General features: G+C 63.7%; 45 protein-coding genes, 1 tRNA gene and 1 pseudogene (1 of these 47 running past the window's edge). 20 read left to right on the forward strand and 27 right to left on the reverse strand.

The genetic code is table 11. From position 1 onward, the window contains the following. From AC0L2H_RS18495 to AC0L2H_RS18530, 8 genes are all read right to left on the reverse strand, one after another. Positions 1 to 575: the 5' portion of an aldehyde dehydrogenase family protein gene (locus AC0L2H_RS18495; RefSeq protein ID WP_473591546.1), read on the reverse strand. Its footprint begins 934 nt before the window's first position; the window shows 575 of its 1,509 coding nt (coding positions 1-575); the start codon lies at positions 573 to 575; its stop codon lies off the left edge, out of view. Between the two features lie 20 nt (positions 576 to 595). Then, complete coding sequence (locus AC0L2H_RS18500) at positions 596 to 940, reverse strand: cupin domain-containing protein (RefSeq protein ID WP_473591547.1); 345 nt, start codon at positions 938 to 940, stop codon at positions 596 to 598. Positions 941 to 963: 23 nt separating this feature from the next. Further along, entirely contained in the window at positions 964 to 1,314 is a 351-nt protein-coding gene (locus tag AC0L2H_RS18505; protein WP_473591548.1) for a cupin domain-containing protein, read from the reverse strand. Between the two features lie 238 nt (positions 1,315 to 1,552). Beyond that, positions 1,553 to 2,827 carry a glycosyltransferase gene (locus AC0L2H_RS18510; protein ID WP_473591549.1) on the reverse strand — a complete coding sequence of 425 codons (1,275 nt, stop codon included), beginning with the start codon at positions 2,825 to 2,827 and terminating at the stop codon, positions 1,553 to 1,555. Between the two features lie 12 nt (positions 2,828 to 2,839). Next, positions 2,840 to 3,913 (reverse strand): ABC transporter ATP-binding protein, encoded by a 1,074-nt coding sequence (locus tag AC0L2H_RS18515; protein ID WP_473591550.1) that lies wholly within the window; start codon positions 3,911 to 3,913, stop codon positions 2,840 to 2,842. Further along, complete coding sequence (locus AC0L2H_RS18520; protein WP_473591552.1) at positions 3,910 to 4,704, reverse strand: ABC transporter permease; 795 nt, start codon at positions 4,702 to 4,704, stop codon at positions 3,910 to 3,912. Before AC0L2H_RS18520 ends, AC0L2H_RS18515 begins: the two co-directional genes overlap by 4 nt. Further along, entirely contained in the window at positions 4,697 to 5,539 is an 843-nt protein-coding gene (locus tag AC0L2H_RS18525; RefSeq protein ID WP_473591619.1) for an ABC transporter permease, read from the reverse strand. The genes AC0L2H_RS18520 and AC0L2H_RS18525 overlap by 8 nt, the downstream gene beginning before the upstream one ends. A gap of 99 nt (positions 5,540 to 5,638) precedes the next feature. Further along, on the reverse strand, positions 5,639 to 6,703 hold the full coding sequence (locus AC0L2H_RS18530) for a polyamine ABC transporter substrate-binding protein (RefSeq protein WP_473591553.1): 1,065 nt from the start codon (positions 6,701 to 6,703) through the stop codon (positions 5,639 to 5,641). 236 nt (positions 6,704 to 6,939) lie between these two features. Here AC0L2H_RS18530 and AC0L2H_RS18535 point away from each other — a divergent pair, with 236 nt between their 5' ends. The 4 genes from AC0L2H_RS18535 to AC0L2H_RS18550 are packed head-to-tail and all read left to right on the forward strand — an operon-like array spanning position 6,940 to position 11,858. Then, a complete protein-coding gene (locus AC0L2H_RS18535) occupies positions 6,940 to 7,878 on the forward strand; it encodes a GntR family transcriptional regulator (RefSeq protein ID WP_473591554.1) in 939 nt (312 codons plus the stop codon). Positions 7,879 to 7,889: 11 nt separating this feature from the next. Then, the gene (locus AC0L2H_RS18540; RefSeq protein WP_473591555.1) at positions 7,890 to 9,170 is read left to right on the forward strand and encodes a glycosyltransferase; all 1,281 of its coding nucleotides are present in this window, start codon (positions 7,890 to 7,892) and stop codon (positions 9,168 to 9,170) included. 4 nt (positions 9,171 to 9,174) lie between these two features. Further along, the gene (locus tag AC0L2H_RS18545; protein WP_473591556.1) at positions 9,175 to 10,554 is read left to right on the forward strand and encodes a glutamine synthetase family protein; all 1,380 of its coding nucleotides are present in this window, start codon (positions 9,175 to 9,177) and stop codon (positions 10,552 to 10,554) included. Continuing rightward, a complete protein-coding gene (locus AC0L2H_RS18550) occupies positions 10,554 to 11,858 on the forward strand; it encodes an NAD(P)/FAD-dependent oxidoreductase (RefSeq protein WP_473591557.1) in 1,305 nt (434 codons plus the stop codon). Before AC0L2H_RS18545 ends, AC0L2H_RS18550 begins: the two co-directional genes overlap by 1 nt. A gap of 469 nt (positions 11,859 to 12,327) precedes the next feature. Here AC0L2H_RS18550 and AC0L2H_RS18555 read toward each other — a convergent pair whose 3' ends face one another. Beyond that, positions 12,328 to 13,098 carry an IclR family transcriptional regulator domain-containing protein gene (locus AC0L2H_RS18555; RefSeq protein ID WP_473591558.1) on the reverse strand — a complete coding sequence of 257 codons (771 nt, stop codon included), beginning with the start codon at positions 13,096 to 13,098 and terminating at the stop codon, positions 12,328 to 12,330. Between the two features lie 118 nt (positions 13,099 to 13,216). Between AC0L2H_RS18555 and AC0L2H_RS18560 the strand changes: the two genes are divergently transcribed. The 7 genes from AC0L2H_RS18560 to AC0L2H_RS18590 all read left to right on the forward strand — a co-directional run bounded on the left by AC0L2H_RS18560 (position 13,217) and on the right by AC0L2H_RS18590 (position 21,272). Then, entirely contained in the window at positions 13,217 to 14,074 is an 858-nt protein-coding gene (locus tag AC0L2H_RS18560; protein WP_473591559.1) for a CoA transferase subunit A, read from the forward strand. Then, positions 14,071 to 14,871, forward strand: a complete 801-nt coding sequence (locus AC0L2H_RS18565) for a CoA-transferase subunit beta (RefSeq protein WP_473591561.1) — start codon at positions 14,071 to 14,073, stop codon at positions 14,869 to 14,871. The genes AC0L2H_RS18560 and AC0L2H_RS18565 overlap by 4 nt, the downstream gene beginning before the upstream one ends. Next, positions 14,872 to 16,077, forward strand: a complete 1,206-nt coding sequence (gene pcaF, locus AC0L2H_RS18570; RefSeq protein ID WP_473591562.1) for a 3-oxoadipyl-CoA thiolase — start codon at positions 14,872 to 14,874, stop codon at positions 16,075 to 16,077. 429 nt (positions 16,078 to 16,506) lie between these two features. Beyond that, positions 16,507 to 17,538, forward strand: coding sequence for a BMP family protein (locus AC0L2H_RS18575; protein ID WP_473591563.1), 1,032 nt, complete (start codon positions 16,507 to 16,509; stop codon positions 17,536 to 17,538). Between the two features lie 217 nt (positions 17,539 to 17,755). Then, positions 17,756 to 19,276 carry an ABC transporter ATP-binding protein gene (locus AC0L2H_RS18580; protein WP_473591565.1) on the forward strand — a complete coding sequence of 507 codons (1,521 nt, stop codon included), beginning with the start codon at positions 17,756 to 17,758 and terminating at the stop codon, positions 19,274 to 19,276. Then, the gene (locus tag AC0L2H_RS18585) at positions 19,276 to 20,331 is read left to right on the forward strand and encodes an ABC transporter permease (RefSeq protein ID WP_473591566.1); all 1,056 of its coding nucleotides are present in this window, start codon (positions 19,276 to 19,278) and stop codon (positions 20,329 to 20,331) included. Before AC0L2H_RS18580 ends, AC0L2H_RS18585 begins: the two co-directional genes overlap by 1 nt. Further along, a complete protein-coding gene (locus tag AC0L2H_RS18590; RefSeq protein ID WP_473591567.1) occupies positions 20,328 to 21,272 on the forward strand; it encodes an ABC transporter permease in 945 nt (314 codons plus the stop codon). Before AC0L2H_RS18585 ends, AC0L2H_RS18590 begins: the two co-directional genes overlap by 4 nt. Positions 21,273 to 21,345: 73 nt before the next feature. Here AC0L2H_RS18590 and AC0L2H_RS18595 read toward each other — a convergent pair whose 3' ends face one another. The 4 genes from AC0L2H_RS18595 to AC0L2H_RS18610 all read right to left on the reverse strand — a co-directional run bounded on the left by AC0L2H_RS18595 (position 21,346) and on the right by AC0L2H_RS18610 (position 24,342). Then, positions 21,346 to 21,663, reverse strand: a complete 318-nt coding sequence (locus AC0L2H_RS18595) for a hypothetical protein (RefSeq protein WP_473591568.1) — start codon at positions 21,661 to 21,663, stop codon at positions 21,346 to 21,348. Positions 21,664 to 21,667: 4 nt separating this feature from the next. Further along, positions 21,668 to 21,976 (reverse strand): hypothetical protein, encoded by a 309-nt coding sequence (locus AC0L2H_RS18600; RefSeq protein WP_473591569.1) that lies wholly within the window; start codon positions 21,974 to 21,976, stop codon positions 21,668 to 21,670. A 108-nt stretch (positions 21,977 to 22,084) separates the two neighbouring features. Then, positions 22,085 to 24,073, reverse strand: coding sequence for a sodium:solute symporter family protein (locus AC0L2H_RS18605; protein ID WP_473591570.1), 1,989 nt, complete (start codon positions 24,071 to 24,073; stop codon positions 22,085 to 22,087). Between the two features lie 14 nt (positions 24,074 to 24,087). Next, positions 24,088 to 24,342 carry a DUF4212 domain-containing protein gene (locus AC0L2H_RS18610; protein WP_473591571.1) on the reverse strand — a complete coding sequence of 85 codons (255 nt, stop codon included), beginning with the start codon at positions 24,340 to 24,342 and terminating at the stop codon, positions 24,088 to 24,090. Between the two features lie 268 nt (positions 24,343 to 24,610). Between AC0L2H_RS18610 and AC0L2H_RS18615 the strand changes: the two genes are divergently transcribed. Next, on the forward strand, positions 24,611 to 25,243 hold the full coding sequence (locus AC0L2H_RS18615) for a hypothetical protein (RefSeq protein ID WP_473591572.1): 633 nt from the start codon (positions 24,611 to 24,613) through the stop codon (positions 25,241 to 25,243). A gap of 64 nt (positions 25,244 to 25,307) precedes the next feature. On the opposite strand, the gene AC0L2H_RS18620 is transcribed toward AC0L2H_RS18615, so the two are convergent. Then, a complete protein-coding gene (locus tag AC0L2H_RS18620; RefSeq protein ID WP_473591573.1) occupies positions 25,308 to 27,419 on the reverse strand; it encodes a DUF294 nucleotidyltransferase-like domain-containing protein in 2,112 nt (703 codons plus the stop codon). 221 nt (positions 27,420 to 27,640) lie between these two features. On the opposite strand from AC0L2H_RS18620, the gene AC0L2H_RS18625 reads away from it, so the two are divergent. The 3 genes from AC0L2H_RS18625 (at position 27,641) to AC0L2H_RS18635 (ending at position 29,488) form a co-directional block, all read left to right on the forward strand. Continuing rightward, a complete protein-coding gene (locus AC0L2H_RS18625; RefSeq protein ID WP_473591574.1) occupies positions 27,641 to 28,051 on the forward strand; it encodes a hypothetical protein in 411 nt (136 codons plus the stop codon). 160 nt (positions 28,052 to 28,211) lie between these two features. Beyond that, positions 28,212 to 28,367: a hypothetical protein gene (locus AC0L2H_RS18630; protein ID WP_473591575.1), complete on the forward strand. Its 156-nt coding sequence runs from the start codon at positions 28,212 to 28,214 to the stop codon at positions 28,365 to 28,367. A gap of 176 nt (positions 28,368 to 28,543) precedes the next feature. Further along, positions 28,544 to 29,488, forward strand: a complete 945-nt coding sequence (locus tag AC0L2H_RS18635) for an LLM class flavin-dependent oxidoreductase (protein WP_473591576.1) — start codon at positions 28,544 to 28,546, stop codon at positions 29,486 to 29,488. A 14-nt stretch (positions 29,489 to 29,502) separates the two neighbouring features. Here the strand turns inward: AC0L2H_RS18635 and AC0L2H_RS18640 are convergent, their stop codons facing one another. The 9 genes and pseudogenes from AC0L2H_RS18640 to AC0L2H_RS18680 all read right to left on the reverse strand — a co-directional run. After that, a complete protein-coding gene (locus tag AC0L2H_RS18640) occupies positions 29,503 to 29,835 on the reverse strand; it encodes a GYD domain-containing protein (protein WP_473591577.1) in 333 nt (110 codons plus the stop codon). A 1-nt stretch (position 29,836) separates the two neighbouring features. Then, positions 29,837 to 30,511, reverse strand: a complete 675-nt coding sequence (locus AC0L2H_RS18645; RefSeq protein ID WP_473591578.1) for a cysteine hydrolase family protein — start codon at positions 30,509 to 30,511, stop codon at positions 29,837 to 29,839. A gap of 35 nt (positions 30,512 to 30,546) precedes the next feature. Continuing rightward, a complete protein-coding gene (locus AC0L2H_RS18650; protein ID WP_473591579.1) occupies positions 30,547 to 31,623 on the reverse strand; it encodes an ABC transporter ATP-binding protein in 1,077 nt (358 codons plus the stop codon). A 17-nt stretch (positions 31,624 to 31,640) separates the two neighbouring features. After that, on the reverse strand, positions 31,641 to 32,648 hold the full coding sequence (locus AC0L2H_RS18655; RefSeq protein WP_107651455.1) for a dimethylarginine dimethylaminohydrolase family protein: 1,008 nt from the start codon (positions 32,646 to 32,648) through the stop codon (positions 31,641 to 31,643). A 39-nt stretch (positions 32,649 to 32,687) separates the two neighbouring features. Beyond that, complete coding sequence (locus tag AC0L2H_RS18660; RefSeq protein WP_473591580.1) at positions 32,688 to 33,491, reverse strand: ABC transporter permease; 804 nt, start codon at positions 33,489 to 33,491, stop codon at positions 32,688 to 32,690. Further along, on the reverse strand, positions 33,488 to 34,330 hold the full coding sequence (locus AC0L2H_RS18665; RefSeq protein ID WP_473591581.1) for an ABC transporter permease: 843 nt from the start codon (positions 34,328 to 34,330) through the stop codon (positions 33,488 to 33,490). Before AC0L2H_RS18665 ends, AC0L2H_RS18660 begins: the two co-directional genes overlap by 4 nt. An 89-nt stretch (positions 34,331 to 34,419) precedes the next feature. Beyond that, the gene (locus AC0L2H_RS18670) at positions 34,420 to 35,526 is read right to left on the reverse strand and encodes an ABC transporter substrate-binding protein (protein ID WP_473591582.1); all 1,107 of its coding nucleotides are present in this window, start codon (positions 35,524 to 35,526) and stop codon (positions 34,420 to 34,422) included. 59 nt (positions 35,527 to 35,585) lie between these two features. Then, positions 35,586 to 36,665: a LacI family DNA-binding transcriptional regulator gene (locus AC0L2H_RS18675; RefSeq protein WP_473591583.1), complete on the reverse strand. Its 1,080-nt coding sequence runs from the start codon at positions 36,663 to 36,665 to the stop codon at positions 35,586 to 35,588. Positions 36,666 to 36,751: 86 nt separating this feature from the next. Continuing rightward, positions 36,752 to 36,964: pseudogene (locus tag AC0L2H_RS18680) on the reverse strand (ATP-binding cassette domain-containing protein); the annotation flags it as partial. Between the two features lie 187 nt (positions 36,965 to 37,151). Between AC0L2H_RS18680 and AC0L2H_RS18685 the strand changes: the two are divergent. Genes AC0L2H_RS18685 through AC0L2H_RS18700 form a run of 4 tightly spaced genes read left to right on the forward strand, consistent with a single transcriptional unit; the run spans position 37,152 to position 40,416 of the window. Further along, a complete protein-coding gene (locus AC0L2H_RS18685) occupies positions 37,152 to 37,943 on the forward strand; it encodes an ATP-binding cassette domain-containing protein (RefSeq protein WP_473591584.1) in 792 nt (263 codons plus the stop codon). Between the two features lie 53 nt (positions 37,944 to 37,996). Further along, positions 37,997 to 38,914: a tonB-system energizer ExbB gene (gene exbB / locus AC0L2H_RS18690; RefSeq protein ID WP_473591620.1), complete on the forward strand. Its 918-nt coding sequence runs from the start codon at positions 37,997 to 37,999 to the stop codon at positions 38,912 to 38,914. Positions 38,915 to 38,926: 12 nt separating this feature from the next. Next, the gene (gene exbD, locus AC0L2H_RS18695) at positions 38,927 to 39,394 is read left to right on the forward strand and encodes a TonB system transport protein ExbD (RefSeq protein ID WP_473591585.1); all 468 of its coding nucleotides are present in this window, start codon (positions 38,927 to 38,929) and stop codon (positions 39,392 to 39,394) included. Further along, a complete protein-coding gene (locus tag AC0L2H_RS18700) occupies positions 39,391 to 40,416 on the forward strand; it encodes an energy transducer TonB (RefSeq protein ID WP_473591586.1) in 1,026 nt (341 codons plus the stop codon). The genes exbD and AC0L2H_RS18700 overlap by 4 nt, the downstream gene beginning before the upstream one ends. Before the next feature lie 96 nt (positions 40,417 to 40,512). Here the strand turns inward: AC0L2H_RS18700 and AC0L2H_RS18705 are convergent, their stop codons facing one another. The 3 genes from AC0L2H_RS18705 to AC0L2H_RS18715 all read right to left on the reverse strand — a co-directional run bounded on the left by AC0L2H_RS18705 (position 40,513) and on the right by AC0L2H_RS18715 (position 44,604). Continuing rightward, complete coding sequence (locus AC0L2H_RS18705; protein WP_473591587.1) at positions 40,513 to 41,922, reverse strand: RtcB family protein; 1,410 nt, start codon at positions 41,920 to 41,922, stop codon at positions 40,513 to 40,515. 524 nt (positions 41,923 to 42,446) lie between these two features. Further along, a tRNA-Phe gene (locus AC0L2H_RS18710) sits at positions 42,447 to 42,533 on the reverse strand. 511 nt (positions 42,534 to 43,044) lie between these two features. After that, positions 43,045 to 44,604, reverse strand: coding sequence for a vWA domain-containing protein (locus AC0L2H_RS18715; RefSeq protein ID WP_473591588.1), 1,560 nt, complete (start codon positions 44,602 to 44,604; stop codon positions 43,045 to 43,047). A 208-nt stretch (positions 44,605 to 44,812) separates the two neighbouring features. On the opposite strand from AC0L2H_RS18715, the gene rtcR reads away from it, so the two are divergent. Continuing rightward, the gene (gene rtcR / locus AC0L2H_RS18720; protein ID WP_473591589.1) at positions 44,813 to 46,408 is read left to right on the forward strand and encodes an RNA repair transcriptional activator RtcR; all 1,596 of its coding nucleotides are present in this window, start codon (positions 44,813 to 44,815) and stop codon (positions 46,406 to 46,408) included. Between the two features lie 26 nt (positions 46,409 to 46,434). On the opposite strand, the gene AC0L2H_RS18725 is transcribed toward rtcR, so the two are convergent. After that, positions 46,435 to 46,971 (reverse strand): ATP-binding protein (locus AC0L2H_RS18725; protein WP_473591590.1); only part of this gene is annotated, 537 nt, incomplete at its 5' end.

Consider the following 46,971-nt stretch of genomic DNA (forward strand, 5'->3'; position numbering starts at 1 on the left):
ACCTTCATGTAGTCGAGCGTCGACAGCGTCGTCGCCTCGGCCGGCTTGATGACGCAGGCATTGCCTGCGGCAAGCGAGGCGGCGACCGTCCAGCACATCAAGAGGATCGGGAAGTTGTAGGGCATGATGTGGACGGAGACGCCATAGGGCTCGTAGCGCGCATATTGGAACGAACCGGCCTGCGTCGTGCCCGCGATCTTGCCGGCCTCGTCGCGCGCCATCTCGGCATAATAGCGGAAGATCGGCGCGCAATTGGCGATCTCGCCGATCGCTTCCGGATAGGGCTTGCCCATCTCGCGCACCATCAGTTCGGCGCAGCGGGTGAAGTCGGCCGCCTCGATGGCGTTGGCGACGGCATGCAGATGTTTGGCGCGGCTCTTGGCGTCGAGCTTTTTCCAGGCGGCTTGCGCCCTGGTCGCCGCGGTGAGGGCGGCGTCGATCTCGCCTTCGCTGGCAGCGGCAATTGCGCCCACGGTCTCCAGGGTCGCCGGGTCGATCACAGGCTTTGCCGCGCCGGCCATCGGCCGGTAATCCGGATTGACGAATAAAGCCGGCCGGTCAGCGGAGAAATCCATGGTCGTCCTTTCAGGCCCGCTCAGCGGATCATGTAGACTTTCTTGATCGTCTCATGGACGGTGCAGATGCCTTTCCAGTCCTGCGGAAAGAATGCCGCCGTATCGGGCTCGATCTCGATCACCTCGCCGGATTCGTGCACGTAGGTGCAGCGACCCTCGAGGAAGTGGCAGAACTCGTCACGGGTAACATGGCAGTGCCATTTGCCCGGGGTGCAGACCCACAGTCCGCATTCGGAACGGCCTTCCGGCCCCTTGTGCAGCAGCTTGCCCGAGGTGCGGGATTCACCCTCGATCATTGTCGGGATGACACCCCAGTCGACGAGGTCGGTGATGGCGAGCGGGGATTGCATGATCGGCGTGGTCATTTCAGGAACTCCGGTGGCCGGCTTCAAGCCAGCATGTAGATATTACGGATGGTGTCGTGCACGGTGCATTCCCCGGTCCAGCCGGCCGGGAACATGACGACGGTTCCGGCAGAGACTTCCAGCACCTCGCCGACATCCGACCTGTAGGTCGCGCGGCCGGCGACGAAGTGGCACAATTCGTCGCGCGGAATGGCCAGCCGCCAGCGGCCTGGTGTGCAGACCCAGATGCCTGATTCCGGTTGGTTGTTTGGCCCCTTGTGCACCAGCCTGCCGGTGGAGTGGGACGCGCCTTCCAGCGCGTCGGGCTGGGCGCCCCAGTCGACGAGGTCGGTGCGGGTCGAGGCCTGGTGGAGGTGCGGGGCGGAGGAGGTCATGGGCGTGCTCCATGATCATGATGCCCAATCGCGATCCGCTGCCGCTCTACGGGACCCCCCTCTGTCCTGCCGGACATCTCCCCCTCAAGGGGGGAGATTGGCAGCTTCGGGTACCACGCCCTTTCAGCAGCCGGGGAGATTGGCGAAAGCCGAGGGGACATCCAATCTCCCCCCTTGAGGGGGAGATGGCCGGCAGGCCAGAGGGGGGTGCCCTGGCTCGGCGTGTCAACCATCGCACTCACAGCAGCTTCTCCAGCAGCCCCGCCGCTTTCTCCGGGCCGTTCTGCGATTGCATTTGCGCCGAGGTCCTGGCCAGCTTGGCCCTCATCGCCGGGTCGGTCAGGCAGGTTTCGATCTTGGCGATCAGCTCGGCGTCGTTCCAGTCATAGCGCGGCATGCCGAAGCCGTGGCCGGTCTCTTCGACCCTTGTGGCGTTGTCGTGGCCGTCCCAGACATAGGGCATGATGATGGCCGGCTTGCCGAAATAGAGGCACTCGGTGAAGGAGTTGTTGCCGCCATGGTGGATCACCGCGTCGACCTGCGGGATCACCGAAGGCTGCGGGAACCAGCTCTCCACGATGACGTTGCCGGGCACGTCAGTATACTGGTCCTTGTAGCCGCCGACATTGACCAGCGCCCGGTAGCGCGTCTTGCCCAGCATCGCGATGATGCGCTTCAACAAATCGACGTCGCCGGCGCCGAGGCTGCCGAAGGACACGTAGAGCAGCGGCCCGTCATTGTTCTTGGCGAAGGTCGGCACGGCGTAGGGTTTCTCCTGCCGCACGCAGCCTTCGAGATACTGGAACTTCGCCGGATCGAGCGGATGGCGGCGCTTGAACTTCGCCGCCTCGGGATAGAGCAGCAAATTGAGATGGGGCGAGGCCTCGAAGAACTGGCCGACCGGATAGGGCGCTTCGTTGTTGGCGGTGAGGAACGCGTTGAAGTCGTCATGGATCGGCTTGATCACCGCATTGAAATGGTCGCGGTAGCGCTGGTGCCCGGCATGGTCGTTCTCGCCGCAGCCGGAGAGATGCGGCGGGATGTCGTCATCCTCAATCTCGTTCTCCGAGCAGGAAATGACGCGCACCCACGGTTTGCCATACTGCTTGATCGCCGGGAACAGGATGACGTTGTCGACGCAGATCACGTCCGGCTTGATGGCATCGAGAACGCGCGGCAGATCCTTCTGCGCCCACTTCGCGCTGTCGACGATCGCCGTCCAGCAATCCTTCACATAATTGTCGACCTGGTCGTAGGGCGACTTGCGGAAGTTCGGGATGTGGCCGTTGATGAAGTCCTCCCAGAACTTGGCCATCTGTTCCGGCGGCATCGGTTCGGAGAGGTTCACCGGATGGGCCTCGAAGCCATAGCCCTTGTAGACGTCGACGAAGCCGGGGTCCGACAGGAACACCGCCTTGTGGCCACGCGCCTCGACCGCCTGGGCGATGCCAACGGAATTGAGCGCCGGCCCAAAGGCCGCTTCCGGGAAAAACGCGATCGTCTTTTGCGCCATCAGGCTTCTCCTTCAATCCTTGAAAATTCTGACATCGGCGGCATCCCAGCCGAGTTCGATCCTATCGCCCGCCGACACCGGCCGGCGGTCGGCGGCATCAGCGGTAACGCGCACCAGGAACGGTTTTGGCGACAGGGGCGTGCGGACATGCAGCTGCAGGTCGAGGCCCTGATAGGCGAGCGCCTCGACGGTGCCGGCAATGCGGTTGGCGGTCTGAGTCTCAGGGAATAGCCGGATGCGCTCAGGCCGCACTGAAGCGACGGCTGCCGCGCCGGGCGAGAGCGTTGCAGGAAGCTTGCCCGCAATCCGCGCGCCATTGGCCGCCAGCACGCCGTCGGCCGTGGCCTTGCCCGGCACGAAATTCATGACGCCGATGAAGTCGGCAACGAAGCGGTCGGCTGGATACTCGTATACCGCGTGCGGCGTGTCGCATTGCAGCAGCTTGCCGTCCTTCAGTACCGCCATGCGGTCGGCCATGACCAGCGATTCCTCCTGGTCATGGGTGACGATGACGAAAGTGATGCCGACTTCATGCTGCAGGCGCTTCAGCTCCAGCTGCATGGCGCCACGCAGTTTCTTGTCAAGCGCGCCAAGCGGTTCATCAAGCAGCAGCAGCCGGGGACGCTTGACCAGTGCCCGGGCAAGCGCGACGCGCTGCTTCTGGCCGCCCGACAGTTGCTCCGGCTTTCGGTCGGCGAAAGGCACCAACTCGGTTGTCGCAAGTATAGCATCGACGCGCGCGCGGATTTCGGCAGCCGGCAAACGTTCCATTTCCAGGCCGTAGGACACATTGGCCCTGACGCTCATATGCGGGAACAGCGCGTAGGACTGGAACATCAGGTTGACCGGCCGCTTGTTGGGCGGGGTTCGGGCGATGTCGCGGCCGTCAAGCAGGATGCGACCGTCATTTGGCGTCTCGAAGCCCGCCAGCATGCGAAGCAGCGTGGTCTTGCCGCAGCCCGAAGGTCCGAGCAGAGCAAAGAACTCGTTCTCGCGGATGTCGAGCGAGATGCCGTCGACCGCCGTTACCCGGCCGAAATTCTTCGAAACGTGATCGATCTGAAGCAGCGTGCGGGGCTCACTCATTGGCCGATGATCCCGCGGTTGAACCGTTGCGACAGGGTCAGCGCGGTGATCGAGACCGCCATGACGATGGTCGCCAATGCGTTGATCTCCGGCGTGATGCCGAAGCGGATCATCGCATAGATCTGCATCGGCAAGGTGGTCGAGGCGCGCCCGGCGCCGGCGGTGAAGAAGGCGATGATGAATTCGTCGACCGACAGGGTGAAGGCGAGCAGCGCGCCGGCGATCACCGCAGGCAAGATGACCGGCAGGGTCACCCGCCGGAAGGTGGTGAGCGCGGAAGCGCCGAGATCGGCGGAAGCCTCGACGATCGACCAGTCGAAACTCTTCAGCCGGGCGCGCACCACCGAGCAGACGAAAGCGAGGTTGAAGACGACATGGGCGAGAATGATGGTGTGCAGGCCCATGGTGACATTGAGCATGGAGAAGAACGAAAGCAGCGCGATGGCCAGCACGATGTCGGGAATGATCATCGGCGCGAAGATCAGCGCCTCCAGCCCCTTGCCGTACTGGCGGCGCATCTCGATGCCGATCGCCAGCAGGGTGCCGAGCAGCGTGGCGATTGCCGTCGAGATCAGCGCCACGATCAGCGTGTTGAGCGCGGCCGAAAGGATCGCGGAATTGCCGGTGAGCGAGGCGTACCATTTCAGCGAAAAACCGGACCATGCTGTAGGCAGCCCGCCTTCGTTGAAGGACAAAGCCACCAGCACCGCAATCGGGATGTAGAGGAAGGCGAAGACCAGTGAAAGCACGAGCCACAGCATACGCCGCGTGGCGGGAGAGCGTTCAGCCATCGGCCTGACCTGTGGCTTCAGTGGCGCGGCCGGCGGCGCGATCGGCAAGCAGCGCCTGCGCCATCAATACCAGCAGCATGATGGCGATCAGCGCCATGGCGAGCGCTGCGCCGAACGGCCAGTCATTGGCGGTCAGGAACTGGTCGTAGACGAGATTGCCGATCATCTGGAAGCGGCCGCCGCCGAGCAGCGCCGGCGTGACGAAATTGCCGATCGACAGCACGAAGACGAAGACGGCGCCAGCCGCTATGCCCGGCACGGTCAAGGGCAGGATGACCCGGCGAAACGTCGTCAGGGCCGAGGCGCCGAGGTCGCGCGAGGCTTCGGCGAGTTCCGGGTTGAGGCGCGACAGCGGCGCGTAGCAGGCAAGGATGACGAAGGGCAGATAGTTGTAGACCAGGCCGGCGATGACGGCGCCTTCGGTGTAGAGCATCGATGGCGGCTCGCCGGTGTAGCCGAACCAGCGCAGCAGCTGGGTGACCAGACCTTCGCGGTTGAGCAGCACGATCCAGGCATAGGTGCGGATCAGATAGTTGGACCAGAAGGGCAGCACGGCAAAGAACAGCAACACCGGCTGCAGCCGGCGTGGTGCGGCCGCGATGGCATAGGCGGCGGCGTAGCCGATGATGACGGCGATCAGGGTCGCGGTGCCGGCGATGCGCGCTGAATTGAGGAAGATGCCGGCATAGAGCGGGTCGAAGACCAGCCCGAAATTTTCCAGCGTGAATGTGTATTCGATGCCGCCATAGGTGCCGCGCCGGAAGAAGGCGAGCGCCAGCACCAGCGCACATGGCACCACCATCAGGGCGGTCAGCCAGGCCAGCGCCGGCGCCATCAGCAGGGAGGAGCGAAGTCTGATTTGGGACACGATTGCGGTACCGCATTCAACGATCGACGGCGGAAGCCCGCCGTCGATCGTGATCTCTGAGGCCGCCTATTGCGCGGCCTTGATCTCGCTGACGATCTTGGAATAGTCGCGCTGGGCGTCGCCGACATCGCGCAATTGCTCGAACTTGACGAGGTCGGCCACCGGCATCGCCATGTTGGGGAACTTGGCCAGGAAGTCGGCCGGCAGGCTCTCCATAGCCGGCTTGTTCGGCACCTTGTAGTCGATGTTCTGCGCCGCCCAGGCGTGGTTCTTGGCGTCGAGCATGAAGTTGATGAACTGGAAGGCGGCGTCCTTGTTGGCCGAGGCCTTCATCACCACCATCGTGTCGACCCACAGGTCCGAGCCTTCCTTGGGGATGACGTATTTGATCTCGGGCTTCTCGGCGATGCCGTAATTGCACCAGCCGTCCCAGGCCTGCACCAGCAGCGCCTCGCCGGAGACAAGCTTCGAATAGAAGGTGGTGTCGTCATAGGCGAGCAAGGTCTTCTTGGCCGAGATCAGCAGGTCCTTGACCTCGGCCATCTTGGCCGGATCGGTTTCGTTGACCGAATAGCCCTTGCCGAGCTGGCCGGCGGCCAGCAGCCAGCGGTCGGTCGCCAGCATGGTGGTCTTACCCCTAAGGTCGTCGGACGGGGCAAGCAGATCGCTCCAGCTGGTCGGCGCCACCTTCACCAGATCCGAGCGGTAGCAAAGGCCTGTCGTGCCCCAGGTGTAGGGCACGGAAAAGGCGTTGCCGACATCGTGCGGCAGCTTGGTCGCCTCGGGATAGAGGTTGGCGAGATTGGCGACCTTGGCGTGGTCGATCGGCTCGGTCAGGCCGAGCTTGTTCAGCACCTCGGCGAAAGGCGAGGAAACGAAAGCGACGTCATAGCCCTTGCCGCCGGAGGCGACGAGCTTGCCCATGATCTCTTCATTGGTGGCGTGGACGACGACCTCGCCGGAAACGCCGGTCGCGGTCTTGAAGGCGGCCATGGCATCGGGCGCCATATAGCCGTCCCAGTTGGAAATAACGAGGTCGGCGGCAAAAGCCGGCGCCGACAGCGCCAGGGCAAAGCCAAGCGCGATCGAGGATATTTTCAGCGAACGGTGCCGCGGTGTGGTGGCTGTCATGACAGACTCCCATTCTGGTTGATCGTCGAATTTCATTCGTCGGACCAGCGCTTGCGACCGTGCCGCCGCTTCGATCCTGTTCCCCGGTCTTTTTATTGCCGATTGACCTGACAGTACTATTGCAGAAAAAAGTACGTCAATCCATAATTTGTTGGACGCTGAAGGAATCTGGCCGATTGCGTTCGCAGGGATGATCGGCCAAACCGCACCGGAGACGTCCGTTCACGGGAATTGCCATGCAAGCCGCCGCCAGACGACCGCGCACCAACCATCTCGATCTCGCGCAGCGCATCCTCGATGTCGCCCGGCAGCGCGGTTTCGAAGCCGGCGCTCATCTGCCGGAGCAGCAGATCGCGTCGCTTTGCAATGTATCACGGACCCCGGTGCGGGCCGCGCTGCGCCTGCTTGCCGAAAAAGGCGTGGTGCGCTGGGAAGCCGCCTCGGGCTATCGCCTGGCCATCGACCTGGCGGCGCAGGCGACCATGACCGCCGACCTGCCTGTTACCGAGGAGGACGAACTCGCCGAAAAGATCCTGCGCGACCGGTCGGCGCGCCGGCTGGATCAGACGGTCACCGTCGGAGCGCTGATGCGGCGGTACGACGCCGAGCGCAAGACGGTACTAAAATCCTTAAAGAAACTGACCGAGGAAAATCTGCTGGACCGCGCGCCGGGACAGTCCTGGCTTTTTAGGCGAACACCGGACGATCCGGAGGCACAAGGCGAAAGCTACGAGTTCCGCCTGCTGCTGGAACCCGCCGCCATTCTGACACCGGGCTTCCGGCTCGACGGGACACGGGCCGCGGCCTTGCGCCAGGGCATGGAAGCGTTGCTGGCGCTACCCGATGCAGCCTTCGATAGCAGGGAGTTCCAGCGGCTGGACATCGAGTTCCACTCGATGATCGCCGACGGTTGCGCCAACCGCTTCGTCACCGATGCGCTGTCCGATCACCTCAGGCTGCGCCGGCTGCCGGGCGTTTATGCCGGTGTCAACGTCTTCCGGCTGAAGCAATCGCTGCGCGAGCATCTCACCATACTCGACCATCTGGAGAGCCGGCAGTTCGAGGTTGCGGCCGACCTGCTTCGCGTGCATCTGCGCCTGTCGCGCAACCAGCGGCCGCAGGCGGCCAGTCGCGGGGCGCCTGCATTGTTCGGCATGATCAGCCGGCCGGATTGAAGAGGCCCATTTTGACGCGCAAAGCCAGCCCGACCATCGCGCTGTTTCCGGAAGCGAGCTTCGGCGCGGCGCTCAATTGCGTCGGCATCGCGCAGGCGCTGCGCGCTCGCGGCGCCCGGCCGGTGTTCATCTGCCATGCCGGCTTCTCCGGCGTCTTTGCCGACTATGGTTTCCAGGAATACCAGCTGCCGACCGACGATCCGCTGAGCGACAGCGAACGGCAGAGCTACTGGCAGGCTTTCGTGCGCCGCCATCTGCCGCATTTCAAGCTGAGCCCGGTCGACCAGCTCGAAACCTATGTCGCTCCGACCTGGCAGGCGATCGTCGACACCGCGGCCAATGCCGAGGCGCCGTTGCGCCAATTGCTGGCGCGGCTGAAGCCGGACGCGGTGGTGCTCGACAATGTCATTATGTTTCCCGCACTTGCCGCCGCCGGCTGCCCATGGGTGCGCGTGGTCTCCTGTGCCGAGACCGAGCTTCCCGATCCCGAGGTGCCGCCCTATTTGTCCGGCCTCGCCGCCGACGATCCGGGCCGCGCGAGTTTCGAGGCTCGCTACCTCGCGGCGGTTGCGCCGGCGCACGACCGGTTCAACCGGCTTCGTGCCGAGGCCGGCCTCGCTCCGCTGCCCAAGGGGCTGTTCCTGGAGGCCTCGCCCGACCTCAACCTGCTGTTGACGCCGTCGATCGTGCGCCGGGAACGCGCCGAGCCGCTCGACCCCTCGCGCTTTGCCTATCTCGAAGGCTGCGTGCGCTCGGAAGGGCCGTTCGAGGTGCCGGTCTTTCCGCGCAATGGCGGGCCGCTGGTCTATGTCAGCTTCGGCAGCCTTGGCGCCATGGACGTCGGCCTGATCGAGCGCATGCTGGCTGTGTTCGACAGGTTGCCGGCGCGCTTCATCGTCAATGTCGGCGGCTTGCGCGACAGCTACCGGGCGGTGCCGGACAATGTCTATCTCGACGCCTGGTTTCCGCAGCCCTCGGTGGTGGCGAAGTCGGACCTGTTCATCCATCACGGCGGCAACAACAGCTTTTGCGAGGCGCTGCGTTTCGGGGTGCCGTCGCTGATCATGCCCTATTGCTGGGATGGGCACGACAATGCGCAACGCGCCGAGGAAACCGGCGTCGGCAATCATATCGGCCGTGACAGCTGGACCGAAGTATTGGAGAAAGCCATTCTCGGCCTGCTGGCCGATGATGCGATGCGCGCCCGTCTCAGGGGAAATGCAGCTGCTATGGCGCTGAAACCCGGAACGGACGTGGCCGCCGAAGCGATACTCTCCCTGATACGGACATGAACCAATGCCTGACAATCACACAACGTCGCCTCTGAGCGGCACCAACGATCCAAGAAGCTGGCTGGCCCAGCACGCGATCAACGAAGTCGAGTGCCTGGTGCCCGACTTGAACGGCGTCTTGCGCGGCAAGGCCTTGCCGGTGTCGAAGTTCCTCAAGGCGCTGGGGGACCGCGCGCTCTATCTGCCGAGCAGCGCCTTCCTGGTCAGCGTCGACGGCCGCTATTCCGGCTCGATCGACGAGGGTTTTGCTTATTCGGACCCCGACATGCGCATGGTGCCGGATGTTTCCACGCTCTGCCTGGCGCCCGGTGCCGGTGCGGGGAAAGCCTATGTGTTCGCCGATACGTTTCACATGGACGACCGGCCCTGGATGGCCTCGCCGCGTCATGTCTTGAGGGCCGTGCTCGATCTCTACCGCCAGCGCGGCTGGCGTGCGGTGGTGGCGCCGGAGCTCGAATTCTATCTGACCGCGCCCAATCCCGATCCCGACCGTCCGTTGACCGCGCCGGTCGGCGGCAATGGCCGCGCCGAGACAGTGCAGCATCCCTACGACATGGCGGCACTGGAGGAGTTCGAACCGGTGATCCGGCGCATCTATGATTACGCGGCCGCCGCCGGCCTGCCGCTCGACACGCTGATCCATGAATCAGGGCCGGGCCAACTGGAGATCAATTTCCTGCATGGCGACCCGCTGGCGCTGGCCGACAAGGTGCTGCTGTTCAAGCGGCTGACCAGGCAGGCGGCACAGGCGAGCGGTATGCACGCCACCTTCATGGCGAAACCAATTGCGGCACAGGCCGGCAGCTCGATGCACCTGCATATGTCGGTGATCGAGGAGGCCGGCAATACATTGTTTGCCGGCTCAGATGATGCCGACACACCAATGTTCGGGCATTTCATCGGCGGGCTGCAAAGATACGTCCCCGAGATCATGCCGCTGTTTGCGCCGAACGTGAATTCGTTCCGCCGCATCCGGCCGAACCACAGTGCGCCGGCCAATATCGAGTGGTCGCATGACAACCGCTCCTGCGGCCTACGCGTGCCGGCCGGCGGGCGGGCGGCGCGGCGGGTGGAGAACCGGCTGCCCGGCGCCGATGCCAATCCCTACCTGGCGATGGCAGGCTCGCTTATCGCAGGTTATCTCGGCGTCGAGGAGAAGATCGCGCGCTCGGCCGAAGCGTCGGGCAATGCCTACAAGATCAAGAGCACGCTGCCGAAAACCATGGAGGAAGCGCTCGACCGGTTCACCGCTTGCGGCCCGGTGCGGGCGCTGCTCGGCGAGGATTTCTTCCAATCCTACCTGCGCGTCAAGAGCGTCGAGCTCGACCTGTTCCAGAGCGTCGTGACGTCCTGGGAACGCGATCATCTGCTGCTCAAGGTGTAATGATGGGATTCAATTCCGAGGGATTCAATTCCGGTTTGGATATCGGCAAATCCTATTATGTCGCCACCGCCAGCTCGTCGCCGGATCATTCCGCCCTGCAAGGCGAGGTCGACGCCGACCTGGTGGTCGTCGGTGGCGGCTGCACCGGGCTTTCCGCAGCGCTTCATGCCGCCGAACGCGGGCTGAAAGTGGTGCTGCTCGAAGGCGGCAAGATCGGCTGGGGCGCGTCGGGGCGCAATGGCGGCCAGATGATCCCCGGCCTGCGCAAGGGCGCCAAGGGGCTGGTCAAGGCCTTCGGCCCGGAGCGGGCGAAGGCGCTGTTCGATCTCGCCTTCGAGGCGCGCGGGCTGGTGCTGGATATCATCGAGCGCCACGCCATCGATTGCGACATCAGGTTGACCGGCCATCTGGTCGGCGCGGTCAATGGCTCCGACCTGCGTGACCTCGAAGAAGAGGCCGAGTGCCTGGCAACGGTGATGAAGTTCCCACATGCCGAAATCCTGTCGGCGGCGGAAGCGCGCGACAAGGTCGACACGCCCTATCATGGCGCGATGTACGAGGCGCTTGGCGGCCATATGCATCCGCTGAACTACACGTTGGGTCTTGCCCGTGCGGCAGTCGCGGCCGGTGTCGTCATCCATGAGAATTCGGTTGCCGTGCGGCTGGAGCGCGAGCCGTCCATCCGGGTCTCGACGGCTAAGGGCTCCGTCCGCGCAAAACATGTCGTGCTGGCGGGCGATGCGCTGCTTCACGGGCTGGAGCCGCGCGTCAACAGCCGCATCATGCCGGTCGGCAATTACATCGTCGCCACCGAACCGCTGGAGGGCAAACGCAATGTCATCCCGGCCAATGTCGCGGTGTCCGACACGCGCTTCGTCGTCAATTACTACCGCATGTCGGCGGACGGCCGGCTGCTGTTCGGCGGTGGCGAGCGCTACACGCCGTCGCCGCCGGCCGACATTGCCGGCTTTGTGCGGCCGCATATGGAAAAGACCTTTCCGCAGCTCAGCGGCTGCCGCATCGATCATGCCTGGGGCGGGCTGGTCTCGGTGACGACATCGCGGCTGCCGCATGTCGGGCATTATGGCGAGGTTTATTTCGCGCATGGCTATTCCGGCAAGGGGGTGATCCTGTCGACGCTGTCGGGCAAGCTGCTGGCCGAGGCGATCACCGGCGACGCCTGGCGGCTCGACCTGTTTTCGACGCTCTCGCCCATGCCGTTCCCTGGCGGCACGGCGCTGCGCGGGCCGCTCTATGTGCTCGGCATGCTGTGGTATGCGATGCGCGACCGCATCAAGCATTGAGTGCAGGCGGGCGCAGTTGTGAACAGCAAGCGCCGGCGTTCCTTCGCGCCCCCCTCTGTCCTGCCGGACATCTCCCCCTCAAGTGGGGAGATTGGCAGCTTTGACACCCCCACGCCTCTTTCAACGTTGGAGATAGGCGAAAGCGGAGATGAGGGCGGATCTCCCCCCTTGCGGGCAGGGCAATCGCAGATGAAAAGCCAAGGCTTTCGCTCTACGATGGACCCCCACCCCTAACCCCTTCCCACAGGGGGGAGGGAGACTTCCGCTGGCGCTGACCTCGGCAAATTGCCTGTCTTTTGACGCCAAGGAGGAAGTAAAGGCGCGCGGCAGCGTTCCCTCCCCCTTGTGGGGAGGGTTAGGGTGGGGGTCCTCTTCGCAAAAAATCCATATTGCCCTGGAGGGGGAGATGCCCGGTAGGGCAGAGGGGGGCGATGTCCCACTGACGTTGGAAAGTTGGGCAAGCCTTTTGTTAGACGACGAAGAAATCTTCGATGCGCTGCTTGGCTGCTAGCAGCGCCGGCAGGATCTCCCGTTCCATGTCAGCGACGGAAAAACGGGCCGACTGGGTCGAGACATTGATCGCCGCCACGGTCCGGCCGGTGCGGTCGTTGATCGGCACGGCGATCGAGCGCAGGCCGAGCTCGAGCTCCTCGTCGATGACGGCAAAGCCGGTCGCCTTCGCCCTGCCGATGGCTTCGGCAAGCGCTGTTCTCGCAGTGATCGTCTTTGGCGTGCGTCCCTCGATGGTCACCTGACGCAGAAAAGTCTCCAGTTCACCGGATGCAAGGCCGGAGAGCAGGACGCGTCCCATCGAGGTGCAATAGGCGGGCAGCCTGGTGCCGACATCGAGCGAGACGCTGAGGATGCGCCGGCCGGGAACACGGGCGACATAAACGATGTCCTCGCCCGACAGGATGGCGGCCGAACAGGACTCATTCAGAAGTGCCGCGACCTCGCGCATGATGGGGGCGGCAAACGTCCACAACGAAGCGCCGCCAAGCCAGGTGCGGGCGACGGTCAGCAGGCGTGGCGACAGCGAAAACTGCCGGCCGGCCTGCGTCGCGTAACCGGCAGCGGCCAGCGTCAGCAAAAAGCGGCGCGCGCCGGCGCGGGTCAGTCCCGCTTCCTCCGCCATCTCGGTCAACGTCATGCCGGCGGGGTGCCGAGCCAATATCTCCATGACCGCAAGCCCGCGTTCGAGCGAGCCGATATGGTCGCGGGAAGCGGCCTCGTCGTTCATGTGGCCTCCTGAAATGGCGGCGCTGCCCGATTGACTTCACGCCAAAATCCGACATAAAAGTATCCCATATAAAACATAAGTTCGCAATACGAACTTTTCGAGCTTTGGAGCGTGGACGATGGTCAAATTCCTGCCGCTAAGCGAGGCCGTGGCGGGAAATCTGAACGATGGCGACACGGTCGCCTTCGAGGGCTTCACCCATCTGATCCCGACCGCTGCGGCGCATGAAGCGATCCGCCAGGGGTTTGAAGAGCTGACGCTGATCCGCATGACGCCGGACCTCGTCTACGACCAGATGATCGGCATGGGCATGGCGAGGAAGATCGTCTTCTCCTATCTCGGCAACCCCGGCGTCGGGCTGTTGCGTCGCGCTCGCGACGCCATCGAGAACGGCTTTCCCCGGCCGATCGAGGTCGAGGAACACAGCCATGCCGGCATGGCCAATGCCTATGAAGCGGGCGCGGCCGGTCTGCCTTGCGCCGTGTTCCGTGGCTACCGCGGCGCCGGCCTGGCTGCGGTCAATCCGAACATCAAAACGGTCACTTGCCCGTTCACCGGCGAGGTGCTTGCCGCGGTTCCCGCCATCCGCCCCGATGTCACCTTCATCCATGCGCAGAAGGCAGACCGGAAGGGCAATGTGCTGGTCGAGGGCATCATCGGCATCCAGAAGGAAGCGGTTCTGGCGGCAAAGCGCGCCGTGGTGACGGTCGAGGAAGTGGTCGACAGTTTCGACGAATTGCATCCCAATCTGACCGTGCTGCCGAGCTGGACGATTTCGGCCATTTCAGTCGTGCCGGGTGGGTCGCACCCGTCCTATACGCATGGCTATTATGTCAGGGACAATGCCGCCTATCTCGAATGGGACGAGATCGCGGCGGACCGTGAGAAATTCCAGGCGTGGATGCGGGCGAACGTCATCGAAAGGAGCGCCGCCGATTTTGCCGCGCGCGTCGAGCATCTGAGGATTGCGGCATGAGCGACGGCGAGCCGGGTTTCACGCCCAATGAAATGATGACGATCGCCGCCAGCCGGGCGCTGAAGAACGACGATGTCTGTTTTGTCGGCATCGGCGCACCGTCGGCCGCCTGCAATGTAGCGCGGCTGACGCATGCGCCGGACATCACGCTGATCTATGAGAGCGGCACGATCGGCACCGCACCGCAAGTCTTGCCGCTGTCGATCGGCGACGGCGAATTGTGCGACACTGCCGTCACCACCGTCTCGGTGCCGGAGATGTTCCGCTACTGGCTGCAGGGCGGCCGCATCTCGATCGGCTTCCTCGGTGCTGCCCAGCTCGACAAGTTCGGCAACATCAACACCACGGTCATCGGCGACTATCTTCACCCCAAGACCCGGTTGCCCGGCGGCGGCGGCGCGCCGGAGATCGCCACCTCGTCGAAGGAGATCTACATCACCATGGCGCAGTCGAAGCGCGGCATGGTCGAGACCATCGATTTCTACACCTCCTTCGGCCATGGCGAGGGCGGCGATCACCGGAAGCGGCTCGGCATCGAGACAGCAGGGCCGACGCTGCTGATCACCGATCTCGCCATCTGGAAGCCAGATCCGGTGACCAAGGAGTTCACGGTGGTGTCGCTGCATCCGGGCGTCTCGCGCGCCGAGGTGCAGGCGACCTGCGGCTGGACGGTGAAATTCACCGATGCGCTCGAAGAGACACCGGCGCCGACAGCGCTCGAACTGAAGACGTTGCGCGACCTGCAGGCCCGCACCAAGGCGGCGCATGCGGCGACAGGAAAAGAGAAGGCGGCATAGATGGCCGAGGCCTATATCTGCGACTACATCCGCACGCCGATCGGACGCTTTGGCGGGGCGTTGGCTTTAGTCCGCGCGGACGATCTCGGCGCCGTGCCGCTGAAGGCATTGGTCGAGCGCAATCCTGGCATCGACTGGCAAGCGGTCGACGACGTCGTCTATGGCTGCGCCAACCAGGCCGGCGAGGACAATCGCAATGTGGCGCGGATGTCCCTGCTGCTCGCTGGCCTGCCCAAGGAGATTTCCGGCTCGACCGTCAACCGGCTGTGCGGTTCGGGCATGGATGCCGTCATCATTGCCGCGCGCGCCATCAAGGCTGGCGAGGCGGAGCTGATGATAGCGGGCGGCGTCGAGTCGATGTCGCGTGCGCCGTTCGTCATGCCGAAGGCCGAGACCGCCTTTTCGCGCAATGCCGAGATCCACGACACCACCATCGGCTGGCGCTTCGTCAACCCGCTGATGAAGCAGCAATATGGTGTCGATTCGATGCCGGAGACCGGCGAGAACGTGGCGGAAGAGTTTGCAGTCTCCCGCGCCGACCAGGATGCATTTGCCGTGCGCAGCCAGGACAAGGCGGTCGCAGCACAAGCCAATGGCCGGCTGGCGTTGGAAATCACAGCGGTGTCCATCCCGCAGCGCAAGGGCGACCCGGTTATCGTCGCGAAGGATGAACATCCGCGCGCGGGCACGACGATCGAGGCGCTGGCCAAACTGCCGACGCCGTTCCGGCAAGGCGGCACGGTCACCGCCGGCAACGCGTCGGGCGTCAATGACGGCGCGGCGGCGCTCATCGTCGCCTCGGAAGCGACTGTCAAGAAATACGGGCTGACACCGATCGCCCGCATGCTCGGCGGTGCGACCGCTGGCGTTGCGCCACGCATCATGGGCATCGGCCCGGCGCCGGCCACGCAGAAGCTTTGCGCGCGGCTCGGCCTGACGCCGCAGCAGTTCGACGTGGTTGAACTCAACGAAGCCTTTGCCTCGCAAGGCATTGCCGTATTGCGCCAACTCGGCATTGCCGAGGACGCCGGGCACGTCAACCCGAATGGCGGCGCCATCGCGCTCGGTCATCCGCTCGGCATGTCGGGCGCGCGGATAGCGGGCACGGCGGCGCTGGAGCTGCGCGAACGTGGCGGCCGCTATGCGCTTGCCACCATGTGCATCGGTGTTGGCCAGGGTATTGCGATCGTGCTCGAACGGGTTTGATCCCAAGCAATCGCTACAGAAAACAATCGTGTCCCCGACACTCGTGACGGAGACTGCCAATTGTCGAAGTCGGCGCCGCCCCTCATCGCCCTGCCGGGCACTTCTCCCCGTATAGGGACGGGGAGAAGGGGCTGGCCGCAACTTCGGCGCCCTTTTTGCAACGCTTGTGATTGGCGAAATCGTCGACGAGAGCGCCCCTCTCCCCGTCGCTATACGGGGAGAGGATGCCGGCAGGCAGGTGAGGGGCAGCGCTAACCTGAAACGATTGGTTGCGGTTTGATCCCCCGGCCTTTGACAATCATGAGCGGCGGCTCTCTCGATCAAATTTGACCATGTGGACAAAAGTCCGGCGCCGTTCCATAGTTCCCCGTCTTCGAAAATCTAGCGAACAGCCGGCTCGACATGGCTGTCGAACAGAGGGGTATGAGAATGGAAAACGGGAAGAGCAGATTCCAATTGAAACGCGAAGGGTTTTCGCGACGCAATGTGCTGGAGCTGGGCGCGCTCGGCCTGGCGGCGGCCATGCTGCCGGGCAAGGCCTGGTCGCAGGACAAGAAGCTGAAGGTGGCGGCGATCTTCGCCACGCCGATCGAGGAGCCATGGGACCACCAGATCCATGTAGCCCTGCAGAGGGCCGAGAAGGAACTCGGTATCGAATACAAATGGTCGGAGAAGGTGCAGACGGCGGATTTCAGCCGCGTCATGCGTGAATATGCGCAAGGCGGCTATGAGCTGGTGCTGGGCGACGCCTTCGCGGCCGAGCGCGAATCGCGCAGGACCGCCAAGCAGTTCCCGAAGGTCGCGTGGCTGTTCGGCTCCGGCGCCGGACCGGCGGAGCCGAATTTCGGCGTCTTCGACAACTGGATCCACGAGCCGGCCTATCTCTCCGGCCTGATTGCCGGCAAGATGTCGAAGAGCGGTACGGTCGGCGCCGTGGCGGCGATGGGCATTCCCGAGGTCAACCGGCTGGTCAACGCCTTCTTTGCCGGCGCCAGGGAGGTCAATCCCAACATCAAGAAGAAGGTCGCCTTCATCGGCTCCTTCTTCGATCCGCCCAAGGCCAAGGAGGCCGCGATCGCCCAGATCGACGCCGGCGTCGACGTGATCTATGCCGAGCGCTTCGGTGTCATCGAAGCGGCGGTAGAGAAGAAGATCCTCGCCATCTCCAACATGTCCGACCAGTCGAGCCTCGGTCCTGACACGGTGATCACCGGGCCGGTCTGGGACATGTATCCGACGGTCGAGCAGGCGATCAAGCTGGTCAAGGCCGGCGTCTTCACGGCGCAGGATTACGGCGATTTCTCGCGCATGGCCAAGGGGGGCTCCTCTCTGGCGCCGTACCACAAGTTCGACAAGACGCTGCCGGCGGACGTCAAGGAACTGGTCGAGAAGAAGAAGGCCGAGATTCTGGACGGCAATTTCCGCGTCGACGTGGATGAGAATACGCCGGTCTCGGATTGAGGTTTTTTTGAAGGTAGCGCTTGTCGCACCCCCCCTCTGCCCTGCCGGGCATCTCCCCCTCAAGGGGGGAGATTGGCAGCTTCACCGCCAGCTATATCTTTCGCGGCTGGAGATTGGCGAAAGCCAGCGTGACATCTGATCTCCCCCCTTGAGGGGGAGATGGCCGGCAGGCCAGAGGGGGGTGCGCCTGACACGCCCTCACAGTTCAGGAGCACCCTTGTCCGCCCCCCTCATCGAAATGCGCGGCATCACCAAGAGCTTCGGCGCCGTCAAGGCGAACGAGGCCGTCGATCTCAGCGTGGCGCCGGGCGAAATTCTTGGGCTGCTTGGCGAGAACGGCGCCGGCAAGACGACGCTGATGAACGTGCTGTTCGGCGCCTATGCGCCGGATGCCGGCGAGATCCTGATCGAGGGCCGGCCGGTGACGATCAACAGCTCGGCCGATGCGCTTGCCGCCGGCATCGGCATGGTGCACCAGCATTTTCACCTGGCGCCACGGCTGTCGGTGCTGGAAAACCTGCTGATAGGCATTCCGGGCAAGTCAGGCCGGATCGATCGTGCCGGCGGGCTGGCGCGGCTGGCCGAGATCGGCCGGCAGCACGGGCTGACGCTCGATCCCGATCTTCCGGTTGCGGCGCTGTCGGTCGGCGAACAACAGCGGCTGGAAATCGTCAAGGCGCTGTTTCGCGGCGCCAGGCTCCTGATCCTGGACGAGCCGACGGCGGTGCTGGCGCCGACCGAGGTCGACGGGCTGTTTGCGGCGTTGCGGTCCATGGCCGCCCAGGGCCTCGGCATCATCTTCATCTCGCATAAGCTCAACGAAGTCCGGGCGCTGACGCATCGCTGCGTCGTGCTCAGGCACGGGCGCGTCGCGGGACGTGTCGATGATCCGGCCAACACGACGTCCTCGGAGATGGCGCGGTTGATGTGCGGCCACGAGATCGTTCCGCCGGCAAGGGGACCGTCGACGCCAGGTGCAGCGGTGCTGACCCTCGAGGGCATCTCGACCTCGCGTCATTCGGGGACGGCGCTGCGGGACGTCTCGCTCTTCGTCCGTGCCGGCGAAATCCTCGGCATTGCCGGTGTCTCGGGCAACGGCCAGCGGGCGCTTGCCGAGGTGATTTCCGGCGTGGCCGCGCCCGATGCCGGACGGATGACGATAGCCGGCAAAGCGGTCTCGCAATTCTCGCCGCGCGCGGTGCAGACGCTCGGCCTCGGCCGCATCCCGGAAGACCGCATGACGACGGGGCTGGTTACCAACCTGCCGCTTGCCGATTCCATGGTGCTGCCACGCATCGGCACGGAGGCGTTCAGCCGCAAGGGGCTGCTCAAGCCCGATGCGATCCGTGCCTTCGCCGAGGCGCAGATCAAGGCCTACGACATTCGCTGTCCCGGGCCTATGACACGCGCCGGGGCGCTGTCCGGCGGCAATCTGCAGAAAGCGCTGCTGGCGCGAGAACTCGCTTTCGACCCACAAGTGCTGATCGTGTCGCAGCCGACGCGTGGCCTCGACATCGGCGCCGCCCGTTTCATCCATGAGAAATTCCTCGACATGCGGGCAAAGGGCTGCGGCATCATCGTCATCGGCGAGGATCTCGAAGAGCTGCTGATGCTCTGCGACCGCATTGCCGTGATGTATGAGGGGCGCATCGCCGGCACGCTCGACAGCGTCGACGCCACGATCGCGCGGCTCGGCCTGCTGATGACCGGGGCCGGGCAGGTCGAGGAGGCAGCGTGATGTTCCGCCTTGAAGCCCGCACCAGCACGCCCGCATGGTTCAATCTGGCGCTGCCGCTGCTGGCGATCGCGGCGACGCTTATCCTGTGCAGCGGTCTCATCGCGCTGGCCGGCGCCGGCGTGATCGAGGCCTATGGCGTGATGTTTACCGCCTCGCTCGGCGACAGCTACGCCATCACCGAAACGCTGGTGCGGGCAACACCGATGATCTTCACCGGGCTTGCGGTGGCCGTCGCCTTTCGCGCCAAATTCTGGAACATCGGCGCCGAGGGGCAATTGCTTGCCGGCGCGGTGGCGAGTTGCGCGGTCGGCGCCATCCCGATGCCGGGGCCGCTCGCCATGTTTTTGATGGCGGTGGCGGGTGCGGCCGCCGGCGCCGCGGTTGCCCTGGTCCCGGCAACGCTGCGGGTGAAGTTCAAGGTCGACGACGTGGTCAGCTCGCTGCTGCTCAACTCGGTCATCTTCTACGCGCTGATGGCGCTGATCGAGGGACCGTGGAAGGATACATTCAGCGGCTACCCGATCTCGCCGCCGATCGAGGATTCGGCAAACTTCCCGGTGCTGATGGAAGGTACACGCCTGCATCTGGGCGTGCTGGCGGCATTGATCGCGGCACCCCTGATCTGGTTCCTGATCGCACGCACGACGCTCGGCTTCAGGATCAGGGTCACCGGCGAGAACCCGGAAGCGGCGCGCTATGGCGGCATCAATGTCGAGCGCGTGCTGCTCTCGACGGCGCTGTTATCCGGCGCGCTCGCCGGGCTGGCCGGCGTCGGCGAGGTCGGCGGCGTGCATTTCCAGGTGATGAGCGACATCTCGCCGGGCTATGGCTATTCCGGCATCGTCGTCGCCATGCTGGCCAGGCTCAATCCGCTCGGCGTGGTGCCGGCGGCGATCTTCCTTGCCGCCGTGATGACCGGGGCCGAGGCGATGTCGCGGGCGACAGGTGTCCCGGCCTTCCTCAGCGACGTTATCCAGGGCACGGCGTTGCTCGCCATGCTGGTGGCGCTGCTGTTCACGGCCTACCGCATCCGCCGCGTCGGGGTGGCCCGATGAGCGTGGTGCTGGAACAGATTTTTCAGGTCGGCTTCCTCGCCGCCATCATCCGCATCGCCACGCCGCTGGCTTTCGCGACGCTCGGCGAAATGTTCTCCGAGCGGGCCGGCGTGCTCAATCTCGGCATCGAGGGCATCATGCTGTTGTCGGCGATGACCGGTTTTACGGCGACCAGCCTCAGCGGCAGCCTGTGGCTCGGCGTGCTGGCGGCGGTGCTGACCGGCATGCTGATGGGCGCGCTGCATGCGCTGTTCACGGTGGCGCTTGGCCTCAGCCAGCATGTCTGCGGCATCGGCGTGACGTTGTTCTCATCGGGTCTCGCCTATTTCCTCTACCGGCTGATCTTCGGCCAGCAATCGGTGCCGCCCAACATCAAGGGTTTCGCTACGCTGCCGATCCCGCTCCTCTCCGATATCCCGGTGCTCGGGCCGGCGGTGTTCAACCAGTTGGCGCTGGTCTACATGGCGATGCTGGCCATTCCGCTGGCCGCCTTCGTGCTCTACCGCACGCCATGGGGCCTGTCGGTGCGCATGGTCGGCGAGAATCCCCGTGCCGCCGACTCGGCCGGGGTCAGCGTGATTGCGACGCGCTTCCAGGCGGTCATTCTGGGCGGCGCCCTGATGGGGCTGGCCGGCGCCTTCCTGTCGATGGCGCAGTTCAACGCCTTCACCTTCGGCGTCGTGTCGGGTCGCGGCTGGGTGGCGATCGCGCTCGTCGTGTTCGGCCGCTGGGATCCGTGGCGCTCGGCGGGGGCGGCGCTGCTGTTCGCCTTTGTCGACGCCTTGCAGTTGCGCATGCAGGCGAGCGGGCTTGGCCACATCCCCTACGAGGCATTCCTGATGCTGCCCTTCATCTTCACCATCGTTGCGATGGCGGTGATGTCGCGCAATGCCGTCGCGCCTTCGGCACTACTCAAGCCGTTTCGCCGGGAAGAACGTTGACAGCCCAGCGAAATGCCGATGGACAGTTACCTCTCGACCAGCTACCGCCGGGTTGACGATCCGACCGGAATTCTCAGCCGCTAAGCGCCCGCATCACATTCGGCAGCGCCGGCAGCGTCAGCAAAACCGTACCGGCAAGCCAGATAGACGAGACGACGATGCTACTGGGCTGCGCCGACCAGCGCTCATAAAGGGCCGCCGGCACACCGGCGAGCATGATGGTCACCGTCGACAGGATCAACGCACTTGCCATGTAAACGATCTGACTTGAGGGAGGCGCCCAGCCCGGATACCAGACCGGATAGAGCAGGAATACCATCAGCACCCACGGCGAAAAGATACCGTTGACGATGGCGACCGCCATGACAGGCACAAGAGCGTTTCTGTCCATTGCCTCAACCCCCTTGTGAAGCCATCGGCGCAATGCCGAAATTGATCAGCAAGGCGAGATAGCCGACGCGCAAGGCCATAAGCCAGAGCACGCTGAAGACGATCACCACCGGCTGGGTCAGGATCGACGGCGTGATGGTTCGCACCATCCGCAGGATCGGGTCGGTGACGCTCTTGAAGAAGCGCCAGATGTAGTTGTCCCAGCTTTCGGGCACGAAGAGGCCGAGCAGAAGTCGCCCCATCATCGTGTACATCGCGGCGGCAAGGATGAAATTCGGTATGTGGAAATACCAGTAGGACCAGAAATCGTTCATGTGGAATTTTCCAAGGAGCGGCGCCGCCGCGTTATGACAGCGGCGCCCCCGAAATGAAAGCGGGGTCCGTCGCCGGACCCCGCCTCGAGCGCCGATCCCTGCGCGGGATCAGGCGGTCTTTTCTTCCATCATCTGCTTGCCGCGCGGTATGCGCAGTTCCTCGATGAACTCCTGCATTGCCGCAGATGGTTCCCTGGTCAGCCTGGAGACAACGATCATGACCAGGAAGCCGACAGGCAGGCCAAACGCGGCGGCCGACAGGTTCTTGACGCCCCACCAGTTGGCGATGGTCTGGGCGTGCTTGTCGAGCGCTGCCCATGCAGCCGCTTGCGCGTCCGGAGCCGCAGAAGCCCAGGCCGTCTTCAGCTCCGCATACTTCGCAATGGCGTCAGCCGGTGCCGCGGACAGGCCACTCCACGTTTCGTAGAAGCCCACTGCACCGTATCGGGTACCGAGCAAATAATACAGGCAGATGCCGAAACCGGCGATCATGCCCGCGACGGCGCCGGCGGAGTTCGTGCGCTTCCACCAGACGCCGAGCACCAACGCGGGGAACAAACCCGCGGCGGCAAGCGAGAATGCCCATGACACCATGGCGAGGATGTCGCCCGGCTTGGTCGACGCCACATAGGCGGCGGCGATGGCCACGAGCACGAGCAAAATACGCGATACCACCAGACGGCGGGCGGTCGGAGCATTCTGGTCGATCATCTTGTAGTAGATGTCGTGGCTGAGCGCGTTGGCGATGGCCAGCAGCAGGCCATCCGCCGTGGAAAGCGCGGCGGCAAGGCCGCCGGCGGCGACGAGGCCCGAGATGACGTAAGGCATGCCGGCCATTTCGGGCGTGGCCAGCACGATCATGTCGGCGTTGAGGTTGATATCGGCGAAGGAAAGTGCCGTCACACCCTTTTCGGCGCAGGCAGCTGCGATCGCCGCGGCGTCAATGGCAGCCTTGCCGCAGATCTGTACGAGCGTGCCGTCGGCCGCCGCCCAGCGCATCATCCATCCGGCTTTCTCACTGATGTTTTCGGGCGTCAGGCCCGATGCCACCAGGTCGAGCATCGTCCATTTGGCGAACGCCGCGTAGGCCGGCGCCGTGAAGTAGAGGATGAAGATGAACAGCAGCGACCAGGCGACCGAGACACGCGCTTCACGCACCGACGGGGTGGTGAAATATCGCATCAGGACGTGCGGCAGCGACGCGGTTCCGACCATCAGGCAGAGAATAAGCAGGAAGTAGTTGAGCGCATTGTAGCCGCCATGAACGAACGGCGTGATGTGATGCGTCGCGATGTTCTGCGCCGTTTCAAGCGCGGTGATGCTCGCGAGCGCCTGCCCCTGCATCAACTGCGGGATCGGCACGCCGGTTTTCACGGTGGACATCCATATGGCGGGGATCAGGTAGGCGATGATGAGCACGATGTACTGCGCAACCTGCGTCCAGGTGACGGCGCGCATGCCGCCCAGCATCGAGCAGACCAGGATGCCGGCAAGGCCGACATAGACTGCGACGTTGAAGTCGAGGCCGAGGAAGCGTGCCGAGATGATGCCGGTCGCATAGATCTGCGCCACCACATACGTGAAAGAGCAGGAGAACAGCACGATCACGCCGATGAAGCGCGCCAGATTGCCGCCATAGCGCGCCGACAGGAAGTCTGGAACCGTGTAGGCGCCGAATTTGCGCAGATAGGGCGCAACGAGAATGGCCACGAGCACGTAGCCGCCGGTCCAGCCCAGCACGAAGGCGAGGCCGTCATAGCCGAGCAGATAGAGCGTGCCGGCCATGCCGACGAAGGACGCGCCGGACATCCAGTCGGCGCCGGTCGCCATGCCGTTGTAGATCGCCGGAACCCGGCGCCCGGCCACGTAGTACTCGCCGACCTGCATGGTGCGGCTGAGAATGCCGATGACGGCGTAGATTGTGATCGTGAACGCCACGAACAGATAGCCGATGATTCTGTTCGGGACGCCCATTGCGCTTATGATCGCCATCAGGATGATGAAGGCAATGAAGCCGCCGGTGTAAATGCCGTAGATGCGGCCGAGATTGGAGGTGAAGTCGCCTCCGCCTGCCGTGGTAGCTGTCGTGTTAGCCATTGAAGTTCCCCCGATCAATCTTCAGCGACGTTATGCTCTTCGTCGATGCTGTTTTGCTTGCGGGCGAACCAGAACAGCATGACGACGAAAGCTATGAGCGAACCCTGAGCGGCCATGTAGAAGCCGAGCGGAAAGCCAAAAATGACGATGGTGTTGAGTTGCTCCACGAACATGTGGATGATGTAGCCGAAGAACATCCATAGGCCCAACATGACGAACATGAGGCTCCTGGTCCTGTTCCAATAACTTACGCGGTCTGGCGTCGCCATAGCGTTGAACCCTCCCTTGGTTGGGCAGCTTGCGAACCGTCTCGACCGCAAGGCGCCGTTTAAAGCTTGCCTCTTCCGCTGACGCGGAAGTCCTCCGGCAAATGTTGCGGCCAGGTATAGAATCAGCCGACCGTAACTTTATAGAGGTAACACTTCTTGTTGCCGCTGTTCATACGACTTTAGAATCGGTGAGAGTTGACTGGCGGCGCGGTGTCGCGAAGGCTAAACGGTCAATGTCGGTTGGAAACAAAACCGAAGGGAGCGCGCCATGAGCCTGCTGAACAACCTATTGCCCGAGTTCCTGCGCAAGCCGCAGCCGATCGGCAGTGTTGGCGAGCTGGCTGACTTCATGGATTCGCGCGCCGCCTTCCTGGCGCAGAAAAGCATAGTCGAGTTCTGCCGCGTCAGGGCAGGGGTCTACTGGCAGAAGCTGTTCAGCGAGAAGGAGTTCCAGACGGCGCTTAACCATTCGCGCTGGCGCGCCTATCCCGCGTGCTACGCCATCGTGGCGGAGATGGTAGAGGGTGCGCTGCGTGAACCTGCCGGCTTGCGCCAGCGAGACCTGCCGGCGGCGCTGGAAAAAATAGCCCTGGCGAGCTTCTCCAGATATGCCGTTCCGGAGGGCTCGCCCCCCACTTTCTGGGAGGACGCCGCCGAGCTTACACGCCAGCGCCTCGCCGCCACGCAGATCGGTCCGCCGCGGCCGGTGCGCGAAATCCCCGAGCCGCTGGCGCGGACCGTTTTCGAGATGGTCCCGATCCATCCCAATCTCCTGACCAACGACTACGACTACATTTTCAACTTCCTGAGAATGAATCTGCTGCGCGCGCATGAGGACTTCCTTGAGCAGGCTGACCGCAGCGCCCTGGCCGACGAACTGCTTGGCGCCGCGCGCATCTGAATTTGTTCCTGCCCTCCGAAATCCAAGGTTCCCCTTCGGCCTTGCACCGTGCGAACGTCGCCGGTTATGCGAACATCAGGTCCCGCACCAGGTCGGGTGCTGACTGAAGGCGCTTGATGAGGCGCTTGAGCTCTGCCTGCTGCTCGCGCGTAAGGGCGTCGATCGCGATGCGGTTGGAAGCAGGAATGCCAGCGTAGATGTCATGCGTCTGCTGACCAAGCAGCAGCCCGATCAGCATGGTATGGCCAGCCAGCATTGCCTTGATGTCGCGCTCGCCGCCAATGCCCAGCGCGATCAGTTTCTCGAACCGGGCACGTGTGCTCCGCTCGCGGATGCCGTGGCGGATTGCAAGAGTGCGAGCGGTCGCAACGATAGGAAAAAGGCCATGCTTCTTGATGTCCAGCCGGCCATTTTCAAGCTGAAAGCCGCCAAAAAGAGTGAAGGGATTGCCGGCTGCTATCTGCTCGCCGAGAAGCTTCGCGAACACCGGCTCGGCGTGGCCGCGGTCATACGCATGGTCGATGAACCGCGTGGCCAGCGTCATGTCGCCGTGAACCGGCCTCAGGTCGTAGACGATATCGACGTTGAGGAGGTCCTCCGGCCGTAGGCGGCGTACCCAATCCTCGACGCGCCCCTTCCAGGTGTCGAGGCTTCCGCGGAATGCCGCGTTCGCGGCCATTACCCCGCCTTTGCAATACGGCACTCCGGAGATGTCGAGCATGTCGGCGAGCTTGGCGCCGAGATTTTTGAACCAGCCGTCTTCCGGCCCGTCCGGCTCGCCATGTGCAAAGACGATGGCGTTGTCCTGATCGGGCGCCATCAGGCTTTCGCCACGGCCGCCGGAGCCGAGCACGAGCACGGCGTAGGCACAGGGCGGCGGGCCGTGGCCTTCGACCAGCATCTGTTGTTCCGCAAGCACGGCGGCGCGGCGCGTAAGGGAGCAAAGTTCCTCGCTGATGATTTCCGCCACCACGCGCGGGTCGATCTCCTCGCCGATGAGCGAACGCGTGACCCCCGGCAGCATCGACCAGGCGGCCGCCAATTCGGCGACGTCCTTGGCATGCTCGATCGTGTCGTCGAGATTGATGGCCGCGGTGGCGCGCAGCCTCAGCAGGTCGCGCGCCGAAAGCATGCCGACCAGCATGCCCACCTCGTCGCGGACGGCGAGGTGGCGAACTTTCAGCCGATCCATGCGCCCGATCGCCCGATAGGCGAATGCAGCGGCGCGGATGCTTATCAGCGGTCGCGTTGCGATGCTTCCGATCGGCAGGTCAAAAACGCGCTCGGCGTCGGACGATATGCGGCGCAGCAGATCGCGCTCGGTAACGATGCCGTATTCCACGACCGGTTGGTCCGGCACTCCTCGGTCGGACACGAGGACCGAGCTGATCTTGCGCCTGACCATGAGGTCGATGACCTGCCTGGTCGGTTTGGCCGATTTCACCACGACTGGCGGGCCGCTCATAAGGCTGCCGACGCGATGGCGATAGGCATATGGATCGACCGGCTGAAACGCGGGAGCCTGGGGTCGCGACACCGGCTCGACCCAGCCGGCGCGATGGCCGGCTTCGAGGGCGTGCGAAAGGGCAAGGCAGGCGACCTCGGCTTCTCCGAGCGTTCGGATGTTGCGCTTGCGCAATTCCGGAATCAACGCGGCAAAGATGTCTCCCGCCGCGATCGCATCGCCCAGTGCCGTATGGCGGCCAGCTATCTCCAGGCGAAGCCAGGCGGCGATCATGTCCAGCGAATGGTCCGCCAGATCGGGATTTGCTATGGTTGCCAGAAGCCGGACGCACAGCGACCGAGGCTTTTTCCATGGCAGACGGGCGCGTTGGCATTCGCGTTTCAATACCGCCAGGTCGAAGCCGATCGAGTGGCCGACGAGGATGCGGTCTCCAACGAACTCCTGGAATGGCGCCCACGCATCCAGGAAGCTCCCGGCTCCCTCAACATCGGCATCCGTGATGCCGTGGACGCGCGAGGCCTCAGGCGGGATTGCTTGACCAGGATGGATGAGGAGATTGAACCGAGATTCCTGGACGACCTTGCCATGCGCGATGCCGATTGCGCCAATCTGGACCACGCGTGCCTTTGTGGCGTCGAGCCCGGTTGTTTCGGTGTCGACGGCCGCAGCCGCTATGGCAATCAGTGGTGTCGCGCCGGTCGCCCGTTTCATCCCCATCCCCTTCGACATGGCCGAAAAGCCTTCTCCTGCCGGATGTCCCGCAGCATAGGGCGCGCCGGCAGGCCGCGTCGACGGCTGAATTTCGGGCTATGGCGTTCGCAACGATGCGCCGGGTCAGCCGAAGCTGCGCCGGCATGTCCATTCGCCTTAAAGTGATTTGATATGGTCGAAGGGCTCGCACATTCTTGGCCAGTTTGTTGCCGAGGCAGCCGATGGACGAGATCAGGCGGGTCGCTATGGAGTGCATTGGGCGCGCCGTGATGTTCGGATCGCTTGCCATCGGCTGTGTCATGATCGGCTTCTCCTTCAATCCGGTATCCGCCTTTCGCTCCGGCGCGTTCCTTACGCTGGCCATGGCACTGGCACTGATGTGGAAAGCCATGACCGCAGGCATCAAGAATCCCAAACACACCGAAGTGTGGCTTTATCTCGACGAGAAATCGCGCCCGGCCGACGGCTCGGCACGACGGGTGTTCGGCACCGTCTTGAGCGACGTCTACAAACTCTATGCCCGGATTGCGCTCGGTGTGGCGGTCGGTTTCTTCCTGGTGTCGCTCGTCCTGATGCTGTTCGGCATGGAAGGCTACGTGCCGCCCAGCGACAGGAGACTGCTTGTCCCGTAACATCGCTGCCCGCTTGCGCGGCGATGCTATGCTCCATGCCAAGCGAAACGCCGGACTAATTTATTGCGTATTTTGAGTACATTATTCCAATGTCCGCCCAAAAATAGCACTCGACAAAGTCTACTAATTTTATAGATTAATGGCGAGACGGAGGTTCGACATGTCCTATATCCAGAACGCTCAGACTGATCGTGGCGGCCAAAGGCTGGCCAATGCGCAGACCTTTCGTCCGGCCTATGCGGGCGCTTTTGCCTATCTCGTCTTTGTCCTTGCGTTCGTGTTCACCGGGGCAGTCGTTCTGGGTCTGATTCCCTGATTTTTGAGGGTCTGATCCCCTCGGTCAGCGGCTGACCGTTTCAGAAATAGCCGCTTTCAGAAATGCCGGAGTTGAATGAGCCGAATGCCGGAGCGCTTTCGTGCGCCCATCACTCAACGTGAGTGCCCATGTTTCCAACGTGATGCCCGTGTTCCAACGTGATGGAGGAGATGGCAATGCCGATCGAGTTCACGCATGTTCCCGGTAAAACACACCCTGCCGACGTCAGCTTTTTCTACGATTTCGTCGAAACCGCGACAAAGCTGTCGCTGATCGAGGATGCCGGATTCCGCAAGATCGTCGTCGACGATCCGGCAGGGCTGTTGACCAATATGGATCTTGCCGCCCAGGCGCTGGGTCGCACCTCGTCGCTGGAGGTGGTTCTTTCCCACTGGGCTGGCGTGATCGAGCCGACCGTGGCAGCGCGGCAACTGGCGGCCCTCGACGCCAAAAGCGGCGGGCGGCTGTCGCTCAGGATGCTGAGCGAGCCGCTGAGCGACGACGATGCCGAGACGCGCCCGGTCGGTCACACCGTCGTCTGGCAGCGCACCGACGAGTATCTGGTGCTTTTGAAGCGGCTGTGGTCGAACGACCGGCCCTTCGACCATGAAGGCGCCTTCTACAGCGTCAAGGCCGGCTATGTGCCCCGGAAGGGACCGCACGGCGCCGACGTGACCATCCGCATGGGCGGTCAGTCCGGAACCGCGCTCAACGTCGCGGGACGGCATGCCGATGTCTTCGAGCTGACGCCAGGCTCGCTCGACGAGATCCGGCAGTTGATCGACCGGGTGCGCAGCGCCGCCGCCGAACATGGCCGGGCCGGCAAATTGCGCTTTGCGCTTCCCGTCCGGTTTGGTTCGCATGGCAATACCGCCGCCTGCCAAAAGGCGGTCGAGATCGCCGGGCCGCCGGCGCAGGTGGCGCTGGCACTGCTGCCTTACGCGGCTTTGGGTATCCAGGAGTTCATGATTGTCGGCGTCGACAGGCCGCGCGAGATCGCGTTCGCCGCCCGTGAAACGATCGCGCTCCTGCGCAATTCGCTGGCGCGTCGCGAGGCCGATGTGCCGCAGCCTGGGGCGTTTGCCTCGCGCGTGACAGGAGAAGCATGCGCTCCCTCCTGACGCGGGCTCTCGCGTCATTTCAGGACGCGATCGACAATCGCGCCGAAGGTCGGCGGGTCGAATGCCGGCAGGATGAGCGGCTCGACGAAGCCGTCGCGCCGGGCCGTCAGCACGTATTGCAGCATGGCCTCGTTGTCAGGCATCTCGAAGACCTGAACGAAGTCATAGGCGCCGAGCGTGGCATAGAAGGCAAGGGATTTGCCGCCGAGTGCCGCGACCCGTTCCTCGCTGACCTTGCGGCGATCGGGGCTGCCGGCGAGCTCGGCCAGCCCCTTGTCCGTCAATCGCATCAGCGAAATGTAGAGCCGGCTGGTCGTTGCCGGTGTGCCGGCAGTCTCGTCAGGCATTTCAGCGGCCCTCGCCGGAGAGTTGCGACAGGCCGGCGATGACGGCGCTTGAATCCGTCAGTGCGCCGAAGATGCCATTCTCGACCGTCACCATGTGCAGCGCGGCCTCATGCGCATATCTGTCGCCGCTGGCGCAGGCATCCGAGATGGTCAGGCATTGGAAATTGCGGTCGCAGGCCTCGCGCAACGTCGTGTGCACGCAGACGTCGGTCGTGCATCCCGAAAACATGAGATGGGTGATGCCGCGCGCTCGCAGCACATGCTCGAAATCGGTATAGGTGAAGGCGCCGTTGCAGGTCTTGTCGACGATGATATCCTCAGCCGCCACATCGATCTCGGGAACGATCTGGAAGCCGGAGCTCGAACGCAGCAGGATATCGGTCCCCTCGAGGCCGGCCCGTTTGCGGCGCCATTTCTCGTAGGGCGTCATATCGGCCATGTCGGCCCGGTAGCCTTGCCTTGTGTGGATGATTTTCAGGCCAGCCGCGCGCGCGGCCGCGATCAGGCGGTTGACCGTCGGCAGGATGGCCCGCAGCGGGCTTGGGTCGTAGCCCTGCCTGGCGAAATAACCCGATGTCGACAGGAAATCCTCCTGCAGGTCGATGACGATCAGCGCGGTATTTTCAGCAACCAGCCTGCCGTCATAGGGAAAATCGAAAGGTGTTGCCTTGATCATTTTTCTCTCTTCCACGGCCAGATATGTTCGCCGGCTCAAGACCCCTTGGCTTCGTTCGGCAGCACGCCGATGGCGGAAGGGTCGATCCGGCAGTCGATGGTCTGCCCCGGCACGGCCGCCACGGCTGCTTCCGAACACAGCGTCGCCACGATCTCTTCGCCGGTCGCCGTCCGGAGCAGGATGCGCTCGAGCGCGCCGACAAAGGAGTTCTCTAGCACCGTGGCGCGAAAGCCGATCTCATCCCCCGTCGCCCGGCCGACGCGGATGTCCTCGGGGCGCACCCATACGGTCAGACTGTCGCCGGGCCGCTCGCGGCCTTTGGCCAGGGGAAAGCCGAAGCGCGCGCCGAACGCCTCGACCTTCGTCTCGTCATCATCGGCGCGGTGGCCGGTCAAGAAATTGTTCTCGCCGAGAAAGCCGGCGACGAAGCGTGTCGAGGGTTTCTTGTAGAGGTCGCGCGGCGGTCCGATCTCGACGATGCGGCCGTGGTTGAACACGGCGATGCGATCGGACATGGCGATCGCCTCTTCCTGGTCGTGGGTGACATAGACGAAGGTCACGCCGGTCTCGCGATGCAGCCGCTTCAACTCCTTCTGCATGGTTTCTCGCAGCATGCGGTCGAGCGCCGAAAGCGGCTCGTCGAGCAGCAGGATGCGCGGTCCAAAGGCGAGCGCCCGGGCGATGGCGACACGCTGCTGCTGGCCGCCCGACAGTTCGCGCGGCTTGCGCTCGGCCAGATTGTCGAGGCCGACCAGCGACAGCATCTCGCTCACCCGCGCCGCGATCCTCGCCTTCTCCCATTTGCGGACCCTGAGCGAGAAGGCGATGTTGTTGGCGACGGTGAGATGCGGGAACAGCGCATAACCTTGGAAGACGAAGCCGAAATTGCGGTCCTCGGGGTCGACATGGGTGATGTCCTTGCCGTCGAGACGGATCGTCCCCTTGCTCGGCGTGGTGAAGCCGGCCAGCGACATCAGAAGCGTCGTCTTGCCGGACCCGGAGGGCCCGAGCAAGGTGACGAACTCTCCCGCCTCGACCGAGAGGTTGATCCCGGTCAAGGCGGTGACCTTGTCATAGGTCTTGGCCAGATCGTCGATGACCAGCAAAGCCATGTCAGTTCGAGACCATGTCAGATAGGGTCCCTGATCAGCGGCGCCGTCGAGCAATGCAGGCCGCCGCCGCCAAGCTCGACCGTCTCGTAATTACAGGTCAGCACGGTGATCCCCGCGGCGTCGAGCCTGTCGGCCAGGCGCTTCGAGCGGCTGCCGTGCATGATGACGCGGCCCGGCGCGACGGCCAGGCAGTTGAGCGACATGGCGCTGTCCTCTGGGGGCAGTTCGATCATCCTGATGCCGCGCTTCTCCAGATATTCGATGAAGGGGTAGGGCAGTTCGTTGACATTGACGATCGCCGTCTCGACGTCGACCATAATGAAAGCGCCGTCGATGTGAATACGGTATCCGGGCATCGGCACCTTGATCAGCGTCACGCCGAGGCCGGCAAGGATGCTTTCGACCTGACGCACGCCTTCCGGGTTGCAGGCGATGGAGACCGTGCAGACGGCGGTCTTGGCATCGATGAAGGCAAAGCCGCCGCCTTCGAAGACGGCCGAGCCGTGGATGGTGCCGAGAATCGGGCATCCGGCCTTGGCCAGTGCCCGGGTTACCGGCAGTTCCTCGCCACGGCGCACCCTGCGCGCCAGGCGGGTGACGATGGCGCCGCCCGGAATGCCGATGACGCTGTCGCGCGTGTAGATCTGCTTCATCGCGCCGGGGGCGGCCTTGTCGACGAGAATGACGTCGACGCCTTCCGAGCGCAGCAGGCCGGTGAATTCGTCATGGGCGCGCTGCATGGCGGGCAGATCGGGCATGGTGCGGCCCATCCAGTACCAGCCTTTTTCAGGATCGCCGAAACCGCCGACCTCGGGCATCGGCTTGTTCTCGACGACGGAAAGCTCGTCGCCGGGCCGATGCATCAGGACGGCGCGCAGCTTGCCGACATCGTTCGAGCAGCCCCAATGGCGGCCCCATACCGGGATCTGCTCCTCAGCGGTGTCGAAGCCTGGTTCCGGAACGGAGCCGAAGATGCTGAAGAACTTGTTCTCGCGGTACTCGTTGTCGCTCATCGCGGTGCTCATGGATATTCCTTTCCTTTCGATTGTTTCGAGGTGTTTGAACTAGGATTTTCGCATCTGCTGCCGGTGCTCGATCAGCGCCCGTGCGACCAGCGCCAGCACGGTGACGACGAGCAGGACCGTGGCGATCGCCGCCAGCGCCGGATCGACGGCATCCTGGATGCTCGTCCAGATGCGGCGCGGCAGCGTGACGACGGCGCGTCCGGTGATGAACAGCGTTACCGTGATCTCGTCCCAGGACGCGACGAAGGCGAGCAGTGCGCCGGCGGCAACGCCCGGAACGATGTTCGGCAGGATCACCTTGCCGAACACCGTCATCGGTCTGGCGCCGAGGCTTCTCGCCGCCTGCACCAGTCGCTGGTCGAGATTGGAGAGCGACGCGCCGATGGCCAGCACCGTCAGCGGCAGGGCCAGCACGACATGCACCAGGACGACGCCGGTATAGCTGTCGAGCAGCGACAGCCGCGCCCATAGCTTGACCATGCCGACGGCATAGATGATCGGCGGCACGATCATCGGCGACAAAAGCAGGATGCGCATCAGCGACGGCCACCAGCCGCCCGCCGCCCAGGCGCCGACGGCGAAGGCGACGCCGAGCGCCGTGGCGATGGCGGCGCAGGCCAGCGCGATGCCGGCGCTGGTCAGCATGCTCGGCAGCCAGCCCTTGCTCCAGTCGGCCAGTGCCGCGAAATGCTGCATCGACACGCCGTCCTGCGGCAGCGACAGGTAATCGCGGTCGGTGAGCGCGACCGGGATCACCACCAGGATCGGGACGAACAGGAAGCCGAGCAGGCACCAGGCCAAAAGGCGCGGCAGGCCAACCTCGATGATGCGCCGCGGCTTCATTGCTGCGGCCTCGCGACGAAGGCGGCGCGCAGCGCCGGGCTGCGCATGGCGGCAAAGACAATGACGCCGACCACCAGAAGCAGCATGGTCGACAGCGATGTCGCGAGGTCCCAGCGCGAGGTGCTCGATATCTGTACCGAGATGTATTCGGCGATCATCAATGTCTTGCCGGCGCCGAGCAAAGCCGGCGTGACCAGGAAGCCGAGCGAGAAGACAAAGACGAACAGGGTCGCCAGCGCGATGCCGGGCAGGCTGAGCGGCAGCCAGACACGCCAGAAGATCGTCGCCGGACGCGCGCCCAGCGAGCGCGCCGCCTGCATGATACGGCGGTCGATGTCGGACAAATTGGCGTAGAGCAAAAGGATGGCGAACGGCATCATGTAGTGGACCATGCCGACGGTGACGCCGAAGAGATTGTAGACCAGGTCGAGCGGCGTCGAGATGACGCCCATATCCATCAGGGTGCTGTTGAGGACGCCGCGCCGGCGCAGGATGGTGATCCAGGAGAACGCCCTGACCAGCACCGAGATCCAGAACGGCACCAGCACCAGGAACAGCGAGATGCGGCGCCAGCCGGCCGACATGTGGATGATGGCGAAGGCGACGATGTAGCTCGCCAGCACGGTCAGCACCGTCGTCATGACCGACACTTTGAGTGTCGTCAGCACCACGCGGCCGACCGCGGCATTGGCGAACAGGCTCTGATAGTTGGCCAGGCCGAACTTCGGCTCGGTCAGGCTCAACGCCAGGACCTGCAGAATCGGCGCCGCGTAGAGCCCGATCGCCATCAGGCTGGCGGGAACCGTCAGCAGCAGGGCTGTGGTCTTGAAATCTCGCATCGGATCAAAGTCGCATCAGATCGATTTTCGCATCAGATTTGGGGGCCGCCGCCTTGCCGGCGGCAGCCCTTTCCTCTGTTGGTGTGCGGTCAGCTCGAGATGAAATCCAGATACTTGTTCTGGAGTTCGGTCTCATGTTCGGCGTAGTAGGCCGGGTTGAGCATGATCTGCGAGGCCGCATTCTCCTTGGTCGTCGGATTGACCTTGGCATCCTCCGGCGTCATCAAGGCGAGGGTCTTGGGGTTGGAAGGCCCGTTGCCCATGATCTGCAGCAGCACGAGTTGGCCGGCCGGATCGAGCGTCGAATTGATGAACTCGAACACTTTCTTGCCGGCGGGATTGCCCTTGGGAACCGACCAGGCGGAGGCAGAAAGGATGTTCTGCTCCCAGATCCACTTGAACTTGTCGGGCGTCTCCTTGTTGAGCAGATTGGCGCGGGTGTGCCAGATGTTGCCCATCACGACTTCGCCTTCGCGGAACAATTGCTGCGTCTGTGCGCCGCCTTCCCAGAAGATGATGTCGGCCAGCATCGGCTTCAGCTTCTTGAACGCCCGGTCGACATCGAGCGGATAGAGGTCGGCGGGCGCAACGCCGTCGGCCATGAGGACGAATTCGAGCTGGCCCTGGATCCATTTGCACATGGTGCGCTTGCCCGGGAACTTCGCCGTGTCGAAAAAGTCGGCCCAGCCGGTTGGCGCGACCCCCTTGGTGGCGTCGGCGTCGTAGGCGAGCACGTTCGAATAGACATAGTTGGAGACGCCGAATTCGCCGGCGAAATTCTCCGGCACCTGCGATTTGTCGACGATCGTGTAGTCGATCTTCTCGACCAGATTGCCCTTGCCCAGCGTCAGCGAGTCGATCATGCCACCGTCGGTGGCGTCCCAGACGACCTTGCCGGATTCGACCATGGCGCGGATGGTGCCGACCGCCGGGCCGGCCCCATCGATCACCACCTTCATGCCGCTCTTCTTGGTGAAGGGGTCGCCATAGGCCTTGGCGAAGGCATCCGCCGCCGCACCGCCCCAATTGCAGACGACGATTTCGGAGGCGTCGGCCCGGGCAACGCCAGGCTTGAAGGCGGCCGCAAGTCCGAGGCCGCCAAGTGCTGTCAGGAACGAGCGGCGATCGATCTCGCCGCGGTTGAATTTTTCCAGCGCGATCTCAGCCGCGTCTTTTGCGAAATGCGAGCTTGTCATTGTTCATTCTCCCATTGTTGATGTTGACTTGAGGTCTTCGCGGATTTGATCCGTCTCTGTTAAATTCCCACTCTTGCCGGCGGGAGTTTTCCCGCCAAGGCGTTTCCAGCCAGTTTCCAATGCGCCTTGCGCGGTGCGGCCACGGAGTGGCGCACGATGAGCTTCACCGCGACCGGCGCTGCGTCCGGTATCTCGGCGCCGTTGATATGGTCGATCAACAGGCCGACCGCGCGGCGGCCGAATTCCTCCGCCGACTGGTGCACGGCCGTCAGCGGCGGATCGAGAAGATCGACATTGCGGATGTCGTCGAAACCGACCAGCGACAGATCGGAAGGCACGGCGATGCCGAGTGTGCGGCAGCCTTGCAAAATCCCCAGCGCCAGCATGTCGGCGGAGGCGAAGATGGCGGTCGGCGGATTGTCCAGAGCGGCAAAGCGCAGGAATGCGTCAAGACCGGACTGCTCGTCATAGTCGCCGAAGAAGACGTAATCCGGGTTCACCTTCAGGTCTCGTCGCTTGAGACTGTCCTCGAAGGCGCCGAACCGTTCCTTGCTGCTGAGCAATGCCGGCGGGCCGCCGACAAAGGCGACCGCCCGGTGGCCATGATCGAGAAGATGCTCGGTCGCAAGCCGGGCGCCGAGACGATTGTCTGCAAACAGGCGTGGCGCGATGGCGCCGGGAACGTCCTCGTCGACCAGCACGACATTGCTGCAGGCATTGATCTTCTGCACCAGCGCGCCGTCGTCGGGATGGTTGGTCATCAGCAGGATGCCGTCGACCTGCGCGTCGTCGATGCGCGACAGGAAGCCCAGTTCCTTGGCGGCGATGTTGCGGCTGTTGAACATCACCAGGCTGTAGCCGAGACGGCTCGCCTCCTCTTCCGCCGCGCTCGCGATGGCGGCGAAGAACGGGTAGGAGATGTCGGAGACGATCAGGCCGATGGTTTCGCTGCTGCCTTTGCTCAGGCGCCGCGCAATGGCGTTGGGGCGGTATTCCAGTTTGGCCACGGCCGCCCGGATGCGTTCGCTGGTTTCGGCCGGCAGCTTGATGCGGCCGTTCAGGTGACGCGAGACGGTGGTGACCGACACGCCGGCCGCGTGCGCCACATTCCTGATCGTCGATGCCGTAGGCTTTTTCATGAGGCGTTTTCGCCAGTGTTCCCTTTGACCAGGATTTCAGCATAGGAAATGCCAGATGTAAACCGCTTTACTAAACCGGTTTCATGAATTGCGTTTTTCTCCAAAGAGAGGCGGCCATAGGCGATGTCTTCGCGCACCGTTCCGCCAAACAGGAACACATCCTGCTGGACAATGCCGAACTTGCCGTCGCGAGGCGAGCTTCATGTCTCTCCGATATCGCAGCCGTCGATGCTGATTGAGCCCGAAACAATCTCGTAGAGGCGCGGCAAGAGCGAGCAGCAGATTGTGGTCTTGCCGGCGCAAGGCAGGCGCAAGTGCGCATATCCCACTTTTTTCAGATTTCGAGGCAATCCGGATGCGTCACGACATTTTGTTGATTCAAAAACTCATCTTCAATGTTGACTAGTAAAGTCATGTTTCATAGTCAACCGGGGCAGGGACGGCCGAAACCAGATTGGTGAATGCCGGCCGCGCTGGAGATAAACCTTGACCGGAACCAATGCCCAGACTGCCTTCCACATAGACGCCGTGCGCTTTGCCGTCGGCGAACGGACGCTGCTCGGTCCCGTCACGCTCGAACTGCAACGCGCGCGCGTCTACGGGCTGATCGGCCACAATGGCTCGGGCAAATCGACGCTGGTCAAGCTGCTGGCGCGCCAGCAGCCGGCAAGCGCCGGCGGCATCACCTTCGCGCAGCGCCCGCTGGTGCAGTGGGGGGCGCGCGAACTCGCCCGTGCGCTCGCCTACCTGCCGCAGACGACGCCGGCGGCGACCGGCTTGACCGTGCGCGAACTGGCGAGCCTCGGGCGCTATCCCTGGCATGGCGCGCTCGGCCGTTTCGGGCATGAGGACAGGCGGCATGTCGAGGAGGCGCTTGTCCTGACCGATATGTCGGATTTCGGCGACCGGCTGGTGGACGAACTGTCCGGCGGCGAGCGCCAGCGCGCGTGGCTGGCCATGCTGGTGGCGCAGAATGCCGGCGTCATGCTGCTCGACGAGCCGATCTCGGCGCTCGACATCGCCCACCAGGTCGAGGTGCTGGGGCTGGTCAGGGAGCTCAGCCGCAAGCGCGACCTCTGCGTCGTGGTGGTGCTGCACGATCCCAATATGGCGGCGCGCTACTGCGACGAGCTGATCGCGCTGAAGGAAGGCAGGCTGCTGACGCGCGGCACGCCCGGCGAGATCATGCAGGGCGACGTGCTCAAAGGCATTTTCGGCGTCGAGATGGGCGTGTTCGCGCATCCCGTCACCGGCCAGCCCATCGGCTATGTGCAGTGAGGCCAGTCGTGAGAATTGCAAGAATAGGGAAGAAGCCCTTGCCCAGACAGCTTTTGTCCAGACATGGTTTGTTCGCGGCGTTGATCGCATCCGTCCTCCTGTCGGCTGGCGGCGCTGTGGCCCAGGAGCAACCGGCTGCCCCCGCTCCGGCGATTGAGACGCCCGCTCCCGCTTCGCCCCCTGCCGGGACGCCCGATGCGACGCCGGCGCCCGAAGCCGGCACGTCCACGCAAGCGGAGGCGGATCCCTCGGCGATATCGCTGACCCTGCCGCACGATCTGTCGCCATGGGGCATGTTCCTGGCCGCCGACATCGTCGTCAAAGGGGTGATGATCGGGCTGGCCTTCGCCTCCCTGGTCACCTGGACGATCTGGCTGGCCAAGTCGCTGGAGATCCTTGGCGGCAAGCTCAGCGCCCGCCGCGCGGCCAGCGCGATCGGCAACGCCGCCACGCTGAACCAGGCCCGGCGCGCGCTTGGCCATACCGGCGGGCCTGGCGCCCTGCTGGTGCGGGCGGCCGAGGAAGAGGCTGCACTTTCGGCCGGCGCGCTCGAGCATGTGTCCGGCGACGGGCTGAAGGAACGGGTCACCTCGCGCCTGTCGCGCATCGAGGCGGCGGCGGCGCGGCGCATGTCGCGCGGCACCGGCGTGCTGGCGACAATCGGCTCGACCGCGCCCTTCGTCGGCCTGTTCGGCACCGTCTGGGGCATCATGAACGCCTTCATCGGCATTTCGCAGGCGCAGACCACCAACCTCGCCGTCGTGGCGCCAGGCATCGCGGAAGCCTTGCTCGCCACCGCGATGGGCTTGGTCGCGGCGATCCCGGCGGTGGTCATCTACAACGTCTTCGCGCGATCCATAGCCGGCTACCGGCAGATCCTGGCCGATGCCTCGGCCGGGGTCGAACGGCTGGTCAGCCGGGATCTGGATTTCCGCAAGGTGGCGCCGGCAACGGCGCTGGCCGCGGAATAAGGGAGCTGCGCCATGGCGGCCAGAATTCGCGAAAACACCGACGGCGATCTCGAAGAAAACCACGAGATCAACGTCACCCCTTTCATCGACGTCATCCTGGTTCTGTTGATCATCTTCATGGTCGCGGCGCCGCTGGCGACGGTCGACGTCAATGTCGACCTGCCGGGGTCGACGGCGACGCCGGCGCCGCGGCCGGAGACGCCGCTTTTCCTGACGCTGAAAGACGACCTCAGCCTGGCGATCGGCAATGACAGCGTGCCGCGCGGCGTCTTCGCCGCCACGCTGGACGGCAGGACGAAAGGCGACAAGCAGACGCGCATCTTCCTGCGCGCCGACAAGGCGGTCGGCTATGGCGACCTGATGGAGGTCATGAACCTGCTGCGCGGCGCAGGCTATCTGAAGATCGCACTGGTCGGCCTCGAAACCTTGCCCGCGGCCGACGCCGCGACACCGACGCCGCAAGACGGAACAGGCCAATGACATCGCTGGCCGCTGCTTCGCCCACGGTTGGCCTGCCGCGCTTCGGCGGGCGCCAGATTGTCTTGTGGGCGGCGGCGGCGGCAGTGGTCCTCACGGCGCATGTCGTGATCGCCTATGCGGTGCAGGATTTGCGGCCAGCCGAGATGGATGGCGGGCCGCCGCCGGCGCAGATGATCGAGCTGTCGCCAATGATGATCACGCCGGCGCAAGGGGCCGACGTGTCGGACGTGGTGACGCCGGATCCGCTCGAGGAGATCGAGACAGCCGAAGCCAAGCCGTTGACGGAACCCGAACCACCCGTCGAGACGGCAGAGCCAATGGCCGAGCCGCCCGTCGAGCAGGCGGAGCCGGTGACCGAGCCATTGGAAGCGGCTGCGACCGATGCGATCGAGCCAACTCCGCCGCCCGTGGCTGAACGGGTCGACCAGCCACCGCTGGAGGAGGTCGTGCCCGATATCGTCGAGACCGTCGCGCCGGACGTGGTCATTCCGCTGCCGCAACCGAAGCCGGTCGAAGCTCCCGTCGAGACCAAGGTGAAGAAACCGGTCGAGCCCAAGACGAAGACGCCGGTCAAGGTGAAGACGCAGGCCGAAGCCAAGGCCAAGAAGCCCGTCGAAAAGGCCAGGCAGCCTTCGAAGAAGGACAAGACTGCGCCGCCCCGGACGAAGACGGCCAGCGTCGCCGGGAAATCAGCAGCCAAGGTGGCAGCGCCGAAATCGGCCAAGGTCGCCTCGGCATCTCGCGGGGACTCATCGAAGTGGAATTCGAAGCTGACATCCTGGCTCAACCGGCACAAGCGCTATCCGAGAGCTGCCAAAGCCCGCCGCGCGGAAGGAATCGTGAGGGTCTCCTTCACGGTCGCCACCTCAGGCCGCGTGACGTCCGTTCGCATCATAGGCTCCTCCGGCGACTCCGATCTCGACCGCAGTGTCCTCGACATGCTGCAGGGCGCCACGGTACCGGCGCCGCCCGAAGGCGCTAACCCGCGTGTCAACGTGCCCTTGCGGTTCAGCCTGCAGTAATCAGGCGACGCAACAGAGCGCCATTTGCTGCTTTCCCGGTTAGAATTCGTTTTTACCGGATGCGGGCCATGCAGCCCGCACCCAGCGACGTCTTCGCTACGGCTGGCGCCGCTGTTGCGAGCGTGCATCCTTTTTCTTGCGCCACGGCGCGTTGGCTTCCCAGTCGCCGGCCATGATGCAGCCATAGGGCATGACCTCGTCGACGATCTCCGCCAGGCCGAAATGCTCGATCTGGCGGCGCATCGACGCCGCGTTCTTGTAGGCGCTCGGCAGCTCCGAAATATCCGTCACGCCCGAGAAGAAGCGGGCATCGATGCCCTTCGTCTCTTCCGCGAAGATATCGGCGTCGCTGCGTCCAGCCTGCATGCGCCGGTGCTGGCTGCGCGAGAAATTGCGCCCTGCGCCATGCGGCGAGAAGCCAAGTCCGTGCGCCGCGTTCTTGCCGCGCACGATCAGCACCGGTTCCGCCATGTTGAGCGGGATCAGCGTCAGATCGGTCGCGTCATCGGCCCAGCTGTCGAAAGCCGGGGTGGCGCCCTTGCCGTGGTAGAACAGCCCGTCCGAACGACGGAAGACGAAGTTGTGCTCGTTCCAGAATCGGTCAGCCACCTTCGCCGACAGACGCTCGGCCGTTAGATCGTGGATGAGCATGTGGTTGCCCTTGGTCCATTGGCGGATCGTCTGCAGGGCGTCCCAATACTCGTCGCCTTCCCTGGTGTCGGCCGGGATCCAGGCATTTTGCGGCAAGGTCTCCGGCGACAGGGTCTTGCGAACTCCCTCGGCGATCTTCATGCCCTTGCTGTAGAGCCGGGCACCCGGAGAGCGCGAGCCATGGTGGGTGACCAGCGCCGTCTCACCGCTCGACTTCAGCGTGCCTACATAGGCGAAATGGTTGCCGTCGCCCTGGGTGCCGAAATGCTCGATCGCGGCACTGGTCACATCGCGTAGCAAGGGGTTGGCCTCGAAACGCTCGAAGATCTCCCTGGCCGGCCGAATCTGCTGGCCGCGCGGACGTCCGCCCGGTCCGAAATGGGTAACCGAGTGCACGGCATCGAGCAGCGCGGCAGGCGCCACACCAGGGAATACCGAGATCGCCATCGAGCAACAGATGTCGGCCGAATGCATGCCGGGGTGGATCGCCTCGGATACGGCGACACCACCGACTGGAATAGTACCCGACGGACCGGTCGGACAGGCGTCCGGCATGATGGCGCCGGCACGGATCACCGGCGTACGCATCAGCTCGGTCATGCTGCGCGTGACCGATTCGACATTGGCGGCTTCCTCAGGCGTTTCGGCCTCGATGTTCAGATGCAGTGGCATGGAGGCGGCCGCATGCAGCGGCAAGGCCGGTGGCGGCGCGAAGGCACGCGCGGCCTGCAGCGCATCGCCCTGCGATCCGCCATTCTCCAACACCGCATTGGCGGCGGCGAGCGCCTTGCCGAACCACTTGCCCTGCGGCATGCCGGCGTCGATCAAATCCTGTCCACTCAAAATCTCGGTCATGTCTTTCACTTTCGGTATGACTGCCACGTTCGGTATGACTGCCTGGCGACACTGCGTATGCGGACGGACGACAAGAAAATACGAGACATCTTTCCGCCACTTCGCAAGATGCGAAGGAGGGACACGAGCCCTCACGCCTTTCGGCACCCGCTGGCTTGTTGCTCGCAGCGGGCTGCGTCTACCTGTAGTCTCGCAGGCATTCGTCCTTTTCGTTCGGTCTGGCGACAAAGGTCGGCAAGACAAAAACTGAGCTACTTTCCGTCCCAGTGGGATGGAAGGGATGGGTTGAACATCCGACCTTCCGCGACCTTCGCCGCAGACGCTCTATCCCTGTAGTCCTGCCTGCATTCGCCATTCCCTTTCTTTCTCCAGGTGGTCGACAAAGTCTCTGCGAGAAACCGATCGGTCAACCGACCGACGGGCGGATTCGAACCGCCAGATACCAATGTATTCCCACAGGCATTCGCCCTGCTTCGGCTGGCGACAAGGATTGGCAAGACGGTGACTGCGCCACCCCGTTCCGTAGAACGAGAGAGTGATTTGAACACCCGACCTCCCGCCTTTTCGGCGGGCGCGCTACCTGTAGTCCTGCCTGCATTCGCCATTCATTCAATCGCCGCGGCGACAAGAGAAGATGAAACCCGGGAGTCCCGCTCGTGCCAGAGAGCGCCTGCGAGGTGAGGAGTCGAACCTCACGGAGCATCCCGTTCCCGATGCTGTAGTTCCATCCGGCATTCGCCGCGGTTTTCTTCAGGTCATGACAGCAAGGTATTGGTGAAACGTTTCCCGCCTAACCACTCGGCTACATGCTTGATCGAGCAAGGCAGGAATCGAACCTGCGTAAGGAGCACCTGAAGCTGTAGTTCCACCGGCATCCGTCATGCCTATATTCAATTCCTTTCTTCTCGAGGTTCGACCCGAGCCACGTAAAAGTCGTCGGGCATGACGACAAGGTTTGACGAAACGTCCCGCTCTAACCGCTGAGCTACGGGTCCATAGTGGCGGACCCGACGGGATTCGAACCCGCGACCTGGAGGTGAACAGCCTGTAGTTCCATCGGCATTCGTCATGCCCTGTTTTTATCCCGGTGGTCCCGGCGGACGCGCCGCCGGGACCATTGTTCTACAGTTCGATCGCCTCGATCGTGCGCACCCAATGGTCCGGGTCGCCGCTCGAAGACAGCATGGTGCCGATTACGTCGAAGACGCGGTCGGAGAAGCCGCCGACATTCAGGATGTCGACCTGCGACATGGCCTGCGTCGTCAGATGCGACTGGATGTCGATGCAGACCAGCTTGGCTGCCGGGTTCCACCCCTTCAGCTTCTGCCATTCCTGCATCGTCGTCGTGCCCCGATGCGCATGTGCAGAGGCATCCACCCAGGACTGGTTGTCCGACACGAACACCACCAGGTCGACCTTTGCCTTCTCGCGCACCAGCCGTGCCAGCGGAGCCGAACAGTTGGTTCCGCCACCACCGATGGCAGCAAGTCTGGCGGCGTTGGTCATTACCGTGTCGCGAGCGTTGAGGCTGATATCAACCACATCGTTCTCGAACGGCATTACCCTGGCCGTCGGATTCCTGTGCAGCAGCGCGGCGGCCACCAGGGCGGCCACGTCGATGCAGCGGACGGCCGACGTCGCGCCCTTGCGGTAACCGGTCGCCGGAGAGCTCATCGAGCCCGAAACGTCCGGGCACACGACCACATTGCCACTGATCCCGGGAACGTTGCCGAGTGCGATTTCCATCGCATCCTGCAACGCGTCCCGGACAACCCCAGGCACCTTCGCATCGGCCATGGTGAACGCCACCATGAGCTGGTACGGGAACACTCGCGCGCGCCGGACCTCTTCCGGATCGCGCAAGCGCGCCGCCAGCTTCTCCGCGAACCCCTCCACTTCGAACACACCGTTGCGCGCGAAAGTGTTAAGGTTCTGCCGCAGCATCTGCCATCCGGCCGCTTCCGCGATCTGCACCCAATGCTCACGCGAAAGCGGCATCGAGGTCAGCATCTGGAACGGCACTTCAGGCACAGGCAGCGACGGATCGCGCTTGAACGCCTCGAATGACTTTACCACGTCCGGCAGCACGGCCACGTCATGCGGCTTGCCGATCAGGTAGCCGTAAAGCGCCTCACGCGAGGCCGATTTCGGCTTCGGGTGAACCATCTTGACGACATCGGCCAGCGACGGATCGTTGCCGACCGCAGCCCGCATGATCTCGTAATCGGCCGCCTGTTCGAGCCAGGCCTGGACAAGGCGCTTCGGCCGCGTGCCGAGCGACTTGCGCCCGGTGGCGCCGGACCGCATGACCTGCACAAAATTGCGCAGCATCTTGCCGTTCCTGACGATCCGACCGAACGCGCGGTTGAACTCGTCGCCCGGCATGCAGGACAGAACCGCCAGCAGCAACGCCGGCATGTCCTTCATATAACCCTGCTCGAAGGCGTGGACGGCGGTGCGCGCCAGGAAACCCGGCTCGACCTGCCAGGCCAGCTTCAGCACCTCGTCCAGCTGCTCGCGCGGCTCGGCATAGAAGGTCGCGTTGAACGTTCCCGTCGCCGCCAGCTGCGCCAGAGCCTGATGAGGCGACAGGCGGTAAGCCTGGGCGCCTTCCCGGTTCCTGGCGTCAGCCGGCGGGAGCAGCTTTCCTGCAATCGTCGCAAACACGGATTTGTTCGCCATTGTTCTCATCCTTCATTTTCACACCAGCTGCTTTACAAGTTGCGTGCCAGTTTGAAGAGAGAGCCCGACTTTTGATTGCCAATGTATCATAAACCGTTGGTTTTATTGCCGAAATAAATTTCGAAGAGAAATCAGGCGACAATCCAACCGTTTACGCTAATGTCAGAGATCTGATACAAAAATATCGTAGTTTATACCAGGAGATAAAATGCGAAGACGCGTGGCGATAGGCATTCTCGGCACCACGCTCGATGCAAACGGGCGGGACGATCGCTGGAAAAGGTGGCGGCCAACGGTTGCGCTGTGCCAGCAGCCGGGGCTGTTCATCGATCGGCTGGAACTCATCCACGATTTGCATTCGCAGCGATTGGCCACTCAGATCATTGCCGACATAGAACAGGTTTCGCCGGCGACCGAAGTTCGGTCGCACATCATCGACATGAAGGACCCCTGGGACTTCAGCGAGGTCTATACCGGACTGCGCGACTTTGCCCGCGCCTATCAATTCGACCCCGAGAAGGAAGACTATCTCGTCAACATCACCACCGGCACGCATGTCGCCCAGATATGCTGGTTCCTGCTGACCGAAGCCCGCTTCATCCCGGCGCGCCTGCTTCAGCTCTCGCCACGGAAGGAAGGTCGGGATTATCCCAGCGGCAGCCATTCGATCATCGATCTCGACCTGTCCCGGTATGACGCGATCGCCACCCGCTTTGCCGCCGAACGCGACGAGGCGACGTCCTTTCTGAAGTCGGGGATCGCCACCCGCAATCCAGCCTTCAACCAGATGATCGACCACATCGAGAAGGTGACGATCAGGTCACGCGCGCCGGTCTTGCTGACTGGGCCGACGGGTGCCGGCAAGTCGCAACTGGCCCGGCGCATTTACGAACTCAAGAAGGCGCAACGGCAGGTGTCCGGCGCTTTCATCGAAATCAATTGTGCCACGTTGCGCGGCGACCAGGCGATGTCGACGCTGTTCGGCCACGTCAAGGGCGCCTTCACCGGTGCCCAGAACGAGCGCGCCGGGCTGATGAAATCGGCCAACAAGGGCGTGTTGTTTCTCGATGAGATCGGCGAACTCGGTCTCGATGAGCAAGCCATGTGCCTGCGCGCCATCGAGGAAAAACGTTTCCTGCCGGTCGGCGCCGATCAGGACGTCATGTCGGATTTCCAGCTTCTCGCCGGCACCAATCGCGATCTGTCGATCGGTGTGAAGGAAGGCAAGTTCCGCGAGGATCTTTTTGCACGCCTGAACCTGTGGACCTTCCAGCTTCCGGCTCTGCGCGACCGCAAGGAGGACATAGAGCCGAACCTCGAATTCGAGCTCCGCCGGTTCAGCGAGCGTGAGGGACAGAATGCCACCTTCAACAAGGAAGCACGCGAGCTCTATTTGAAATTCGCCATGGCGCCCGATGCCATGTGGCGAGCGAATTTCCGCGACCTCTCGGCCTCGGTCACGCGCATGGCTACCCTGGCGCCGCTTGGCCGCATCAATGAAGAAGCCGTACGCGACGAGATCGAGCGCCTGACGGCACTGTGGCGAGCCGGCGACGCCGGCGACCGGGAAGCGATCCTGCTGGACGTTCTCGGTCCGGATCGCCAAAGCCGGATCGACATATTCGATCGGCCGCAGCTTGCCGCCGTGCTGGAGATTTGCCGCGGCAGCAAGTCCATCAGTGCGGCCGGGCGAAAATTGTTCGCGGTCTCGCGGCTGCAAAAGACCAGCGGCAACGATGCCGACCGGCTGCGCAAATATCTCTTGCGGTTTGATCTGACTTTCGAGGACGTGGCCCGAAGCTGATCAAGGTAGCTCACTCGCGTCCGTGGTCAGAAGACAGCGTCGAAAACCACCCTCTGGGCAAGGCCGCCGCCCGGGCGGTTCTCCAGGGTGATGGTGCCGCCGTGGCGTTCGATGATTTCCTCGGCGATGGCGAGGCCGAGGCCGCCGCCCGGAACGGACTGCCGGCGGTCAGGATCGACGCGAAAGAAGGGCTCGAATGCCTTGCCGAGCAGCTCCGGCGGAATGCCCCGTCCGCGATCGGCGATGGTGAGGGTGGCGCGGTTGTCGGCTGCGGACAGGGAGACGCCGCAGCCCCTACCATGCGTGGCGGCATTGACGATCAGGTTGCGCAGGGCGCGGCGAAGGCCGAGCGCGCCTGCCTGACCGAGACCTTGTCGAGATGGCCGACCGACACGGCGTGGCCGAGCGAAACCATCTCGGCCTCGATGTAGCGGACGAGCCGGTCGACCCGCTCGACGGCATTTTAATACGCGAAAAACAGCGCTGACGCGGCGCGCCGTGAACGCCAGCTCTAAAAAGCTGGCGAGAGCCGCGTTGCTGCCGGCACACACTTGTGATATTTT

Source organism: Mesorhizobium sp. WSM4871 (assembly GCF_055811295.1).

Bases quoted from the DNA above. Each gene is read 5' to 3' on its own strand.
- AC0L2H_RS18500 (WP_473591547.1), bottom strand. From the start codon at position 940: ATGACCACGCCGATCATGCAATCCCCGCTCGCCATCACCGACCTCGTC.
- AC0L2H_RS18505 (WP_473591548.1), bottom strand. From the start codon at position 1,314: ATGACCTCCTCCGCCCCGCACCTCCACCAGGCCTCGACCCGCACCGAC.
- AC0L2H_RS18510 (WP_473591549.1), bottom strand. From the start codon at position 2,827: ATGGCGCAAAAGACGATCGCGTTTTTCCCGGAAGCGGCCTTTGGGCCG.
- AC0L2H_RS18515 (WP_473591550.1), bottom strand. From the start codon at position 3,913: ATGAGTGAGCCCCGCACGCTGCTTCAGATCGATCACGTTTCGAAGAAT.
- AC0L2H_RS18520 (WP_473591552.1), bottom strand. From the start codon at position 4,704: ATGGCTGAACGCTCTCCCGCCACGCGGCGTATGCTGTGGCTCGTGCTT.
- AC0L2H_RS18525 (WP_473591619.1), bottom strand. From the start codon at position 5,539: ATGGCGCCGGCGCTGGCCTGGCTGACCGCCCTGATGGTGGTGCCATGT.
- AC0L2H_RS18530 (WP_473591553.1), bottom strand. From the start codon at position 6,703: ATGACAGCCACCACACCGCGGCACCGTTCGCTGAAAATATCCTCGATC.
- AC0L2H_RS18535 (WP_473591554.1), top strand. From the start codon at position 6,940: ATGCAAGCCGCCGCCAGACGACCGCGCACCAACCATCTCGATCTCGCG.
- AC0L2H_RS18545 (WP_473591556.1), top strand. From the start codon at position 9,175: ATGCCTGACAATCACACAACGTCGCCTCTGAGCGGCACCAACGATCCA.
- AC0L2H_RS18550 (WP_473591557.1), top strand. From the start codon at position 10,554: ATGATGGGATTCAATTCCGAGGGATTCAATTCCGGTTTGGATATCGGC.
- AC0L2H_RS18555 (WP_473591558.1), bottom strand. From the start codon at position 13,098: ATGAACGACGAGGCCGCTTCCCGCGACCATATCGGCTCGCTCGAACGC.
- AC0L2H_RS18560 (WP_473591559.1), top strand. From the start codon at position 13,217: ATGGTCAAATTCCTGCCGCTAAGCGAGGCCGTGGCGGGAAATCTGAAC.
- AC0L2H_RS18565 (WP_473591561.1), top strand. From the start codon at position 14,071: ATGAGCGACGGCGAGCCGGGTTTCACGCCCAATGAAATGATGACGATC.
- pcaF (WP_473591562.1), top strand. From the start codon at position 14,872: ATGGCCGAGGCCTATATCTGCGACTACATCCGCACGCCGATCGGACGC.
- AC0L2H_RS18575 (WP_473591563.1), top strand. From the start codon at position 16,507: ATGGAAAACGGGAAGAGCAGATTCCAATTGAAACGCGAAGGGTTTTCG.
- AC0L2H_RS18585 (WP_473591566.1), top strand. From the start codon at position 19,276: ATGTTCCGCCTTGAAGCCCGCACCAGCACGCCCGCATGGTTCAATCTG.
- AC0L2H_RS18590 (WP_473591567.1), top strand. From the start codon at position 20,328: ATGAGCGTGGTGCTGGAACAGATTTTTCAGGTCGGCTTCCTCGCCGCC.
- AC0L2H_RS18595 (WP_473591568.1), bottom strand. From the start codon at position 21,663: ATGGACAGAAACGCTCTTGTGCCTGTCATGGCGGTCGCCATCGTCAAC.
- AC0L2H_RS18600 (WP_473591569.1), bottom strand. From the start codon at position 21,976: ATGAACGATTTCTGGTCCTACTGGTATTTCCACATACCGAATTTCATC.
- AC0L2H_RS18605 (WP_473591570.1), bottom strand. From the start codon at position 24,073: ATGGCTAACACGACAGCTACCACGGCAGGCGGAGGCGACTTCACCTCC.
- AC0L2H_RS18610 (WP_473591571.1), bottom strand. From the start codon at position 24,342: ATGGCGACGCCAGACCGCGTAAGTTATTGGAACAGGACCAGGAGCCTC.
- AC0L2H_RS18615 (WP_473591572.1), top strand. From the start codon at position 24,611: ATGAGCCTGCTGAACAACCTATTGCCCGAGTTCCTGCGCAAGCCGCAG.
- AC0L2H_RS18620 (WP_473591573.1), bottom strand. From the start codon at position 27,419: ATGAAACGGGCGACCGGCGCGACACCACTGATTGCCATAGCGGCTGCG.
- AC0L2H_RS18625 (WP_473591574.1), top strand. From the start codon at position 27,641: ATGGACGAGATCAGGCGGGTCGCTATGGAGTGCATTGGGCGCGCCGTG.
- AC0L2H_RS18630 (WP_473591575.1), top strand. From the start codon at position 28,212: ATGTCCTATATCCAGAACGCTCAGACTGATCGTGGCGGCCAAAGGCTG.
- AC0L2H_RS18635 (WP_473591576.1), top strand. From the start codon at position 28,544: ATGCCGATCGAGTTCACGCATGTTCCCGGTAAAACACACCCTGCCGAC.
- AC0L2H_RS18640 (WP_473591577.1), bottom strand. From the start codon at position 29,835: ATGCCTGACGAGACTGCCGGCACACCGGCAACGACCAGCCGGCTCTAC.
- AC0L2H_RS18645 (WP_473591578.1), bottom strand. From the start codon at position 30,511: ATGATCAAGGCAACACCTTTCGATTTTCCCTATGACGGCAGGCTGGTT.
- AC0L2H_RS18650 (WP_473591579.1), bottom strand. From the start codon at position 31,623: ATGGCTTTGCTGGTCATCGACGATCTGGCCAAGACCTATGACAAGGTC.
- AC0L2H_RS18655 (WP_107651455.1), bottom strand. From the start codon at position 32,648: ATGAGCACCGCGATGAGCGACAACGAGTACCGCGAGAACAAGTTCTTC.
- AC0L2H_RS18660 (WP_473591580.1), bottom strand. From the start codon at position 33,491: ATGAAGCCGCGGCGCATCATCGAGGTTGGCCTGCCGCGCCTTTTGGCC.
- AC0L2H_RS18665 (WP_473591581.1), bottom strand. From the start codon at position 34,330: ATGCGAGATTTCAAGACCACAGCCCTGCTGCTGACGGTTCCCGCCAGC.
- AC0L2H_RS18670 (WP_473591582.1), bottom strand. From the start codon at position 35,526: ATGACAAGCTCGCATTTCGCAAAAGACGCGGCTGAGATCGCGCTGGAA.
- AC0L2H_RS18675 (WP_473591583.1), bottom strand. From the start codon at position 36,665: ATGAAAAAGCCTACGGCATCGACGATCAGGAATGTGGCGCACGCGGCC.
- exbD (WP_473591585.1), top strand. From the start codon at position 38,927: ATGGCGGCCAGAATTCGCGAAAACACCGACGGCGATCTCGAAGAAAAC.
- AC0L2H_RS18700 (WP_473591586.1), top strand. From the start codon at position 39,391: ATGACATCGCTGGCCGCTGCTTCGCCCACGGTTGGCCTGCCGCGCTTC.
- AC0L2H_RS18705 (WP_473591587.1), bottom strand. From the start codon at position 41,922: ATGACCGAGATTTTGAGTGGACAGGATTTGATCGACGCCGGCATGCCG.
- AC0L2H_RS18715 (WP_473591588.1), bottom strand. From the start codon at position 44,604: ATGGCGAACAAATCCGTGTTTGCGACGATTGCAGGAAAGCTGCTCCCG.
- rtcR (WP_473591589.1), top strand. From the start codon at position 44,813: ATGCGAAGACGCGTGGCGATAGGCATTCTCGGCACCACGCTCGATGCA.